Origin of the sequence: Methylobacterium sp. Leaf99, assembly GCF_001422375.1 — a bacterium.
Classification (GTDB): Bacteria; Pseudomonadota; Alphaproteobacteria; order Rhizobiales; family Beijerinckiaceae; genus Methylobacterium.
In genome coordinates, this window is sequence record NZ_LMMU01000013.1 from 1 (window position 1) to 54665 (window position 54665).

58 protein-coding genes, 4 tRNA genes, 1 other RNA gene and 1 pseudogene (1 of these 64 running past the window's edge) are annotated in these 54665 nt (G+C 69.3%); 26 read left to right on the top strand and 38 right to left on the bottom strand.

Annotated elements, in window-relative coordinates:
• Positions 1–245: 245 nt before the first annotated feature.
• Complete coding sequence (locus tag ASF28_RS20345; RefSeq protein WP_056097136.1) at positions 246–740, bottom strand: DUF3016 domain-containing protein; 495 nt, start codon at positions 738–740, stop codon at positions 246–248.
• A gap of 2 nt (positions 741–742) precedes the next feature.
• Positions 743–1264: a DUF2244 domain-containing protein gene (locus ASF28_RS20350; RefSeq protein ID WP_056097277.1), complete on the bottom strand. Its 522-nt coding sequence runs from the start codon at positions 1262–1264 to the stop codon at positions 743–745.
• A 20-nt stretch (positions 1265–1284) separates the two neighbouring features.
• Between ASF28_RS20350 and nth the strand changes: the two genes are divergently transcribed.
• Positions 1285–2001: an endonuclease III gene (gene nth / locus ASF28_RS20355; protein WP_082476704.1), complete on the top strand. Its 717-nt coding sequence runs from the start codon at positions 1285–1287 to the stop codon at positions 1999–2001.
• A gap of 278 nt (positions 2002–2279) precedes the next feature.
• Entirely contained in the window at positions 2280–3074 is a 795-nt protein-coding gene (purC, locus tag ASF28_RS20360; RefSeq protein ID WP_055955211.1) for a phosphoribosylaminoimidazolesuccinocarboxamide synthase, read from the top strand.
• A 2-nt stretch (positions 3075–3076) separates the two neighbouring features.
• On the opposite strand, the gene ASF28_RS20365 is transcribed toward purC, so the two are convergent.
• The 5 genes from ASF28_RS20365 to rpmE form a co-directional block, all read right to left on the bottom strand.
• A complete protein-coding gene (locus ASF28_RS20365) occupies positions 3077–4750 on the bottom strand; it encodes a glycosyltransferase family 2 protein (protein WP_443189758.1) in 1674 nt (557 codons plus the stop codon).
• Between the two features lie 82 nt (positions 4751–4832).
• The gene (locus ASF28_RS20370; protein ID WP_244475098.1) at positions 4833–6761 is read right to left on the bottom strand and encodes a glycosyltransferase; all 1929 of its coding nucleotides are present in this window, start codon (positions 6759–6761) and stop codon (positions 4833–4835) included.
• Positions 6762–6921: 160 nt separating this feature from the next.
• Positions 6922–7569 carry a hypothetical protein gene (locus ASF28_RS20375; protein ID WP_056097141.1) on the bottom strand — a complete coding sequence of 216 codons (648 nt, stop codon included), beginning with the start codon at positions 7567–7569 and terminating at the stop codon, positions 6922–6924.
• A gap of 67 nt (positions 7570–7636) precedes the next feature.
• On the bottom strand, positions 7637–8158 hold the full coding sequence (locus tag ASF28_RS20380) for an invasion associated locus B family protein (RefSeq protein WP_244475099.1): 522 nt from the start codon (positions 8156–8158) through the stop codon (positions 7637–7639).
• A gap of 216 nt (positions 8159–8374) precedes the next feature.
• Positions 8375–8629 (bottom strand): 50S ribosomal protein L31, encoded by a 255-nt coding sequence (gene rpmE, locus ASF28_RS20385; protein ID WP_056097143.1) that lies wholly within the window; start codon positions 8627–8629, stop codon positions 8375–8377.
• Between the two features lie 9 nt (positions 8630–8638).
• Here rpmE and ASF28_RS20390 point away from each other — a divergent pair, with 9 nt between their 5' ends.
• The 3 genes from ASF28_RS20390 to ASF28_RS20400 are packed head-to-tail and all read left to right on the top strand — an operon-like array spanning position 8639 to position 11702.
• Positions 8639–8839 (top strand): hypothetical protein, encoded by a 201-nt coding sequence (locus tag ASF28_RS20390; protein ID WP_056097144.1) that lies wholly within the window; start codon positions 8639–8641, stop codon positions 8837–8839.
• Positions 8839–10680 carry an ABC transporter transmembrane domain-containing protein gene (locus tag ASF28_RS20395; protein WP_056097146.1) on the top strand — a complete coding sequence of 614 codons (1842 nt, stop codon included), beginning with the start codon at positions 8839–8841 and terminating at the stop codon, positions 10678–10680. The genes ASF28_RS20390 and ASF28_RS20395 overlap by 1 nt, the downstream gene beginning before the upstream one ends.
• A gap of 8 nt (positions 10681–10688) precedes the next feature.
• On the top strand, positions 10689–11702 hold the full coding sequence (locus ASF28_RS20400) for a D-cysteine desulfhydrase family protein (protein WP_056097148.1): 1014 nt from the start codon (positions 10689–10691) through the stop codon (positions 11700–11702).
• Between the two features lie 10 nt (positions 11703–11712).
• Here ASF28_RS20400 and ASF28_RS20405 read toward each other — a convergent pair whose 3' ends face one another.
• The 7 genes from ASF28_RS20405 to ASF28_RS20430 all read right to left on the bottom strand — a co-directional run bounded on the left by ASF28_RS20405 (position 11713) and on the right by ASF28_RS20430 (position 16094).
• Positions 11713–12726 carry a peptidoglycan -binding protein gene (locus ASF28_RS20405; RefSeq protein ID WP_056097149.1) on the bottom strand — a complete coding sequence of 338 codons (1014 nt, stop codon included), beginning with the start codon at positions 12724–12726 and terminating at the stop codon, positions 11713–11715.
• Between the two features lies 1 nt (position 12727).
• Complete coding sequence (locus tag ASF28_RS20410) at positions 12728–13687, bottom strand: MotA/TolQ/ExbB proton channel family protein (protein ID WP_056097151.1); 960 nt, start codon at positions 13685–13687, stop codon at positions 12728–12730.
• 135 nt (positions 13688–13822) lie between these two features.
• Positions 13823–14644, bottom strand: coding sequence for a TIGR00282 family metallophosphoesterase (locus ASF28_RS20415; protein WP_056097153.1), 822 nt, complete (start codon positions 14642–14644; stop codon positions 13823–13825).
• Between the two features lie 10 nt (positions 14645–14654).
• Entirely contained in the window at positions 14655–15245 is a 591-nt protein-coding gene (locus ASF28_RS20420) for a 5-formyltetrahydrofolate cyclo-ligase (RefSeq protein WP_056097154.1), read from the bottom strand.
• Positions 15235–15391: non-coding RNA, 6S RNA (gene ssrS, locus ASF28_RS22095), on the bottom strand. Before ssrS ends, ASF28_RS20420 begins: the two co-directional genes overlap by 11 nt.
• A gap of 49 nt (positions 15392–15440) precedes the next feature.
• Positions 15441–15800 carry a cell division protein ZapA gene (locus tag ASF28_RS20425; RefSeq protein WP_056097156.1) on the bottom strand — a complete coding sequence of 120 codons (360 nt, stop codon included), beginning with the start codon at positions 15798–15800 and terminating at the stop codon, positions 15441–15443.
• A 12-nt stretch (positions 15801–15812) separates the two neighbouring features.
• Entirely contained in the window at positions 15813–16094 is a 282-nt protein-coding gene (locus ASF28_RS20430) for a DUF4164 domain-containing protein (protein ID WP_056097284.1), read from the bottom strand.
• Between the two features lie 416 nt (positions 16095–16510).
• On the opposite strand from ASF28_RS20430, the gene gap reads away from it, so the two are divergent.
• The 8 genes from gap to ASF28_RS20470 all read left to right on the top strand — a co-directional run bounded on the left by gap (position 16511) and on the right by ASF28_RS20470 (position 23798).
• Complete coding sequence (gene gap / locus ASF28_RS20435) at positions 16511–17518, top strand: type I glyceraldehyde-3-phosphate dehydrogenase (protein WP_056097158.1); 1008 nt, start codon at positions 16511–16513, stop codon at positions 17516–17518.
• Positions 17519–17571: 53 nt separating this feature from the next.
• On the top strand, positions 17572–18027 hold the full coding sequence (locus tag ASF28_RS20440; protein ID WP_056097160.1) for a hypothetical protein: 456 nt from the start codon (positions 17572–17574) through the stop codon (positions 18025–18027).
• 34 nt (positions 18028–18061) lie between these two features.
• Complete coding sequence (locus tag ASF28_RS20445; RefSeq protein ID WP_056097162.1) at positions 18062–19264, top strand: phosphoglycerate kinase; 1203 nt, start codon at positions 18062–18064, stop codon at positions 19262–19264.
• 209 nt (positions 19265–19473) lie between these two features.
• On the top strand, positions 19474–20547 hold the full coding sequence (fba, locus tag ASF28_RS20450) for a class II fructose-bisphosphate aldolase (protein ID WP_056097164.1): 1074 nt from the start codon (positions 19474–19476) through the stop codon (positions 20545–20547).
• Between the two features lie 27 nt (positions 20548–20574).
• A complete protein-coding gene (locus tag ASF28_RS20455; protein ID WP_056097165.1) occupies positions 20575–21234 on the top strand; it encodes a thiamine phosphate synthase in 660 nt (219 codons plus the stop codon).
• Complete coding sequence (locus ASF28_RS20460) at positions 21231–22298, top strand: tetratricopeptide repeat protein (protein ID WP_443189759.1); 1068 nt, start codon at positions 21231–21233, stop codon at positions 22296–22298. Before ASF28_RS20455 ends, ASF28_RS20460 begins: the two co-directional genes overlap by 4 nt.
• Positions 22299–22415: 117 nt before the next feature.
• The gene (locus ASF28_RS20465; RefSeq protein ID WP_056097167.1) at positions 22416–23210 is read left to right on the top strand and encodes an inositol monophosphatase family protein; all 795 of its coding nucleotides are present in this window, start codon (positions 22416–22418) and stop codon (positions 23208–23210) included.
• Between the two features lie 42 nt (positions 23211–23252).
• A complete protein-coding gene (locus ASF28_RS20470) occupies positions 23253–23798 on the top strand; it encodes an adenine phosphoribosyltransferase (RefSeq protein ID WP_056097169.1) in 546 nt (181 codons plus the stop codon).
• 137 nt (positions 23799–23935) lie between these two features.
• On the opposite strand, the pseudogene purQ reads toward ASF28_RS20470, so the two are convergent.
• The 5 genes and pseudogenes from purQ to ASF28_RS20495 all read right to left on the bottom strand — a co-directional run.
• Positions 23936–24598 (bottom strand): annotated as a pseudogene (gene purQ / locus ASF28_RS22100) (phosphoribosylformylglycinamidine synthase subunit PurQ); the annotation flags it as partial.
• Positions 24598–24837 (bottom strand): phosphoribosylformylglycinamidine synthase subunit PurS, encoded by a 240-nt coding sequence (purS, locus tag ASF28_RS20480; protein WP_056097174.1) that lies wholly within the window; start codon positions 24835–24837, stop codon positions 24598–24600. The pseudogene purQ and the gene purS, both read right to left, overlap by 1 nt.
• Positions 24838–24918: 81 nt before the next feature.
• A complete protein-coding gene (locus tag ASF28_RS20485; RefSeq protein WP_056097176.1) occupies positions 24919–25158 on the bottom strand; it encodes a hypothetical protein in 240 nt (79 codons plus the stop codon).
• A gap of 108 nt (positions 25159–25266) precedes the next feature.
• Positions 25267–25869: an ActR/PrrA/RegA family redox response regulator transcription factor gene (locus tag ASF28_RS20490; RefSeq protein WP_056097178.1), complete on the bottom strand. Its 603-nt coding sequence runs from the start codon at positions 25867–25869 to the stop codon at positions 25267–25269.
• Between the two features lie 49 nt (positions 25870–25918).
• On the bottom strand, positions 25919–27313 hold the full coding sequence (locus ASF28_RS20495) for an ActS/PrrB/RegB family redox-sensitive histidine kinase (protein ID WP_056097180.1): 1395 nt from the start codon (positions 27311–27313) through the stop codon (positions 25919–25921).
• 290 nt (positions 27314–27603) lie between these two features.
• On the opposite strand from ASF28_RS20495, the gene ASF28_RS20500 reads away from it, so the two are divergent.
• Positions 27604–28872 (top strand): polyhydroxyalkanoate depolymerase, encoded by a 1269-nt coding sequence (locus ASF28_RS20500; RefSeq protein ID WP_056097182.1) that lies wholly within the window; start codon positions 27604–27606, stop codon positions 28870–28872.
• A gap of 63 nt (positions 28873–28935) precedes the next feature.
• Entirely contained in the window at positions 28936–29670 is a 735-nt protein-coding gene (locus ASF28_RS20505; protein ID WP_056097183.1) for a M48 family metallopeptidase, read from the top strand.
• A gap of 9 nt (positions 29671–29679) precedes the next feature.
• On the opposite strand, the gene ASF28_RS20510 is transcribed toward ASF28_RS20505, so the two are convergent.
• On the bottom strand, positions 29680–30057 hold the full coding sequence (locus tag ASF28_RS20510) for a hypothetical protein (RefSeq protein ID WP_056097185.1): 378 nt from the start codon (positions 30055–30057) through the stop codon (positions 29680–29682).
• A gap of 245 nt (positions 30058–30302) precedes the next feature.
• On the bottom strand, positions 30303–32930 hold the full coding sequence (gene clpB, locus ASF28_RS20515) for an ATP-dependent chaperone ClpB (protein ID WP_056097186.1): 2628 nt from the start codon (positions 32928–32930) through the stop codon (positions 30303–30305).
• A 229-nt stretch (positions 32931–33159) separates the two neighbouring features.
• Here clpB and ASF28_RS20520 point away from each other — a divergent pair, with 229 nt between their 5' ends.
• Positions 33160–33942: an MOSC domain-containing protein gene (locus ASF28_RS20520; RefSeq protein WP_056097188.1), complete on the top strand. Its 783-nt coding sequence runs from the start codon at positions 33160–33162 to the stop codon at positions 33940–33942.
• 31 nt (positions 33943–33973) lie between these two features.
• Here ASF28_RS20520 and ASF28_RS20525 read toward each other — a convergent pair whose 3' ends face one another.
• Both ASF28_RS20525 and ASF28_RS20530 read right to left on the bottom strand, forming a co-directional pair.
• The gene (locus ASF28_RS20525; protein ID WP_056097287.1) at positions 33974–34249 is read right to left on the bottom strand and encodes a hypothetical protein; all 276 of its coding nucleotides are present in this window, start codon (positions 34247–34249) and stop codon (positions 33974–33976) included.
• Between the two features lie 207 nt (positions 34250–34456).
• On the bottom strand, positions 34457–34666 hold the full coding sequence (locus ASF28_RS20530; RefSeq protein WP_056097190.1) for a hypothetical protein: 210 nt from the start codon (positions 34664–34666) through the stop codon (positions 34457–34459).
• Positions 34667–34936: 270 nt separating this feature from the next.
• On the opposite strand from ASF28_RS20530, the gene ASF28_RS20535 reads away from it, so the two are divergent.
• Both ASF28_RS20535 and argB read left to right on the top strand, forming a co-directional pair.
• The gene (locus tag ASF28_RS20535; RefSeq protein ID WP_056097192.1) at positions 34937–35506 is read left to right on the top strand and encodes a hypothetical protein; all 570 of its coding nucleotides are present in this window, start codon (positions 34937–34939) and stop codon (positions 35504–35506) included.
• Positions 35507–35650: 144 nt separating this feature from the next.
• A complete protein-coding gene (gene argB / locus ASF28_RS20540) occupies positions 35651–36547 on the top strand; it encodes an acetylglutamate kinase (protein WP_056097193.1) in 897 nt (298 codons plus the stop codon).
• Positions 36548–36603: 56 nt separating this feature from the next.
• Here argB and ASF28_RS20545 read toward each other — a convergent pair whose 3' ends face one another.
• The 4 genes from ASF28_RS20545 to ASF28_RS20560 are packed head-to-tail and all read right to left on the bottom strand — an operon-like array spanning position 36604 to position 40071.
• Complete coding sequence (locus ASF28_RS20545) at positions 36604–38295, bottom strand: SpoIIE family protein phosphatase (RefSeq protein ID WP_056097195.1); 1692 nt, start codon at positions 38293–38295, stop codon at positions 36604–36606.
• Entirely contained in the window at positions 38292–39122 is an 831-nt protein-coding gene (locus ASF28_RS20550; protein WP_056097197.1) for a GGDEF domain-containing protein, read from the bottom strand. Before ASF28_RS20550 ends, ASF28_RS20545 begins: the two co-directional genes overlap by 4 nt.
• Positions 39119–39505 carry a DUF1987 domain-containing protein gene (locus ASF28_RS20555; RefSeq protein WP_056097198.1) on the bottom strand — a complete coding sequence of 129 codons (387 nt, stop codon included), beginning with the start codon at positions 39503–39505 and terminating at the stop codon, positions 39119–39121. The genes ASF28_RS20550 and ASF28_RS20555 overlap by 4 nt, the downstream gene beginning before the upstream one ends.
• A 14-nt stretch (positions 39506–39519) precedes the next feature.
• The gene (locus tag ASF28_RS20560; RefSeq protein WP_056097200.1) at positions 39520–40071 is read right to left on the bottom strand and encodes a SiaB family protein kinase; all 552 of its coding nucleotides are present in this window, start codon (positions 40069–40071) and stop codon (positions 39520–39522) included.
• Between the two features lie 412 nt (positions 40072–40483).
• On the opposite strand from ASF28_RS20560, the gene ASF28_RS20565 reads away from it, so the two are divergent.
• Both ASF28_RS20565 and ASF28_RS20570 read left to right on the top strand, forming a co-directional pair.
• A complete protein-coding gene (locus tag ASF28_RS20565) occupies positions 40484–41212 on the top strand; it encodes a pyrimidine 5'-nucleotidase (RefSeq protein ID WP_056097202.1) in 729 nt (242 codons plus the stop codon).
• A 5-nt stretch (positions 41213–41217) separates the two neighbouring features.
• A complete protein-coding gene (locus ASF28_RS20570) occupies positions 41218–41646 on the top strand; it encodes a metallopeptidase family protein (protein ID WP_056097289.1) in 429 nt (142 codons plus the stop codon).
• A gap of 16 nt (positions 41647–41662) precedes the next feature.
• On the opposite strand, the gene ASF28_RS20575 is transcribed toward ASF28_RS20570, so the two are convergent.
• Together ASF28_RS20575 and ASF28_RS20580 are read right to left on the bottom strand one after the other, a co-directional pair.
• Complete coding sequence (locus tag ASF28_RS20575; protein WP_056097204.1) at positions 41663–42892, bottom strand: hypothetical protein; 1230 nt, start codon at positions 42890–42892, stop codon at positions 41663–41665.
• Positions 42893–43017: 125 nt separating this feature from the next.
• On the bottom strand, positions 43018–43536 hold the full coding sequence (locus tag ASF28_RS20580; protein WP_056097206.1) for a DUF2937 family protein: 519 nt from the start codon (positions 43534–43536) through the stop codon (positions 43018–43020).
• Positions 43537–43740: 204 nt separating this feature from the next.
• Here ASF28_RS20580 and ASF28_RS20585 point away from each other — a divergent pair.
• The 4 genes from ASF28_RS20585 to ASF28_RS20600 all read left to right on the top strand — a co-directional run bounded on the left by ASF28_RS20585 (position 43741) and on the right by ASF28_RS20600 (position 44957).
• Positions 43741–43817, top strand: a tRNA-Asp gene (locus ASF28_RS20585).
• Between the two features lie 77 nt (positions 43818–43894).
• Positions 43895–43971 (top strand) — tRNA-Asp (locus ASF28_RS20590).
• Between the two features lie 145 nt (positions 43972–44116).
• The gene (locus ASF28_RS20595) at positions 44117–44332 is read left to right on the top strand and encodes a hypothetical protein (RefSeq protein WP_056097207.1); all 216 of its coding nucleotides are present in this window, start codon (positions 44117–44119) and stop codon (positions 44330–44332) included.
• 127 nt (positions 44333–44459) lie between these two features.
• Positions 44460–44957: a CAP domain-containing protein gene (locus ASF28_RS20600; RefSeq protein WP_056097210.1), complete on the top strand. Its 498-nt coding sequence runs from the start codon at positions 44460–44462 to the stop codon at positions 44955–44957.
• Positions 44958–44963: 6 nt separating this feature from the next.
• Here ASF28_RS20600 and ASF28_RS20605 read toward each other — a convergent pair whose 3' ends face one another.
• Positions 44964–45221, bottom strand: a complete 258-nt coding sequence (locus tag ASF28_RS20605) for a hypothetical protein (protein WP_056097212.1) — start codon at positions 45219–45221, stop codon at positions 44964–44966.
• A gap of 162 nt (positions 45222–45383) precedes the next feature.
• Positions 45384–45941, bottom strand: a complete 558-nt coding sequence (locus ASF28_RS20610; RefSeq protein WP_056097214.1) for a metallophosphoesterase — start codon at positions 45939–45941, stop codon at positions 45384–45386.
• Between the two features lie 259 nt (positions 45942–46200).
• Here ASF28_RS20610 and ASF28_RS20615 point away from each other — a divergent pair, with 259 nt between their 5' ends.
• Both ASF28_RS20615 and ASF28_RS20620 read left to right on the top strand, forming a co-directional pair.
• Positions 46201–46743: a DUF2059 domain-containing protein gene (locus ASF28_RS20615; protein ID WP_244475100.1), complete on the top strand. Its 543-nt coding sequence runs from the start codon at positions 46201–46203 to the stop codon at positions 46741–46743.
• Between the two features lie 170 nt (positions 46744–46913).
• Complete coding sequence (locus tag ASF28_RS20620; protein WP_056097216.1) at positions 46914–47174, top strand: hypothetical protein; 261 nt, start codon at positions 46914–46916, stop codon at positions 47172–47174.
• A gap of 174 nt (positions 47175–47348) precedes the next feature.
• On the opposite strand, the gene ASF28_RS22795 is transcribed toward ASF28_RS20620, so the two are convergent.
• The 7 genes from ASF28_RS22795 to ASF28_RS20650 form a co-directional block, all read right to left on the bottom strand.
• The gene (locus ASF28_RS22795; protein WP_157085677.1) at positions 47349–47486 is read right to left on the bottom strand and encodes a hypothetical protein; all 138 of its coding nucleotides are present in this window, start codon (positions 47484–47486) and stop codon (positions 47349–47351) included.
• A 369-nt stretch (positions 47487–47855) separates the two neighbouring features.
• Positions 47856–47931, bottom strand: a tRNA-Val gene (locus tag ASF28_RS20625).
• Positions 47932–48036: 105 nt separating this feature from the next.
• Positions 48037–50463 carry an endopeptidase La gene (gene lon / locus ASF28_RS20630; protein ID WP_056097218.1) on the bottom strand — a complete coding sequence of 809 codons (2427 nt, stop codon included), beginning with the start codon at positions 50461–50463 and terminating at the stop codon, positions 48037–48039.
• Positions 50464–50713: 250 nt separating this feature from the next.
• On the bottom strand, positions 50714–51985 hold the full coding sequence (gene clpX, locus ASF28_RS20635) for an ATP-dependent Clp protease ATP-binding subunit ClpX (protein ID WP_056097220.1): 1272 nt from the start codon (positions 51983–51985) through the stop codon (positions 50714–50716).
• Between the two features lie 218 nt (positions 51986–52203).
• Positions 52204–52830 carry an ATP-dependent Clp protease proteolytic subunit gene (locus ASF28_RS20640; protein WP_056097293.1) on the bottom strand — a complete coding sequence of 209 codons (627 nt, stop codon included), beginning with the start codon at positions 52828–52830 and terminating at the stop codon, positions 52204–52206.
• Between the two features lie 132 nt (positions 52831–52962).
• Complete coding sequence (tig, locus tag ASF28_RS20645) at positions 52963–54429, bottom strand: trigger factor (RefSeq protein WP_056097222.1); 1467 nt, start codon at positions 54427–54429, stop codon at positions 52963–52965.
• A 178-nt stretch (positions 54430–54607) separates the two neighbouring features.
• Positions 54608–54665 (bottom strand) — tRNA-Leu (locus ASF28_RS20650) (it continues 27 nt past the right edge of the window).

A 54665-nucleotide genomic window follows, 5' to 3' on the forward strand; every position in this document is an offset into this window, starting at 1 on the left:
CATCCAGCCAAGGCCGGATCATCCATCCGATAAATCGTCTCCGAGATGTACCGGCCGCCGCCCCGAGACCCGTAAGTCCCGCTCGCCGCCGCCGATGAACAGGCTTTTAGGGACACCCGGCCGGGCCGTCAACGGCCAAATGACGCCGGACCGTATTTTTTGCGACGCTCGGGTGACAGCGCCTCCCAAGCCCCTGAAAACACACGCAGACGGCCTTTCGCTCAGGACCCATGGTGCCCGTCGCGTCAGCCGGCGGGGGGACGCCCCTCGACGATGCGGCGCCGGAACCAATCCCGCAGCAGATCGCGCTCGTGCTCGAAGGCGCCGCTGGACAGGCGCGACGCCCGCAGCAGGAAGTTAATGTCGGTCACCACCTCCTCGGCCGCGGCGATGCGACGACGGCCCTCGGTCAGGACGTAGCGCAGGCGAAACCGCGGCGGGGTGACGTCGCTGACGACGCGCAGGCCGAAGGGAATGTTGGCGCCGGGCCGCTCGAACCCGGCGAGATAGACATCGAGTACGTCGATGGCAAGGCTCCGGCCCGGCGGCAGGTCGCGGCCGAACCCTTCGATGATCCGGCGGATCTCCCCGAGGGTGGCCCGCAGGCTCAGGCCCGATCCGAGACGATTCTCCGCATCGGTGTAGCGCTCGGGCTCGACGAAGCGGACGGTGACCTGGGCCGAAGCCGCATTGGCCCACAGGGCACAGGCGAGCGTGACGATCACCGCACCACCGCGCATGCTCAAAATCCCCTCTTCACGTGGGCGAGCGCCCGGGCGAGTTCCTGGGCGATCTCCTCGCGATCGACGGGCGAGGCGTCGCGCGCCACCACGACGTACTCGCGGCGCGACACCAGGGTCAGGGTCTGAAGGCCGTACTCCTCGTCCTCGACCTTGGTGAGCTTCGTCCACAGGGGATTGAACCGCCACTCGCGCCGCTCCCCCCGGTGCGTCACCCGGGCCAGCATCACCACGAGGGGCGTGATCATCACCTCCTCGAACGAGCGGCCCCGGCGGAAGCTCGCCTTCAGGGCGAGGTAGAGGGCGAGCATGTCGAGGCCGAAGAACCCGGCCACGGGCCAGAACCCGGCCCTGATGCAGGCGACGGAGGTGACGAGGGAGACCGCGCCGCACGCGATCATCACGGTGCGGAACCCGTGCGGGCTCAAGGACTGGTTCGGCCGGATCGTCGCCCGGAAGACCGGACGGTCGAAGCTGTCGGGATCGAGGCCGTCCGGATGCATCGGGATGTTGCCGCTCGCCATGCGGGCCATATAACGCCCGGATGCGTACCCGACAGCCGACCGCGCCGAAGAAACCGCGAATTGTCGCCCCAGCGGCCGACCCGATCGTCGCACCGGCGGTCGGGCCCGAGATCCTCGACACGATTTTTTCGCGGTTGCGCGCGGCCGATCCCGAGCCGAAGGCCGAGCTGGTCTATTGCAACGCCTACACCCTCCTCGTCGCCGTGGTCCTGTCGGCCCAGGCCACCGACAAGGGCGTCAACCTCGCGACCGCCCCGCTCTTCACCGTGGCCGACACGCCGGAAAAGATGCTGGCGCTGGGGGAAGACCGGGTCCGAAGCTTCATCCGCACCATCGGGCTGTTCAACACCAAGGCGAAGAACGTCATCGCGCTGTCGCGCATCCTGGTGGAACGGCACGGCGGGCGGGTGCCGGCTTCCCGGGGCGACCTCGAAGTCCTGCCCGGCGTCGGCACCAAGACCGCGAGCGTCGTCCTCAACGTCGCCTTCGGGGTCCCGACCATCGCCGTCGACACCCACATCTTCCGGGTCTCCAACCGGATTCCCCTCGTGGTCGCCCCGACGACGGACAAGGTCCAGGCCGGCCTGGAGGCCATCGTGCCGGAGCCCTACCGGCTCAACGCCCACCACTGGCTGATCCTGTTCGGACGCTACATCTGCAAGGCGCGCAAGCCCGACTGCCCGATCTGCCCCATCGCGGATCTGTGCCGTTATCCCGCGAAGACCGTCGCCGGTTAGCGAGACCGTCGCCTGGGGAGACCGTCGCCGCCCGACGATCATGGCGTCGCGAGGGGCGGCACGATCCGTTCACCGTGGTGCCCGAAACCCGGGTCCGGCCCTCGCGCGCGCGGATGGCACCCATCCGGCCAACGCGTTGTGCTGCCTGCGCGCTTCGGGTAGTTTGCGCCACGGTCGCGGAGGCTTTCGGCGAACGATGCGTCTTCACGGCCCGGCCGCCCCAACGGCCGCCACGCCGCGGATTCCGCATCGTCTCTCACCCGAAGGAGCCACGGCCCTTGGACTTCCTCAAACCACGGTACACGCCTATGAACCGCCGCCGTCGCATCTACGAGGGCAAGGCGAAGGTCCTCTACGAGGGTCCGGAGCCGGGAACGCTCATCCAGCATTTCAAGGATGATGCCACCGCCTTCAACGCGCAGAAGCACGACGTCATCGACGGCAAGGGCGTGCTGAACAACCGGATTTCCGAGTTCGTCTTTCAGCACCTGAACGACATCGGCGTGCCGACGCACTTCATCCGCCGCCTCAACATGCGCGAGCAGTTGATCCGCGAAGTCGAGATCATCCCCCTCGAAGTGGTGGTGCGCAACGTCGCCGCCGGGTCCCTGGCGACGCGGCTCGGCCTCGAGGAAGGCACGCAGCTGCCGCGCTCGATCATCGAGTTCTACTACAAGAACGACGCGCTCAACGATCCGATGGTGTCGGAAGAGCACATCACGGCCTTCGGCTGGGCGACGCCCCAGGAGATCGACGACATCATGGCCCTGGCCATCCGGGTCAACGACTTCCTGTCGGGCCTCTTCCTCGGCGTCGGCATCCGCCTCGTCGACTTCAAGATCGAGACCGGCCGCCTGTGGGAAGGCGACATGATGCGCATCGTCGTCGCCGACGAGATCTCCCCGGATTCGTGCCGCCTGTGGGACATCAAGTCGTCGGACAAGCTCGACAAGGACCGCTTCCGCAAGGATCTCGGCGGCCTGATTGAGGCCTACACGGAAGTCGCCAAGCGCCTCGGCATCATGTCCGAGAACGAGAAGGTGCAGACGGGCGGCCCGCGCCTCGTCCAGTAAGGTCAGCGCGGTTCGACCGGGCCGGCCTCCGGCCAGCCGGGCCGCAGGCGCGCGTAGGTCCCGAGATCGGGATCGAATCCGGGGTGATAATGGGGGTCCTGCGCCAGCAGCGGCCCCCATCGCTTTTTGAAGGCTGCGACCTCGCGGTCGTGGCGCGCCCGCGCCGCCGGTGTCCAGCGCCGGCTCGCCGCTTCGTCGTGGGTCAGGACCGCGCCGCCGACGTAGAGGGTGCGGTACCCGGCTTGGTTGAGGCGCAGGCACAGGTCGACATCGTTGAAATCGACGGCGAAGGCGGCGGCGTCGAACCCTCCGATGGCGGCGAATTTCTCCGCCTCGATCACGAGGCAGGCCGCCGTCACCGCCGAGACCGCGCGGGTGGCGCGCAGGCTCGAGAGATAGCCCGGCGCGTCCCCGGCGAAGAACCGGTGCGCGTGGGTGACGAGGCCCCCCGGACCGAGGATCACGCCGCCGTGCTGGATGCGGCCGCGCCCGTCGACGAGGCGGGCACCGACGGCGCCGATCCCAGGGCGCAGGGCTTCGCGCACCATCCGGCCGAGCCAGCCCGGATCGGTGGCGGTCACGTCGTTGTTGACGAAGGCGAGGACCCGTCCCCTCGCCTGCGCCGCGGCCCGGTTGTTCATGGCGGCGAAATCGAACGGGCCGGGACACGGCACGACCCGTGCGACGCCCCGTGCCGACAGGTCGCCGAGATAGGCCAGGGTTTCAGGGTCGCGACTGTCGTTGTCGCAGATCAGGATCTCCCGGTGCGGCCAGTCGGTGCCCCGGATCAGGCTGTCAAGGCAGGGCCGCAGGAGGTCGAGGCGGTCGCGGGTCGGGACGATGAGGCTGACGCACGGCGCCGGGTCCGGCAGTGGGCGCTCCACGGTGATGACGCCGTCGAGGCCCATGGCGATGCCGGCCGTGGATGGCCCTGCCCGTTCCATGTCCCGGCACACGATCCTCAGACGGGCGGCGCGGGACTGCCGCCCCCCCTCCCCTGCCCGGCGGGTGGCGGACCGGACCATGGCGTCGGTGCGCCGCCCGGCGGACCCGTTCCGGGGGGCGGCGGACCGGTCCGTCCGGCCCGGTGCGGAACGATCCCCGCCGTTCCGACCGATGGATAGAACGGTCGGCAGATGGCCGATGGCGGCGTTGCCGGAACGGGCCGCGAGGCGGAGCACCGCGTCGAGGGCCGGGGCTCCGGGATCGAGATCGGCGGCGCCGCCCACGGCCTCCAGGGCCGCGCGGCGCACGGCGACGACGGGCCCGATGTAGTCCACCGCCCGCAGGTAGTCGGGATCGAAGGCCGGGCGCAGGAGCGGGACGATCCCGTCTCCCGCGACGTCGAGGGCGTCGCCGTAGAGGACGAGGCGGTCCAGGTGCGCGGCGAAGGTCCGCTCGAACGTCTCCACGGCGCCGACCGTGAGGGTGTGGCCGGGGGCGGTGAGGACGATGAAATCCACACCCCCGTCGACGGGCCCGGACGCACACCGAAGGCCCGCGCCACGGTGGTCGTCGGCCGTCAGCCGCAGGGCGTGATGGTCGAGGCCGAGCAGGGCCGCCCCGGCTTGCGCGGCGCGGACGCGCTTGCCCGCGAGCCGCGCCGTCAGGATGGCGAGGGCGTCCCGGGGATACCGCGCGAGGATCGCCACGGCGGCGCGTCCGCGCGCGATCACGCCGGGGCGGCTTCGGTGCATGAACAGCAGGGCGTCTCGGCGCTCGTCGGTCAGCGAAAAATCTCCCGCGCGGGCCGCGAGGTCATTCGAGATCCTCGCCAAAGGTCGTGAGCGACAGGGCCGGGTGATAGTACGGATCGTGCCGGATGGTGTCGCGCCAGCGCGCGACGAAGCGGTCCGCCTCGGCCTCGAAGCGGGCGCGGGCGGGGCCGACGGACGGACCACGGCTCGTGGATTCGAGATGGGCGACGACGGCGTGCGGCGTCCAGACGGTCCTGTAGCCGGCGGCATCGAGGCGAAGGCACAGATCGACATCGTTGAAATCAATGGGAAACGCGTCGGCATCGAGGCCGCCGACGGCGTCGAACTTGCGCTTCTCGACGGCGAGACACGCGGCGGTGACGGCCGAGACCTCGTGGGCGACCCGCATCTGTCCGAGGTGGCCGGGACTGTCGGCGGGGCGGCGGCGCAGGATATGCCCGGCGCGCCCGCCGAGTCCCACGACGACGCCGGCGTGCTGGAGCGTCCCGTCGCCGTAGAGCAGTTTGGCGCCGACGGCGCCGACCTCCGGCCGGCAGGCCTGCCGGACCATGACGTCGAGCCAGTCCTCGCGCAGGATCGCGACATCGTTGTTGAGCAGCACCACGACGCGCCCGCGCGCCCGGGCGACGCCCGCATTGGTCATGGCGGAGAAATCGAACGGCGCCGGCCAGTCGAGAATCGTGACGCGCGGGTCGCGGCGGAGCTGCGCGTAGTGGGCATGGACGGCCGGATCGATGGAGCCGTTGTCAACGATGACGAGCTCGATGGCCGGATAGGCGGTGCCGTTGAGAACCCCGTCGGCGGCGGAGCGGATCAGGTCGAGGCGATCCCGCGACGGGATCACGACGGTGACGAGGGGGGCGGGCTCGGGCAGCGGCCAGAGCAGGTCGGTCAGCCCGGATTCGATGCGTGTGCGGGCCGGGGAGCCGAAGGCACGCAGGTGCCGCTCCAGGCGCTCGGCGTACCGCCCCGTGTGGTCGGCCTCGGGCACCCGGAGAAGAACACGCGGCAGGTGGGCGACCCGCCGGGCCTCCACGGCGGCAGCCGCGGACAGGCCGAGATCGATCCGGCAATCGACGGGGTCCACGAGGGCTTCGGAATCTCCGAGGGGCACGTCGAGCAGGCGCGCCAGGAGCGCCCCGGTATAGAGGGTGAAGCCCGGATAGCCCTGGGCCAGGGCGAGGTCGGGACTCCAGTCCGGTTTCAGGCGCGGGACCGGATGGACGCCCGCGATCTCTTCGTCGGCGTAGACCATGTGAGGCGCGCCGGGGCCGGCCAACGCGCCCGCCAGGAGCGCGAGCGCATCCGCCCGCAGACACTCGCCGGGCACGAGCACGCCCAGGATGGCCGCGTCGGGGATGAGATCGCGCAGGGTCCCCCTCCCCCGCCAATCCGTGTGGGTCACACGCGGGTCGACGCCCGGCACCGCCTCGTGGCCGTCGAGCCAGGCAACGGTCGCGGTCCATCCGGTCCCGATCTGTGCGGCGAGGCTGTGCAGGGTCTCGGCGACGCGGGCGCCATCCGCCCGTCGAGCCGGGAGGACGAGGTGGATCGGCGGACCCGTCCCCGGGCCGGACGTGGCCTCGATCCGCCGGCGCGATGACGCCCAGGCCCGGTAACGTCCCCGGGGCGTGACGGCACAGGCGCCGCGCAGGATATCCCGGAACCGGCGCTCGTCCCTCCGGGCGGCGTTGTACAGGGCCGCCACGGCCCGCAACGGCCGCTTGACGAGACATTCGGCCAGGACGCTGCCGTGCGTGCGCAGACCCACCCTTTCGAGGACGAAGCCCGACCGGGGGTCGATGGCGAGGAGGATGTCCGTGCCGTCGGGCGGCAGGTAACCGAACCACGTCGCCGCCCCCAGGGCAGCACCGGGCAGGGGGACCTCCGCATGCCGCCGGGGTCCGCGCACGAGGCGGATCAGGGGCCGGAGCGGACGGGCGACCGCGTGCTCGCGATAGGTGAGCACGATCCAGCACCCGCGCGGCCCGGCCGGCAGGCGCAGGCGCCAGGAAAACAGCGGATCGTCGTAGGGTTCGAGGGTGAAGGCCGTGGCACGCCCGTCCCACGCGCCGCGCGGCGTGACGCCGTCCCGAGCGCTCAGGGTCCGGGCCTCGGCGAAGACGTGCTCATTCGGCCGTCGCCGGAACGGAGACCGGCGCCTCGGAAGTTGTGGCCGGTGCAGGCGGCTTGCGCTTGGCCGGCGCGCGCTGGGGTGCCCCGCCGCCGAGGCGCACTTCGATGTCGTAGTCGCCCGTCATGGCGGCCGGGACCATGAGGTCGTCCTCGACGACGGAGAACAGGCCCTGCGCCTCACCCGGCGACACGGTGACGGCGACGCGGCGAACGCGCGAGGCGAGGACCTTGCCAGACGACTTGAGGGAGATCGTCAGGGGCGCCTCGAACCGGCCCGGCGCGCCGGCCGGACCGAGGAGCACATGGCCCTCGACGCCGACCTTCACGCGGATCGATCCGTCCTGGAGCCGGGTACATTCGCGGGCGAGGCGTCCGAGGGTGGTCTGACTCCGGACACCGGCGGCGGTTGCCGTCGCCCCGGGCGGATTCCGCAGGGCGGCGCCGCCCTCGGGCACCTCAACCGCGGGGCAATAGGCCTCTTCGAGGGGGGCGGCCTGGGACGGAGGCACGGTGGTGCCGCCGTACTTGAACAGGTTGGTGAAGGCGTTGCCTTCCTCCGCCCGGGCACCGCTCAGGGCGAAAGCGGCGGGGAAAGACGCGATCATCAGGCGCAAGGCGACCTGTCCGGCAAGCTTCGACATGATCCGTTCCCGATATGCGTCGGTCGATCCCGGCCCACGCGTCCTGTCCAGATCCCCAGAGGAGTTCCTACTTCAGGCTCTCGAAGCCCTGGCCGAAACCCTTCATGGAAAGGGGAATGCCGACCCCCTCCTCCGGCGTCTGGAACACGATGAAGGTCGCCTGGGCGCCGGCGTTGAACTGCTTGATCAGTCCCTCGTCCATCACCACCTCGGCGACGCAGCCCGTGGTGAGGCAGCGCACGAAACCGGCGCGGCCGACATCGGTCTTGTCGATCTTCAGGCCGAGGCCGGACGGCAGCAGCACGCCGAGGGGCGCCACCACCCGGAGCAGATAGCCGCGGTTGTCGGCGGTCTTCAGCACGATGACCACGAGGGTGAGATTGGGCCGGTCCTCGGCGGCGAGGTACTGCACCAGGGCGCATTGCTCGGCCTTGGCGCCGGCGGGCGTCTCGCAGCGCAGTTGCCAGTCGCCGAAGGTGTTGCGGACCATACCCTGTGCGGAGGCCGGCGACGCGACCAGCGCCGCGAGGAGACCGGCCGCCAAGGCCAAGCCGGACCGGCGGGCGATCCGGTCTTCGCGCCGCAGCATTGCTCGAAACCCCACGCGCGAAACCCCTTGCGGACCGCGCGAACGCGGCAGAAACCCCGAGGCTTGGGACCATGCGGGAGCCGCATCTGTCAAGCGATGCACCGCACCCGTCCCATCCGGACCTCGTCCCGAAACGCGAACGGGCGGCGCCATCGCGGCGCCGCCCGTTCGCATCGACAACGGCCCCTGCCCGAGGGGCAGGTCAGCCAACGAATGTCACTTCTTGCCGAAGGACAGGGCGCCGAAGCGCGAATTGAAGCGCGAGACGCGGCCGCCGCGATCGAGCATCTTCTGCTCGCCACCGGTCCAGGCCGGGTGGGTGTTGGGGTCGATGTCGAGGTTGAGGGTGTCGCCCTCCTTGCCGTAGGTCGACCGGGTCCTGTAGTCGGACCCATCGGTCATCACGACCTTGATGAAGTGATAGTCGGGATGCTCGGTACCCTTGGCCTTGTCGGCCGCACTCTTTGCCATGACGAATCCTTGAATAGCCACGCCGACCGGCTCGTCTGGCGGCCCGCGGCCATAGATCACGCGCAATCGGATGAAGGCGCGCCTATACCCCAGGCGTCGGCGCTGGACAAGCGCGCCGTCTCGGGCAATCGCGTGTTCGTCGAATTCCAATTCCACGCCGATGTGGAATTCCAAGTCCACGACGACGTCCCCAACACCGACGAGGCATGATGGCACGCGGCTCGAAGAAGAAGGCGCCCGCCGAGGGACGACCCAGGGCGCCGCTGGGCTCCCTACGCCCCCTGGTTCCGTTCGCAGCCGTCTATCGCGGGCGGATCCTCGCCGCGTTCCTGTCCCTGCTGATGGCCTCGCTGGCGACCCTGGTGGTCCCCCTGGCCCTGCGCCGGGTCATCGACCACGGCTTCTCGCCCGAGGGCCAGGGCGTCATCAACGCCTATTTCGGCGGCCTCATCGGCGTCGTCGCCGTCCTCGCCCTGTCGAGCGCCGCGCGGTACTACACCGTGGTGACCCTGGGCGAGCGCGTGGTCGCGGATCTGCGCACGGCCGTGTTCCGACGCCTGACGGAACTCGACCCCGCGTTCTTCGACCGGTCCCTGTCGGGCGAGATCATCTCGCGCCTCACCGCCGACGCCACCCAGGTGAAGGCCGTCTTCGGCGTCAGCATCTCGATCCTGCTGCGCAACGCGTTCCTGTTCACCGGGGCCATCGCCATGATGGTGATCACGAGCCCGAAGCTGTCGATCCTCGTACTCGTGGCGATCCCCCTCATCGTGTTCCCGCTGATCCTGTCGGGGCGCGGCGTGCGCCGGCGCTCGCGCGCGGCCCAGGACCGGCTGGCCGATGCCTCGGCCTATGCCTCGGAGGCGGTGGGCGCGATCCGCACCATGCAGGCCTTCGGCATGGGCCGCGCCGCAGCCGTCCGCTTCGCCGAGGCTTCGGAGAACGCCTACGGCGCCGCCCGCGACTCGATCCGCGCCCGGGCGCTGCTCACCGGCGTCGCCATCTTCCTCATCTCGGCGAGCGTCGTCGGGGTGATGTGGTACGGCGCGCAAGGGGTGCTCGCCGGCACCATGACGGCGGGCCAGCTCTCGCAGTTCGTGCTCTACGCCGTGTTCGGCGCCAGCGCGCTGGGCCAGCTCTCGGAGGTCTACGGCGAACTGGCGCAGGCCGCCGGCGCCGCCGAGCGCCTCGGCGAGATCCTGGCGGCCGAGCCGGCGATCCGGGCCCCCGCCGATCCCGTCGCCCTCCCGACGCCGCCGCGCGGCGCGGTGGCGTTCGAGGCCGTGCGCTTCCTCTACCCGACTCGGCCCGAGCACCCGTCCCTCGACGGGATCAGCTTCACCATCGCGCCGGGCGAGCGCGTCGCCCTGGTCGGCCCCTCCGGCGCGGGCAAGACCACGGTGCTGCAGCTGCTCCTGCGGTTCTACGATCCCCAGAGCGGCGCCATCCGCGTCGACGGCATCGACATCGCCCGCGCGGACCCGGACGCCGTGCGCACACGCCTGTCCCTGGTACCCCAGGACCCGACGGTGTTCTCCGGCTCGGTGCTCGAGAACATCCGCTACGGCCGGCCGGACGCGACGGAGGCTCAGGTCCAGTGCGCCGCCGAACTTGCGCATGCCGACGGCTTCATCCGCGCCCTGCCCCAGGGCTACGCCACCGCGGTCGGCGAGCGCGGCGTCACCCTGTCGGGCGGCCAGCGCCAGCGCGTCGCCATCGCCCGCGCCATCCTCAAGGATGCGCCGATCCTCCTCCTCGACGAGGCGACCTCGGCCCTCGACGCCGAGAGCGAGCGCGCCGTGCAGACCGCGTTGGACACCCTCATGCGCGGACGCACCACCCTCGTCATCGCCCACCGCCTCGCCACCATCCGGGCCGCCGACCGCATTCTCGTCCTCGACGGCGGGAAGATCGTCGAATCGGGGACGCACGAGACCCTCCTGGCGCGCGGCGCCCTCTACGCCCAGCTCGCCGCCCTCCAGTTCACCGACGCCTTCGAGGACACCGCGCGCAGCCGCGAGCCGCGCCGCGAAGCCCTGCCGGCCGAGTAGGACCCGCCATGGATCTGTCGCGGTTTCCCCGCCTGCCGCTCCTCGACCTGCCGAGCCCCATCGACCCCCTGGACGGCCTCGCCCGCCATCTCGGCGACGGCCTCAACGGGGTGCGGCTGCTCGTGAAGCGCGACGACCTCGCGCGGTTCGGCCTCGGCGGCAACAAGCTGCGCAAGCTCGAATACCTCCTCGGGGCGGCCCGTGCCGAGGGCGCCGATACGGTGATCACCGTGGGGGCGATCCAGTCGAACCACGCGCGCCTGACCGCGGCCGCGGCGGCGCGGTCGGGCTTTGCCTGCGAACTCTTCCTCACCCGCAGCGTGCCGCGCGACGACCCGGCCTATGCCCGCAACGGCAACCGTCTCCTCGACGACGTATTCGGCGCAACGGTGCACGAGCTTGCCGCCGGAGCCGATTCCCTCGCCCAGGCCGAGACGCGCGCCGACGAACTGCGCGCAGCGGGACGGCGCGTCTACGTCTTCCCCTCGGGCGGCTCGAGCCCCGTCGGCTGTCTCGGTTACGCGGCCTGCGCCGGCGAGATTCTCGCTCAAGCCGATTCCATGGGCCTCGATCTGGCGCGGATCGTGGTCCCCAACGGCAGCTGCGGCACCCATGCGGGCCTCGCGGCGGGCCTGCTCGCGAGCGGACGCGACCCGCGCCTCGCTAGGTCCTACGCGGTGCTGGAAACCGGAGCGCAGGCTGGGGCGATCACCCTGGACAAGGCCAACGCGACCCTGGCGCTCCTCGCCCCCGGCACATCGCTGACGGCCGACGATATCGTCATCGACGGTGCGCATCGCGGGCCCGGTTACGGCATCCCCACCGCCGGCATGCTGGAGGCCGTGCGGCTCCTGGCCCGGACGGAGGGGTTGCTCCTCGATCCGGTCTACAGCGGCAAGGCGTTCGCGGGCCTGCTCCACGACGTGCGCGCCGGGCGGTACCCGGCGGGTGCCTCGGTGCTGTTCGTCATGACCGGCGGCGTCCCCGGGCTCTTCGCCTATCCGGACGTGATGGCCGGGTGAGCCCGGAAATCTACCGTTCCGTGAGTTTCATCTCGATCCGGCGGTTGCGGCCGTAGGCCTCCTCGGTCGTTCCCGAATCGAGGGGCTGGAACTCGCCGAAGGCGCCCGCGAGAAGGTGCTGGGGCGGGACGCCCTTGGCCGCCATCGCCTGCACCACCGCGATGGCGCGGGCCGCCGAAAGGGACCAGTTCGACGGGAACTGAGCGCTGGCGATGGGCCGGGCATCCGTGTGTCCGTCGACCCGCAGCACCCACGGAATGTCGGCGGGGATCTGCCGCGACAGGTCGAGGATGGCACCGGCGATGCGGTCGAGCTCCGGCCCGGCCTCCGGTTTCAGGCTGGCGGAGCCCGCCGGGAACAGCACCTCGGATTGCAGGACAAAGCGGTCGCCGACTACGCGGATATCCGTGCGCGTGCCGAGGATCTGGCGCAGGCGGCCGAAGAAGTCCGAGCGGTAGCGGGCGAGCTCCTGTACCTTCTGGGCGAGGGCCACGTTGAGGCGGCTGCCGAGATCGGCAATGCGGGCCTGGCTCTCCTTGTCGCGATTCTCGGACGCCGCCAGGGCGTCCTCCAGGGCGGCGAGTTGGCGGCGCATGGCTGCGATTTGCTCGTTCAGGAGGTCGATCTGGGTGGCGGCGCGGGCCGAGCCCGCCCGCTCGGCGGCGAGCTGGCGGTCGATCTCGCCCTGCTTGGCGGTGGCGCCCTGACCCGATTCGGCCTGAAGTCGGAAGCGGTCGCGCTCGGCCTCGGCGCCGAGCAGGGTGTTGCGCAGGGACGAGGCGGTGGCCTCCTGCGCCTTGCGGGTCGAGCGCTCCAGGGCAAGGAGGTCCGTGAGGTCGGCGATCTGGCGGTTGAGACGGGTCAGCACCGAATCGCGGCCGGTGATCTCCTGCGACAGGAAGAACTGACCGACGACGAAGATGGTCAGCAGGAACACGACGGCCAGCAACAGGGTGGCGAGGGCGTCGACGTAGCCCGGCCAGACGTTGAGGGAGCGGTCGCGCCGGGCGCGGAGCGAGGCCATCTCAGGTGCGCTCGCGCCCGAGGCGGTCGAGCACCTGCTTCAGTTCGCCCTCGCGCTTGGCCTGGGCCTCGACCCAGTCGCGGATCATCTGCTGCTCCGCCCTCATGTGCTGGACGAGCCCCTGAATGCCCTCCGCGAGGTTGGTCATCGCCTGCGTCGCGACCCGGCCGTTGGCGCCTTCGGCCACCACGGCGGTGAGGCGGTCCACGGCCTCCTGCAAGTCGCGGGCGGAGGCCGGCTCCTGGACCCTCGCCGGGGCCGCCGCGACGGTCTCGCCGGACATGAGCCAGTCCTCGAGTTCGTTGTGGAAGCGGGCATGGGCCTGCCCGGCCTGAAGGTCGAGGAAGCCGGTGACCAGCGAACTGGCGAGGCCGAACAGGGAGGCGGAGAAAGCCAGACCGATGCCCGAAAGCGGCACGGCCAGCCCGTTCTTGAGTTCGTCGAACATCGCCGCCGCTTCGCCGCCGCCGCGCATGGTCTTGATGACCGAGCCGACGGCGCTCAGCGTATCGATGAGGCCCCAGAACGTGCCGAGGAGGCCGAGGAGGATGAGGAGGCCGGCGACGTAGCGCAGGATTTCGCGGCCCTCATCGAGGCGGGCCGCCACGGTGTCGAGGAAGGCGCGGGTGCCCGGAAGCGTGATTCCCTCCCGCCGGGCGGCGAGGGCCGGGGCCAGGGGCGCCATCAGGGACGGCGTTTTCGCGGGCGTCTCGCCGGCCGCCACGGCGTTGACGTAGCCGACTTCCCGATAGAGCCGGAACACCTGCCCGAAGGCGAGCAGGACGGCAATGAGGAGCACGCCGAGGATCAGGCCGTTCAGGCCCGGATTGGCGAGGAAGGCCGGGGTGATCTGCCGGAACAGCACGAAGGCGAGGAAGCCAACGAGGATGAGGAACACCAGCATCCGCACGAGGTAGATGCCGGGCCGGGCGAGCGTCATGGTCGCGGGAGGGATCGCCATCGGCTCGGACACTCTCGACGCAAGGGCTGAACGACCCGCTCCACCGAGCGGTCACCGGGGCGAACTTGGCCGCACATTGGCCGCAGCCTCGCCCTCGATCAAGCCGCCTCCGCGCTCATCGCCGCGGAAGCGGGGCTAATCCCACCCGCGCGGCCAGGTTTCCTCCAGCTGCGGCCCGAGGCGCACGGGCCAGACCCCGGTGGCGAGTCCGGTGCGGTCGTCGGTCTCGACGGCGATCCCGCACAGGGTCCCCTCGCCGTGGGCGGCTTCGAGGCGGGCGCCGGGCGTCTTCTGGAGGAAGCGGCGCAGGGGCTCGTCCTTCTGCATGCCGAGGATCGAATCGTAGTCGCCGCACATGCCGGCATCGGAGAGATACGCGGTGCCGCCGGGCAGGATGCGGTGATCGGCCGTCGGCGTGTGGGTGTGGGTGCCGACCACGAGGCTGGCACGGCCGTCGAGGAAGTAGCCGAAGGCCTGCTTCTCGCTCGTCGCCTCGGCATGGACGTCGACGATGACGGCATCGGCGACCTCGCCGAGGGGACACGCCGTCAATTCGCGCTCCGCCGCCGCGAACGGGTCGTCGAGGGCATCCATGTAGATGCGCCCCATGACGTTGAGGACGAGGACGCGGGCGCCCTTGGCCGTCTCGACCACGGTGGCGCCGCGTCCCGGCGTGCCGGGCGGGTAGTTCGCCGGGCGCACGAGTCGCGACTGCCGGGCGATGAAGACCAGGGCCTCGCGCTGGTCGAAGGAGTGGTTGCCGAGAGTCACGGCATCGGCGCCGGCCTGCAGGAGTTCGTCGCAGATGGCTTCCGTGATGCCGAAGCCCCCGGCGGCGTTCTCGCCGTTGATGACGACGCAATCGAGGCGCCAGCGCTCCCGGAGTTTCGGCAGACGGTCCGTGATCACGTGGCGGCCGGGCCGGCCGACCACGTCGCCGAGGAAGAGAAGACGCATCGCGGGTTCGTCAGGCTCGTGTCAGCGGGACCGGGCCCGCTTCGGTGATGAGATGGTCGAGGGGCTGGTCGTGGGCCTCGGCCGGGACCTCGGCCACGGCTTGGACCGAGAAGGCGACACCGATGGTCAGCACCGGCCTGTTCTGCGAGAGACGCGCGATGGCCTGATCGTAGTAGCCGCGTCCGTAGCCGATGCGGTGGCCGCGCGCATCGTAGGCGGCAAGCGGCACGATGAGGGCGGTGGGGTCGAGGGGCGGCAGGGTGTCGTCGGGCTCGCTCAGGCCGAAACCGCCGCGCACCAGAGCCTCGCCCGCACGCCACTCACGGAACACGAGGCCGCCCGGCGTCACCTTCGGCAGGGCCACGCGCTGGCCGCGGGCGAACAGGCCCTCGATGAGGGGCCGGGGATCGACCTCGCTGCGGATCGGCCAGAAGGCACCGACGACGGGCGCCTCGGCGAGGGCCGCGATATCCATCACCGCCTCGGCGATGGCGAGCGCACCCGCCCGTCGCGCCTCGGGATCGAGGGCATCGCGCCGCCCGAGGGCGGCTTGGCGGAGGGACGCTTTCAGGGAAGCGGTGGAGTGCGAGTGCGGAGCCACATGAGCCGTTGGAGTGTCGATCCCGGGAAACCTACAGTGTAGGTGGGCGCCGTGTTGGCCGAGTCCAGGGACAGGGCCAGGGACAGCTCCCTGGGGAGTCGATAAGGCCCCGGGGAAAGTTCTCCTGACGAACGCGGCAGCCCCGCCAGACGTATGTAGCGTCGGCTCATGGCCCGCGCCAGAGGGGCTTCGTCGCTAGCCAGAAGAAAGCGTCTTCGTCAGCCGCTCGATCCGCTCGGCGCAGCGGCCGAGGCCCGCGGCGAGACGGGATTCCTCCGCAGCGCGGGTCGCATCGGCCGCATCGACCCGTTCGCGCAGGGTTGCGGTCTCGGTCTCCAGGGCGGACAGCCGGCGCCGGGTCTCGTCGAGTTCGTCGGCCTGGAGCAGGGCGGCCATGACATGAAGGCGCATGTCGCCGATCTCGCCGAAGGACGTCCGAAGTTCCGCGATCCGTCCGGCGAGTTCCGTGGCGAGGGCGGTGAGGTGCGGCTCCTCGCCTTCCGCGCAGGCCATCCGGTAGTTCTTGCCGTCGATGGTGACGTTGATCTGGGGCATCGGGCTATGGGGCTAGCGCAACGGCGTGGAGGGGGCGAGCACGCCCTCGACGGCGGCGATGGCCCGGCCGAGGCGGCGGCCGACATCGTCGGAGGCCGCCTCCACCGCCGCGAGGCGGGCACTGGCGGCATCGAGTTCGGCGGCCAGACGCGCCCGGTCCTCGCCCATGATGGCGAGTTCCGTCTCGAGGTCGCTCGGATCGCGCTCGGCTTCGAAACGCTGCCCGACCGCTGCCTCGAGGCGCGTCAGGGCCGTGTCGAGCCGCGACAGGGCGTCGTCGATGGCCTCACTCACGAAAAGCGTCTCCCCCAATGGGTCCGTGCCGGCGCGGACCCGTCTCGATACCATGACGTGCGTTGCCGAGCCCAGGCGCCGGCCCGTTCGAAACCGGTGACAAACCGGGCGGAACGCCTGTGCGGAGACGGGATGTCCGTGCGGCGCGACCTTTGCCCGGCTCAGTCCCGCATGCTAGAGACCGGCCGCTCGCCAAACCGGATACAGCATTCCGTGACGCATTCAGGCCCCATCCAGGCCCTCGCGCGTATCGACCGGTCCCCGGACGATCCCGAATGGCCGGATGGCGACCGCAATTCATCGCGCGTTCAATCTGGATCGGGACAGAGCGGGCGATCAATCGAGGCTCACCGCTTCGATCTCCATGCTGGAGGGTGCCGCAGGGGCGGCCCCCGTTTAACGGAAGGGTTCACGCCGTGTCGGTGAAGGTAGCCATCAACGGGTTCGGACGTATCGGCCGCAACATCCTGCGCGCCATCCACGAGTCCGGCCGCAAGGACATCGAGGTGGTGGCCATCAACGATCTCGGCCCCGTCGAGACCAACGCCCACCTCCTGCGCTTCGATTCGATCCATGGCCGCTTCAACGCCAAGGTCGAGGTGGACGGCGAGTTCATCGTCGTCGACGGAAGCCGCATCCGGGTCACGGCCGTGCGCAACCCGGCCGAGCTGCCGCACCGCGAACTTGGCGTCGACATCGCCCTGGAATGCACCGGCATCTTCACCTCGAAGGACAAGGCCAAGGCCCACCTCGACGCCGGCGCCAAGCGCGTGATCGTCTCGGCACCGGCCGACGGCGCCGACCTCACCGTGGTCTACGGCATCAACCACCAGGCGCTCACCGCCGAACACCTCGTAATCTCCAACGCCTCGTGCACCACGAACTGCCTCGTGCCGGTCGCCAAGGTGCTCAACGATCTCATCGGGATCGAGCGCGGCTTCATGACCACGATCCATTCCTACACCAACGACCAGCCGTCCCTCGACCAGATGCACAAGGACCTCTACCGGGCCCGTGCCGCGGCCTTGTCGATGATCCCGACCTCCACGGGTGCGGCCAAGGCCGTGGGCCTCGTGCTGCCGGAGCTGAAGGGCAAGCTCGACGGCACCTCGATCCGCGTGCCGACCCCCAACGTCTCGGCCGTGGACCTCGTGTTCACCGCCAAGCGCGCCACCAGCGTGGACGAGATCAACGGCGCCATCCGGGCGGCTGCCGACGGGCCGCTCAAGGGCGTGCTCGCCTACACGGACCAGCCCAACGTCTCCATCGATTTCAACCACGACCCGCACTCGTCCACCTTCCACCTCGACCAGACCAAGGTGATGGACGGCACGTTCGTCCGCATCCTCGCCTGGTACGACAACGAGTGGGGCTTCTCGAACCGCATGGCTGATACCGCCGTCGCCATGGGCAAGCTGCTCTGATCCGTCCCGCCTGACGGACATCCACTCTCCACGAAGACACTGGTGTGCCTGAGATGACAGAGACCTCCCCCACCGGACGCGACTTCATTCCAGGCACGCCCGCGGCGCCGGAGCCGGCAAACCCGCCGGTTCCGGCGCAGGCGGCCGCGCCCGTGGTCGTCGGCAAGGCCGGGTCCCTGCCCGCGCAGGCCTCGGCTCCGGGCGGCGATCAGCTCGCCCGCATCGAGGACAAGTGCGCGCGCATCGAGGACAAGTACGCCCGCTCCGAGGCCCTGCTCTCCCGCGTCGAGGAGAAGATCGAGAGCGCCGCGTCCCGCATGAACGAGGCCGCGCGCCAGACCGACCTGGCGGCCCTGCGCAGCGAAGTCCGCGCCATCGCCGACCGCACCCGTGGCCTGCCTGGCTCCGGCGCCCTGGTGCTCACGGCGATCATCACCGCCGTGCTGACGGTGGCGCTCACCATCGCCGCCCAGCGCTTCCACCTCGACGCGCTGATCCCGCAGCGCTGATCCGCCAGACCTGCCCCGAGACGCCCAGGCCCCGATGACCGCTTTCCGTACCCTCGACGATGCCGGTGCCCTCAACGGCAGGCGCGTGCTCCTGCGCGTGGACGTCAACGTGCCCATGGAAGCCGGCCGCGTCACCGACGCGACCCGCATCGCGCGCATCGTCCCGACGATCCGCGAGATCGTCGGCAAGGGTGGACGCGTGGTGCTGCTGGCGCATTTCGGCCGGCCCAAGGGCAAGCCGGTGGCGAGCGAATCCCTGCAGCCCGTCGTCGCCACCATCGCCGAGCATCTCGGCCGCCCGGTGGCCTTCGCCGAGGATTGCGTCGGTCCCGCCGCCGCCGTCGCCGTGGCCGCCCTCAAGGACGGCGACGTGCTCCTCCTCGAGAACACCCGCTTCCATGTCGGCGAGGAAAAGAACGACCCGGCCTTCACCGCCGAACTCGCGGCCAACGGCGATCTCTACGTCAACGAGGCGTTCTCGGCCGCGCACCGGGCGCACGCCTCGACGGAGGGCCTCGCCCACGTGCTTCCGGCCTATGCCGGACGCCTGATGCAGGCGGAACTCGACGCCTTGACCAAGGGCCTCGAGGTGCCGACGCGCCCGGTCATCGCCCTGGTGGGTGGCGCCAAGGTCTCGTCCAAGATCGACCTGCTCCAGAATCTCGTCGCCAAAGTCGACATGCTCGTCATCGGCGGCGGCATGGCCAACACCTTCCTGCACGCGCAGGGGTTCGGCGTCGGAAAGTCCCTCTGCGAGAAGGACCTGGCCGAGACGGCCCTTCGCATCGTCGAGGCCGCGAAGGCCGCCAAGTGCCGGATCATCCTGCCGGTGGATGCCGTCGTGGCGTCCGAGTTCAAGGCCAACGCGGCCCACGAGACCGTCTCCGTCGAGTCCGTGCCCGAGACCGGCATGATCCTCGATGCCGGCCCCGCCACCGTGGCCGAGATCAACGCGGCCATCGACACGGCCGCGACCCTGGTGTGGAACGGACCGCTCGGCGCCTTCGAGCTCACGCCCTTCGATGCCGCCACCGTGGCGGCGGCGCAGCACGCGGCGGAGCGGACGACGGCCGGACAGCTGGTCTCCGTGGCCGGCGGCGGCGACACCGTCGCGGCCCTCAACCATGCGGGCGTCGGCGAGACGTTCTCGTACGTCTCCACCGCCGGCGGCGCCTTCCTCGAATGGCTCGAAGGCAAGGCACTGCCCGGCGTCGAGGCCCTGCGCGCCAAGGTCTGAGGCGGGAGGCGAGGCTCGGCTTTCGGCGATCGGACCCGGCCTGACAGCCGTTATCCCAGGGGAACGGCCGCGACGCGGACGCCCGATGCGGATCGCAGTTGCAGTCGGTTCGTTCTGGCTTGAGAAGACGGACGACTTTCGAAGGACTGCGCCAACCCGGCGCGTTTGCGTGACCTGCCCCGGCGGCGGTTGAAATCGAGGAGAAACCCATGGCCCGCATCACCCTGAGGCAGCTCCTCGATCACGCCGCAGAGCACGAGTACGGCGTCCCGGCGTTCAACCTGAACAATATGGAGCAGGGGCTCGCCATCATGGCAGCGGCCGACGCCACCGATTCGCCGGTGATCCTCCAGGCGAGCAAGGGCGCGCGCGCCTACGCCAATGACATCGTCCTCGCCAAGCTCATCGACGGCCTCGTGGAGGTCTACCCCCACATCCCCGTCTGCATGCACCTCGACCACGGCAGCGACGAGGCCACCTGCGCCACGGCGATCCAGTACGGCTTCACCTCGGTGATGATGGACGGGTCCCTCAAGGCCGACGGCAAGACCCCGGCCGACTACGCCTACAACGTCGAGATCACCCGCAACGTCACCAAGATGGCCCATTGGGCCGGCGTCTCGGTGGAGGGCGAGCTCGGCGTACTCGGCTCCCTGGAGAGCGGCGAGGGCGAGGCCGAGGACGGCCACGGCGCCGAGGGCGTGCTCTCCCACGACCAGCTCCTGACCGACCCCGACGAGGCGGTGAAGTTCGTCGAGGCCACCAAGGTCGATGCGCTGGCCGTCGCCATGGGCACGAGCCACGGCGCCTACAAGTTCACCCGGAAGCCCGATGGCGAGGTGCTCGCCATGAACGTCATCGAGGAGATCCACCGCCGCCTGCCCACGACCCACCTCGTGATGCACGGCTCCTCGTCGGTGCCGCAGGATCTCCAGGACATCATCAACCAGTATGGCGGGCAGATGAAGCCGACCTGGGGCGTGCCGGTGGAGGAGATCCAGCGCGGCATCAAGCACGGTGTGCGCAAGATCAACATCGATACCGACAACCGCATGGCGATGACCGGGCAGATCCGGAAGATCCTGGCCGAGAACAAGGCCGAGTTCGATCCGCGCAAGTACCTCAAGCCCGCCATGGAAGCGATGACCAAGCTCTGTCGCCAGCGCTTCGAGGAGTTCGGCACCGCCGGCCAGGGCTCGAAGATTCGCCCGGTCTCGGTAGCCAGCATGGCCAAGCGCTATGCCAACGGCTCCCTCGATCCGAAGATCGGCGCGGCGCGCTGAGCGCCCGGGTCTTTCGCAAGGAACCCCATGTCCAACGCGCGCACCCGACTCGCCCTGCTCACCCCGCACCGGGTCGAGGCCGGGGACGCCGACGCCTTGGCGACGGCCCTCGCCGCGGCGTGCGCGGCGGGTGACGTCGCCGCCGTGATCCTGCGCCTCGCGCCGGCCGACGAGCGCAGCCTTGTCAACCTCGTCAAGCGCCTGGCCCCGGCCGCGCAGGGCACCGGGGCCGCATTGGTGGTGGCCTGCACCGGGTTCGCGGGCGACCTCGTCAGCGTCTCGGCCCGGGGCGGAGCCGACGGCGTCCATCTCGACAAGCCCAGGGACGGGGCCCTCGCCGAGCTGCGCGGGCGCCTCGACGACGGCCGCATCCTCGGGGCCGGCGGCCATGAGCAGAAGCATGCGGCCATGGAAGCCGGCGAGGCCGGTGTCGACTACGTCATGTTCGGCGGGCTCTACGCCGACGGGATCGCGCCGGAGGCCGCCACGGTCCTCGACCGGGCGACGTGGTGGACGGAGATCTTCGAGACGCCTTGCATCGCCGTGGCCCACGACCGGAGCGAGGTCGCCGCCCTCGTGGCGACGGGCGCGGAGTTCCTGGGCCTCGAAAGCGCCCTGTGGATGGGCGACGGCGCCGACTTGGCGTCGATCCAGGCCATGATCACGGCGGCGGAGACGGCTTCGTGAGGGGTGCGCGCCGTCTGATCGCGGGACTCCTCTCCCTCGCCGGCACCTCGGTCACGGACGCTGCCCCGGTGGATCCGCCCCGGCCGGCGACGGCCATCGCCCCGGCGGCCGACGGCCAGGCGCCCCTGCCGAAGACGGCGACGAAAGAGGTGTTCACCGCGCCCCTCAAGGAGTTGCCGACCCCCTACACCCCCGGAGTGATGGGGACGAACCCTCCGACCACCAACAAGGAAACCGACGTCGCGTTCGGTGCCTATCAGCGCGGCCAGTACACCACCGCCTTTCGCGAGGCGACGAAGCGGCTTTCCGCCAACGCCAAGGACGCGGCGGCGATGACGCTCCTCGGCGAGCTCTACAACCAGGGCCTCGGCATCAGGCAGGACCCGGTGAAGGCCGCGGAGTGGTACCGTCTCGCGGCGGCGCAGGGCGATGTCCATGCGATGGCGTCCCTGGGCCTCATGTCCATTGATGGGCGCGGCGGCGCGAAGGACCTCAAAGCCGGTCGGCGCTGGCTCGAACAGGCCTCCGACAAGGGCGACGCCACCGCCTCCTACAATCTCGCGCTGATCCTGCTGGGTTCCGGGACCGAGGCCGATCAGGCCAGGGCCGCCACCCTGTTCCAGAAGGCCGCCAGCGGCGAGATCGGCGCGGCCCAGCACGACCTCGGCGTGCTCTACCTCCAGGGACGCGGCGTGGCGAAGGACCCGGCTCGGGCCGCTGAGCTGTTCCGCCGGGCGGCCGACAACGGCGACCTCGCCGGTGAAGTCGAGTTCGCCATCCTGCTGTTCAACGGGACCGGCATCGCCAAGGACGAGGGCCGCGCCGCGCGCTACTTCCTCCACGCGGCCTCGCGCGGCAACGCCATCGCGCAGAACCGCGTCGCCCGCCTCTACGCCGCCGGGCGGGGCCTGCTGAAGAACCCCGTAGAGGCGGCGGCCTGGAATCTCGCCGCCGCGGCGCAGGGACTCTCGGATGCCTGGCTCGACCAGACCCTGACGGGTCTCTCCCCCGAGGAACGCACCCGCGCCGAGCAGATGGCCTCCGAGCGGGCCAACGTGAAGTAGGCGACCGGCGAAGGTCGGACCCGTGCTCCCCCGGGGATGAGGCCGGCGCCAAACGTGCTATGGCCCCACACACTGTCGTCTCCGACGTTCTTTGAATCGACCCGGACCCTTCAAGCGATGATCAGCTCACCCCTCATGACCGTCATGGTCGATGCCGTCCGCAAGGCCGCCCGCGGCCTCAAGCGCGACTACGGCGAGATCGAGAACCTCCAGGTCTCCCGCAAAGGTCCGGGCAACTTCGTCTCGGCCGCCGACCGCAAGGCCGAAGAGGTGCTGCGCGACGCCCTGATGAAGGCGCGGCCCGGCTACGGACTGGTGCTGGAGGAGTCCGGCATCGTCGAGGGCGCCGACAAGAGCCACACTTGGCACGTCGATCCGCTGGACGGCACCACCAACTTCCTCCACGGCATCCCGCACTTCGCGATTTCCGTCGGCCTCGAGCGCGAGGGCCAGATCGTCGCCGGCGTGATCTACGATCCGGCCAAGGACGAGCTGTTCGTGGCCGAGCGCGGCAAGGGCGCCTATCTCAACAACCGCCGCCTGCGCGTGTCGGGCCGCGACGAGATGGCCGATGCCCTCGTGGCTTACGGCTCGCCCTATCTCGGGCGCGGCGACCATCCCAAGCTCCTGCGCGAGGTCGCGGCCGTGATGGCGGTGACGGGCGGCATCCGCCGCTTCGGATCGGCGGCCCTGGACCTCGCCTACGTCGCCTGCGGCCGCTCCGACCTGTACTGGGAACGCGACCTCCAGACCTGGGACATCGCGGCCGGCATCATCATGGTGCGCGAGGCCGGCGGCTTCGTCTCCAGCGCCGATGGCGGTGCCGAGCCCCTCGCCGCCCGCTCCGTGGCGGCCGGCAACGAGAACCTGCACGGCGAGCTCGTGAAGCTCCTGCGCCGCGCCAACGCCTGATCCACCCACTCCCCTCATCCGAACCCGACGAAGGCCACCGCCATGGATTCCCGTCGCCACATCGCGCTGAAGGATTCGATCCGCTCGATTCCCGACTACCCGAAGCCCGGCATCGTGTTTCGCGACATCACCACCCTGCTCAGCGACCCGCGCGCCTTCCGGCGGGCGGTGGATGCCCTGGTGCATCCGTTCGCGGGTGGACGGATCGATCAGGTCGCCGGCATCGAGGCGCGCGGCTTCATCCTCGGCGGCGCCGTGGCGCACCAGCTCTCGTCGGGCTTCGTGCCGATCCGCAAGAAGGGCAAGCTGCCCCACAAGACCGTATCGATCGCCTACGCGCTCGAATACGGAACCGACGAGATGGAAATCCACGTCGATGCCATCAAGCCGGGCGACCGGGTTCTGCTGGTCGACGACCTCATCGCCACGGGTGGCACGGCCTGCGCGGCGGTGAACCTGCTCCGCCAGATCGGCGCCGAGGTGGTGGCGGCGTGCTTCGTCATCGACCTGCCGGAGATCGGCGGCGCGCAGAAGCTGCGGGAATTGGATGTCCCGGTGCGGACCCTGATGGAATTCGACGGGCACTGAGAGGGCGACGCTTCCTTCTCCCCCCTGCGGGAGAAGGTGGCCCGCGCATGCGGGCCGGCTGAGGGGAGCTGCGTATTCGAAGAAGGCGCCGCCCCTCTCCCGGTCGCTCCGCGACCACCCCCCCCCCCCCCCCCCGCGAACAGGCCGCGCCCGTCGGTCCCGCCGACCAGATCCTCCACGAAGTTCTCCGGGTGGGGCATCAGCCCGAGCACGTTGAGCTTTTCGGAGTAGATGCCCGCGATGGAGTTGAGCGAGCCGTTGCGGTTGGCGTCGACGGTCAGTGCGCCCGACGCGTCGCAGTAGCGGAACGCCACGCGGCCATCGCCTTCGAGGCGCGCGACGGTGTCGGCGTCCGCGAAGTAGTTGCCCTCGCCGTGCGCCACGCAGACGTCGATGACCTGCTTCTCGGCGTAGGCGGTGGTGAATCGGGTGTCGGCCCGCTCGACCCGCAGGAGCTGCCGGTGGCAGATGAAGCGGCGGTCGACGTTGCGCATGAGCACGCCGGGCAACAGGCCGGATTCGCACAGGATCTGGAAGCCGTTGCAGATGCCGAGCACGAGGCCGCCGCGGGCCGCGTGTGCCCGCACCGCATCCATGGCCGCCGCGCGCCCGGCGATGGCGCCGCAGCGGAGATAGTCGCCATAGGAGAAGCCGCCCGGCAGGACGGCGAGGTCGGTGCCCGCCGGCAGCTCGGAGTCGGCGTGCCAGACCTTGACCACCTCGGCCCCGGCCTGGGTGAGCGCCCGGGCCACGTCCGCGTCGCGGTTCGAACCCGGGAAGACGACGATGGCGGCGCGCATCAGGCGATCTCGATCGCGTAGTTCTCGACGACGGTGTTGGCGAGCAGTTTTTCGCACGCGGCCTTGAGGGTCGCCTCGGCCGCCGCGCGGTCGTCGCCCGCGATCTCGACATCGAAGACCTTGCCCTGGCGCACGCCATCGACGCCGGACAGGCCGAACGACGTGAGCGCCGCCTCGATCGCCTTGCCCTGCGGATCGAGCACGCCGGTCTTCAGGGTGACGATGATGCGTGCTTTCATGGGGTCGGACTCGGCTGCGCGTGGCGGGGCGCCCCCGCGATAATCGGGAAACGTCGCCCTGGCAACGCGGACCAGCCGCCGTCAGCGGCGCGGCGTGGCCGGTGCGGCGCGCAGGGGCTCGATGCTGACGGCCCGGCGCCACAGCTGCAGCATCACCCAGGCGGCGAACAGGCTGAACACCGCCATCAGCACGTGGCCGACGGTGTCGCCGAGCTCGAAGATGCCGGCGAGGGCCCAGCCGGCCGCGATGGCCACGGCGAAGACTTCCGTGCCCACGAGCACCATCATGCTGACGATCGTGACGAGGTTGCGCGTGTTCACTGGCGTAGCGTCCCAACTTTCGTTCCGTCTCCGCGGGGCCTTGCCCGCGGGCGGTCAGGCGAAGTAGCGCGATCCGGCCGGACCGCGCAACTTCGCCTTGCCTCGGTGTCAGCGCGGGGCGCGCTTGGCCAGGATGCGCTGCAGCGTCCTGCGGTGCATGTTGAGGCGCCGTGCCGTCTCGGACACGTTGCGGCTGCACAGCTCGTAGACCCGCTGGATGTGCTCCCAGCGTACGCGGTCGGCCGACATCGGATTCTCCGGCGGATCGGCGCGCTCGCCTGGCTGGGCCATGAGGGTGCCATGGATCTCGTCGGCATCCGCGGGCTTGGCGAGGTAGTCGAACGCACCGAGCTTCACCGCCGTCACCGCCGTGGCGATGTTGCCGTAGCCCGTGAGGATGACGCCGCGCGCCTCAGGACGGCGCTCCTTCAGGCGGGCGATGACGTCGAGGCCGTTGCCATCGGCGAGACGCATGTCGATGACGGCGAAGGCGGGTGCCCGCGCATCCACCATGGAGACACCCTCGGCCACGCTCTCGGCGACGTGGACCTCGTAGCCCCGCATCTCCATGGCCCGGGCCAGACGCGTCGAGAACGGCTTGTCGTCGTCGACGATGAGAAGGCTGCGATCGGTGAAGGCGGCCAGGGGATCGTTGTCGCCAAGTGGAATGATGTCGGCGCCGGGCGCCGTCGTACCGGTCTGCGTCAACATACGACGCGTCTCCCATGGTTTCAGTGAATGTCAGGTCGTGGGCAAGTCTTCACGAACTCATATAGGTATCGGAGCGGTCTTGAGCAGGGGTGGCCAGGTCCCCATTCTGCGCATGACGGGCCACGGCGATGCCGCGCTCGAACACGTGGCGGGCCCAGGACACCCGGACCACGGCGCCCGTCGCGACGGGGTCCGGCGCGTTGGACAGGGTGAGCTGGGCACCGGAGCGCTCGATGAGCGTCTTGGCGATGAACAGGCCGAGCCCGAGGCCGGCCCCGGTGCTGTCGCCCATCCGTCCGCGGTCGGTTCCCCGGGTGGTGACGTAGGGCTCGCCCGCGCGCAGCAGAACCTCGCCGGAGAAGCCGGGGCCGTCGTCGCGCATCTCGAGCCAGACCTGCTCGTAGGTCCAGCGTGCCTCGATGATCACGCGGGTCTTCGCGAAATCGACGGCGTTGTCGACGATGTTGGCGAGCCCGAACAGGACGCCCGGGTTGCGCCGGTACGAGGGTTCCGGCCCCTCCCCCCGGCTGGTGACGTCGAGGATGATGCCCATGGCCCGCTGGGGCGCCACCAGTTCCTCGACGAGGTGGCTGAGGCTCACGGTCTGGAGGAAGCCGCCGCCGTCGCCGTCGAGGGAGGTGAGCTTCGACAGGATGCCGCGACAGCGGTCGACCTGATCGCGCAGGAGGGCCAGATCCTCGCGCACCCCGGGCGACGCCGTCGGGGCGAGCTGCCGACTGAGTTCCTTGGTCACCACCATGATGGTGCCGAGGGGCGTCCCGAGTTCGTGGGCCGCCGCCGCCGCCAGACCGTCGAGCTGGGACAGGTGCTGCTCGCGGGCGAGCACGAGTTCGGTGGCCGCCAGGGCCTGCGCGAGGAGACGGGTCTCCTCTGCGACCTTCCAGGCGTAGACCCCGGTGAAGGCCGTGCCGAGGAGGATCGCGGTCCACACCCCCGAAATGTAGAGGAACGGCAGTTCGAGGCGCCCGTCGGCGAACCACGGCAGGGGCCTGTGGATGAGGGCCAGCAGGGTCGCGAGTCCGATGGCGAGCAGGCCAAGCGCCAGGGTCCGCTCCGGCGGCAGGGCGGTGGCCGAGATCAGCACGGGGGCAAGGAACAGGAGCGAGAAGGGGTTCTGCAGGCCACCCGTGAGGAACAGCAGGGCGGCGAGCTGGACGATGTCGAAGGCGAGCAGCAGGGCCGCCGAATCGTCGCTGAGCCGGTAGCTCGCCGGGAAGCGGATGCGCAGGGCGAGGTTCAACCAGGACGATGCGGCGATGACGAGGAAGCACCAGCCGAACGGCAGGGGCAGGCCGAGGCCGAACTGCGCCCCGACCACGGCCGCGCTCTGCCCCGTGATCGCGAGCCAGCGCAGGCGGACGAAGGTGTCGAGCCGCAGGTGCCGGGCGTCGCGCGCGAAGCCGTTGGTGCTCATGTCCATCATGTCACAGCAACGATAGGGCTCGGCGACGCCACGTCCATCCCCATCGCGCGCAATAGATTTGTCCACGAAACATCGCTTCCGTACGGATTTGTCCGCGAGTGCAGGCCGGGATGGGGAAAGAACCTGTCGCGTCTCCCCCGTGAGCGCGAAAGCACCGGAAAGGGAAGTTCGAGGACTTGTCGCCGCAGGCTTCGCCCTAAGTCGATGACAGGCCCGGGCCGAACGGCCGGGCCCGATGCGCGTGCGCCCCCTGGACGTGGCCGCCGCCGTGGAACGAGGGGGAGGCAACCGTGAACCTGTCCTACTACTGGTATGAGACGGCGCGCATCATGACGACGCCGGCGCGGGTGGCCGCCGACATGGTCAAGCACAGCCTCCAGAATCCGGCCAATCCCCTGTCCTACGGACCCTACGCGCGCAGCATGGCGGCGGCCTGCGAGATGTTCGAGCGGATGACCCGGCGCTACGCCAAGCCGAGCTTCGGGTTCACTGGCACCCGGATCGACGGCCACAGCGTTCCGGTGAGCGACCGGGTCGTCTGGGAGCGCCCGTTCTGCCGGGCCGTCACCTTCGACCGGGGCTTCGTCCAGGCGCCGAGGGCGCCGCAGCCCAAGCTTCTGATCGTGGCGCCCATGTCCGGGCACTACGCCACCCTCCTGCGCGGGACCGTGGAGGCGATGCTGCCGGAGCATCAGGTCTTCATCACCGACTGGACCGATGCCCGCATGGTGCCGCTCGGGGCCGGGCGCTTCGACCTCGACACCTACATCGACTATCTCATCGACCTGTTCGCGGAGCTCGGTCCGGACCTGCACGTCATGGCCGTGTGCCAGCCGGCGGTGCCGGTTCTCGCCGCCATCGCCGTGATGGAGGCACGGGGGCATCCCACCGTCCCGGCCTCCATGACCCTCATGGGCGGCCCCATCGACACGCGGCGCTCGCCGACGGCCGTGAACTGCCTCGCCCAGGAGCGCGGCACCACGTGGTTCGAACGCAACTGCATCACCACCGTGCCCGCGGGCTATCCGGGGGCGTGGCGCAGCGTCTACCCGGGCTTCTTCCAGCTCTCGGGCTTCATGGCGATGAACCTCGACCGGCACGTCAACGCCCACGCGGAGATGTTCGACCACCTCGTCACCGGGGACGGCGACTCGGCCGAGAAGCACCGGGACTTCTACGACGAGTACCTCGCGGTGATGGACCTGACGGCGGAGTTCTACCTGCAGACGGTCAAGACGGTGTTCGTCGACCACGCCCTGCCGAAGGGCACGATGATGCATGCCGGGACGCGCGTCGATCTCGGGGCGATCCGCACCTGCGCCATCCTGGCCATCGAGGGCGAAAACGACGACATCTCCGGCGTCGGACAGACGCAGGCGGCCCTAGAGCTCACGCCGAACCTCGCCCCCGAGCGCAAGGCCTATCACCTGCAGAAGGGAGTCGGGCATTACGGGGTGTTCAACGGCTCGCGCTATCGGACGGTGATCGCGCCGCGCATCGCCGAATTCATCCGCGCCATGCAGGCCCGGCCCGCCATCGCGCACGACCCCGCGGCCTGAGCACCCCCAGCAAATCCGCTCGCGCCGATGGCGGCGCGGCGGACACGCCGCTAAGCTGTCCCCATGCGGTTAGCTTTGCTGCGCGGGCCGGACCCGGATCACCTCGATGTCGTCCACGAAGGCGAGACGTTCCGCGTCGCCCTGCGGCGGCGGCCCACGGCGCGGCGGCTGACCCTGCGGGTGTCGAGCGCCACCGGCGAGGTGGTGATGACCCTGCCGGCCCGGACCTCCCTGGCGGTGGCACGGACATTCGCCATCGGCCATGGCGGCTGGATCGCCATGCGGCTGGCGCGGCTGCCGGAGCGCGTCGCCTTCGAGGCCGGGGCGATCCTGCCCCTGCGCGGCGTACCCCACCGGATCGCCCATCGCGCCGGTACCGGTGGCCTCACGCGGGTGGAGCCGAGCCCGGACGGTCCTTCGATTTCCGTGGCATGCGAGGCGCCGCACATCGCCCGGCGGATCGGCGACTTCCTCGAACGGGAGGCGCGCCGCGACCTGACGGCGGCGGTGAAGACCTATGCGGCCGCCATCGGCCGGACCCCGACGCGGATCACCGTGCGCGACACCCGCAGCCGCTGGGGCTCCTGCACGGCGCAGGGCGCCCTGAACTTCTCGTGGCGCTTGATCCTGGCCCCGCCCGTGGTGCTCGACTACCTCGTCGCCCACGAGATGGCGCACCTCCGGGAGATGAACCACTCGCACCGATTCTGGGACCTCGTCGGCTCCATCTGCCCCAACGTCGACGAGGCGGAACGCTGGCTCAAGCGCAACGGGTCGAGCCTCCACCGCTACGGCTGAACCGGGGACTCAGCCCTTGACGCGCAGGACGCGGCGGCGCGCGCCGGGCTCCTCCGGCCAGGTCGGACGGGCATCGACTTCGCCCGGATGAAGCGTGCGCGGCGCGACGTTGTCGCAAACCTCTCGCTGACGCAGAATCACCGGCTGTCCGAACTCGTCGCGGCGGCGAATAATGCCGCCCTCGTGGCAGAACCCGGCGAGTTCGGCCGAAGAACCGCTTCGGCGTCCGCCCGGCATGCGGGCGATGGGCCGGTGCTCGACGACGAGGGGACCGTCGCGATTCAGGGACCGCTCGACATAGGTGGTCTCGTCCACGGGGAGCGATCCGGCGCCGGCGGGCGCCAACCCGGCGAGGAGCAGAACGAGGGGAAGGGCGCAGGCTCGCATGGCGTTCGTCCGTGTTGAAGCGTGACCGTCAGGATTAAGGCCTGATTGTGTCGTGCGATAGTCCTTCGGGGGGCATCCGTTCCTCAGGCAGGCTTCGGCCGCACCCGTTAAGAAATCGCTAACCCTGTTGCTCAACGCGGCGGTCCGTCGCCGGATCGAAGCGGGCCGCCACGGCGAGGCGGCGGCCCGATCACACTTTCGTCAGTTCGACAGCAGAATCCCGTCGGCTCGACAGCTCGCTCGCGTCAGTTGAGCAGCAGGCTCGCCGGACGGGACTCGTTCGAGAAGGCATCGCCCACGGCCAGCCCGAGCGGGCCGAGCCGCACCGGTACCGTCTCGCCGTCGTGGATGGTCCCCGACAGGAGCTGCTCGGCCAGACGATCCTGCACCGCCTTCTGGATCACCCGCTTCAGGGGACGCGCACCGTAGGCCGGGTCGTAGCCCTTCTCGGCGAGCCAGTCCCGAGCTTCGGGCGCGACGTCGATGGTGATCTTGCGCTCGTCCAGGAGCTTCTGGAGCCGCCCGAGCTGGATATCGACGATGGCCCCCATTTCAGACCGCTTGAGGCGGTGGAACAGGATGATCTCGTCGATCCGGTTCAGGAATTCCGGCCGGAAGTGGTGGCGCACGACGCCCATCACTTCGTCCCGGACGCCCTCCGTCTCCTCGCCCTCGGCCTGGTTGACGAGGTACTCGGAGCCGAGGTTCGAGGTCATGATGAGCAGCGTGTTGCGGAAATCGACCGTGCGCCCCTGCCCGTCCGTCAGGCGCCCGTCGTCGAGCACCTGCAGGAGGACGTTGAACACGTCCGGATGCGCCTTCTCGACCTCGTCGAACAGCACGACCTGATACGGCCGGCGCCGCACGGCCTCGGTGAGCGCGCCGCCCTCCTCGTAGCCGACATAGCCCGGAGGCGCGCCGATGAGGCGGGCCACCGCGTGCTTCTCCATGTATTCCGACATGTCGATGCGCACCAAGGCGGTGTCGTCGTCGAACAGGAAGCCGGCCAGCGCCTTGGTCAGCTCGGTCTTGCCGACGCCCGTGGGCCCGAGGAACATGAACGAGCCGATGGGCCGGTTCGGGTCCTGCAGGCCGGCGCGCGCCCTGCGCACGGCGGTGGCGACCGCCTCCACCGCCTCGCGCTGGCCGACGACGCGCTTGGCGAGCGCCAATTCCATGGCGAGCAGCTTCTCGCGCTCGCCCTCCAGCATCTTGTCGACGGGCACCCCGGTCCAGCGCGAGACCACCCCGGCGATGTGGGCCGGAGTCACCGCCTCCTCGACCATGCCGTCGCGGCTGACGGCGGATTCAGCCGCGGCCTCGATCTCGGCGAGCTGCTTCTCCAGGCCCGGGACGACGCCGTAGGCGAGTTCGCCGGCACGCTGGTACTGGCCTTGGCGCTGGGCGTTGGCGAGTTCCGTGCGGGCCTCGTCGAGCTTCTTCTTGAGGTCGGCCGCGGCGCCGAGCTTGTCCTTCTCGGCCTTCCAGCGCGAGGTGATGGCCGAGGATTGCTCCTCCAGGTCGGCCAGCTCCTTCTCCAGCCGCACGAGGCGATCGCGGGAGGCGGAATCGGTCTCCTTCTTCAGGGCCTCGCCCTCGATCTTCAGGCGCACGATCTCCCGGTCGATGTTGTCGAGTTCCTCGGGCTTCGAATCCACCTGCATGCGCAGGCGCGAGCCCGCCTCGTCCATGAGGTCGATGGCCTTGTCGGGCAGGAAGCGGTCGGTGATGTAGCGGTTCGACAGGGTGGCGGCGGCCACCAGCGCGGCGTCCTGGATGCGCACGCCGTGGTGCTGCTCGTACTTCTCCTTGATGCCGCGCAGGATCGAGACCGTGTCCTCCACCGTGGGCTCGGACACGAAGACGGGCTGGAAGCGCCGCGCCAGGGCGGCGTCCTTCTCCACGTGCTTGCGATACTCGTCGAGGGTGGTGGCACCGACGCAGTGCAGCTCGCCGCGCGCCAGCGCCGGCTTCAGGAGGTTCGAGGCGTCCATGGCCCCGTCGGCTTTTCCGGCGCCCACGAGGGTGTGCATCTCGTCGATGAACAGGATGATGCCGCCATTCGCCGCCGTCACCTCGGAGAGCACGCCCTTCAGGCGCTCCTCGAACTCGCCACGGTACTTCGCGCCGGCGATGAGCGAGCCCATGTCGAGGGCGAGCAGGCTCTTGTCCTTCAGGCTCTCGGGCACGTCGCCGTCGACGATGCGCAGGGCCAGGCCCTCGACGATGGCGGTCTTGCCGACGCCGGGCTCGCCGATGAGGACGGGGTTGTTCTTGGTGCGCCGGGACAGGACCTGGATGGTGCGGCGGATCTCCTCGTCGCGTCCGATCACCGGATCGAGCTTGCCCTCGCGGGCCGCTTCCGTGAGGTCGCGGGCGTATTTCTTCAGGGCGTCGTAGGCGTTCTCGGCCGTGGCGTTGTCGGCGGTGCGGCCCTTGCGGAGGGCATTGATGGCCCCGTTGAGGGAGGCCGGCGTCGCGCCCGCGGCGGCCAGCGCCTTGCCGGCCTCGCTGTCCTTCTCGACGGCGAGCGCCAGCAGGAGGCGCTCGACGGTGACGTAGGAATCGCCGGCTTTCTCGGCCGCCTTCTCGGCGGTGTCGAACAGGCGCACGAGTTCGCGCGTCGCCTGGGGCTGCGAGGAATTGCCGGACACCTTGGGCTGCTTGGCGAGCCAGGCCTCGACCTGCGCGAGGGCGACGCGGGACTGCCCGCCGGCGCGATCGATGAGCCCGGCGCACAGGCCTTCGGGGTCGTCGAGCAGCACCTTCAGAAGGTGCCCCGGCTGCAATTGTGGATGGCCCTCGCGCATGGCGAGGGTCTGCGCCGACTGGACGAAGCCGCGCGCGCGTTCGGTGTAGATTTCGAAATTCATGCTTGTCGACCCTTTCCGTGTCGGTTCGGTCCCGTCCGCATGATGCGGCACGGCCCTGCCGAGACGTCGTTCCCCGGCTTCTGCCGCGAGAACCTCGGCGCCACCGTGGCCGCCGGTAGCCCGGATGTGGTGTTGTAATTTCGCACCACAAGGGGTCCGACCATGGATGCAGGGGGGCACGTGAGGCGACCGCTTGCACACGCCACGATCGGGGGGCCATGCTGCGCGGATGACAACCGATCTGCGCCTCGAAGCCCTGCACCGCTATCCCGTCAAAGGACTCTCGCCCGAGAGGCTCGACAGCGCCGATCTGGACGCGGGCCGGTACTTTCCCGGCGATCGCCTGTTCGCCGTCGAGAACGGCCCGTCCGGCTTCGATCCCGCCGCCCCCGTGCACCAGCCGAAGATCAAGTTCCTCATGCTGATGCGGCACGAGGCCCTGGCCCGCCTCGACGCACGCTACGATGCCCACGAGAACAGCCTGACCCTCCGGCACGGGGGCGAGGTCGTCGCGCGGGGCGACCTCGACACGGCGGAGGGTCGTGCGAACATCGAGACGTATCTGGCCGGCTACCTGCCGGAGGCCCTGCGCGGACCGCCGAAGGTGCTCACCGCGCCCGACGGCTTCCGATTCACCGATTCGCCGCGCGGCTTCGTCTCGCTTCTGAACCTCGCCAGCGTCGCCGCCATCGAGACCATGACGGGCGCCGCCGTCGATCCCTTACGGTTCCGCGCCAATCTCCACGTCTCCGGACTGGCGCCGTGGGGCGAACTCGACCTCGTCGGGCACACCCTCGCCACACCGGGCGGCGTCACCCTGCGCATCCTGAAACGAACCGAACGGTGTGCGGCGACCAATGTCGATCCGGTCACGGGGATTCGCGACCTCGCGATCCCCCACACCCTGTCGCGCCACCTCGGCCACACGGATTGCGGCATCTATGCCGAGGTGGTGGCGGGAGGCACCCTCCACATCGGCGATCGCCTCACGGGCGCGGCGGCGACCGCGTGAGCGCGCGGTCGTCCGCCTCCGATCGGTCCTCTCAGATGGCGTCGCGCCGGACCAGAACCACGGCAGCGGCGTAGCCGGCGCGCCTGAGATGGCGCAGGTCGGCATGACGACGCTCGCAGGTGACCTTGAGGTAGCGCTCGTCCCCGCCGGGGAGGCCGGTGGAAGCCGCGACGGCCTGTCCGTGCATCATGCACTCCATCGGCGTGCGGGCTGGAGAGACGATGACGTCGAGGGCGGTGGCCCGCGAGCAATTCTGGGCCAGCATCGTCGAGGCACAGACGAGGGCGACGGACAGCAATTCGGACATGACGGACCCCTTGTTCGAGATGGCGAAGAAGGTCCGCGGGTTGGCTCTGGCGTCCGAGCGGCCGCGTGATCGTTGTCTGAAGCGTTCCTCGAGGGCGGGACTGGCGTATTCTTGATCTTTGATGGTGGTCGTCTTGTCCAAGCACGCCGTATGCCAGGACGGGATGTCAGATCTGCGCCATCCACGTGTGTGATGCGCGCACCACGCTCAGTCGCGGCTCTGCAGCCACAGCGGCTCGGGCTCGGTGCGGGGCAGGAGGGCCGCCACGGCATCGAGATCGACGATGTAATGCTCGGTGAGTCGACGCCAGATCTCGGCCGTCGAAGCCGCTTCGGTCCCGATTCGGTGCAGCGCGCTGGCGAGCAGGCTGGGGTTGGTGAGGGTCGGACGGGTGATGGCGGGATCGGTGTTCGGCATCGGCTCAGTCCCTGTGCGGCAGGACACAGGATCGCGGATCACGGTTAATCGACTCTTAAAAGCATGATGCGGCGATGCGAAAATCAGTTCCCGCAAATCATCACGTGTCGAGGTGAGCCCTTCCGCGTCGCTTTCCTTCGATCTCGGCTGTCCGGCGAGCGGGCGCTGCGCCTCCGTGGGATGCGGGTCGGAACCTCGGGGCGGCGGAACGCGTCTCACAAGCCGCATCCCGCGCCGCCGCGACGGCGACCCTGCGTTCCGAAGGACATCATGGACACGACGCCGCTTCCCGCCTCCGCCTTCAAGGCGCCCGCCATCCTGCTGTCCGGTCCGGTGGATCAGGCGATGTACAAGGATTTCCGCAACCAGTTCGACGCGGCCTCGGACCGGGAGTTCGTCGTCGTCGAACTCTCGACCCTCGGGGGCGATCCGGAGGTGGCCCGGATGATGGGCGAGGATATCCGCTTCGCCAGCGACCTCGACCCGCATCGGCGCATCGTCTTCCTCGGCAAGGCGGCGATCTACTCGGCCGGCACCACCTTCATGAGCTTCTTCGCGCGCTCGAACCGCTACCTGACGCGCGGCACGCGCCTGATGATCCACGAACGCAAGATCTCCAAGAAGCTGAACATCGAAGGTCCGCTGACCACCTGCATCGCCACGGTGAAGGCGGCCCTGCACGAACTCGAATGCTCCATCGAGATCCAGAACGAGGGCTTCGCCAACCTCGTCATCGGCTCGATGGTGACCCTCGACGAGGTTCTCGTCCGCGCGCCGTCGAACTGGTACCTCGAAGCCGAAGAGGCCCGCCGCCTGGGACTGATCGAGGCCGTGATCTGACGCCGCCGCTCCGCTCCGCATAGTCGGGCTTGAAAACGGGCGGGCGTAAAAATTGCCGCCGGATGCTTCGCAGGGTCGCATGCCTGCGGTAGAAGCCGGCGCCGCGCACGACCGCCCGGCACGCATCGAGGAACGAGCCCCACGATGAAAGATCCGTTGCCCAACGTGCACGTGCGTGCCGAAGTCCTGGTCCAGGCCCTGCCGCACATGCAGCGCTACGATCAGGAGATCGTGGTGATCAAGTATGGCGGCCACGCCATGGGCGACCGCGCCGCGGCGGAGGATTTCGCCGAGGACATCGTGCTGCTCGAACAGTCCGGTCTCAAGCCCATCGTGGTCCATGGCGGCGGCCCGCAGATCGGCCGCATGCTCGGGCGCCTCGGTATCGAATCCGAGTTCCGTGGCGGCCTGCGCGTCACCGACGAAGCCACCGTTGAGGTGGTCGAGATGGTGCTGGCCGGCTCCATCAACAAGCAGATCGTCGGCTGGATCTCGGCCGAGGGCGGGCGGGCCATCGGCCTGTGCGGCAAGGACGGCAACATGGTGCGGGCCAAGAAGGCCACGCGCACCATCATCGACCCCGAGAGCCAGACCGAGCAGAAGGTCGATCTCGGCCTCGTCGGCGAGCCCGACCATGTCGAGCGCGGCGTCCTCGACGCGGTGCTGAAGGCCGAACTCATCCCGGTGCTGGCCCCCGTGGCCTTCGGGGCCGACGGCCAGACCTACAACGTCAATGCCGACACCTTCGCGGGCGCCATCGCGGGGGCCCTGCGGGCCAAGCGCCTGCTGCTGCTGACGGACGTGCCGGGGGTCCTCGACAAGGACAAGAAGCTGATCCCCGAGCTGACCCTGGAGGATTGCCGCCGGCTCATCGCCGACGGCACCATCACGGGCGGCATGATCCCGAAGGTGGAGACCTGCATCTACGCCCTGGAGCAGGGCGTCGAGGCGGTGGTCATCCTCGACGGCAAGGTCAGCCACGCGGTGCTGCTGGAGCTGTTCACCGATTACGGTGCCGGCACCCTGATCCGCCGGACCTGACAAGCTCCGCAGGACCTAACAAGCGTAGCCCGCCCCGCCAACGACGGCGGGGCGGGCTACGGGGCCGGAGACCGCGCCGGGCGGAACGCCACCAGGGCCATGTCGTCACGGCGCCCCTCTCCGTCTCGGTAGCGGGTCAGGGCCTGCTCCAGGGCCGTCATCTGCCCGGCGAGCGGCATATCCTGGTGTGCGCCGAGGATGTCGGCGACCCCGCGATGGCCGAGAAGCTGTCGCCTCGGCCCGCCCATCTGGTCGGTGATGCCGTCGGTCATCAGGTAGAATGTCGTCCCGGGCGAGACCGACACGACGGTCTCGGTCACGGCGAATCCGTCGCCGGGCCGCAGGGGATAGCCGAGGCCGCGCTTGGCCCCCCGGATGCGGGTCGCGGTCCCGTCGGCGATGCTGGTGAGCGCCAGACCGGCGCCGGCGAAGCGCAGCTCGGCCTTCTCCCGATCCCAGATGCAGACACCACAATCGAGGCCGTCGTCGGATTCCGCCCCGCGGCCGTCCTGACGCAACTGCACCCGGACCATGTCGTCGAGGACACGCAGGATCTCGACGGGGTCGCGCAGTCGCCGCTCATGCAGGATCCGGTCGAGGGCGGTGGCGACGATGAGGGTCAGGAACGCGCCCGGCACGCCGTGTCCGGTACAGTCGGCCACGACCACGATGCCGAGGCCGTCGATCTCCTCGAGCCAGAAATAATCGCCGCCGACGACATGGAGCGGTTCCCACAGGACGCCGACCTCGAGGCCGGTTCCGGCGAGGGCCGCGCGATCCGGCAGGACCGAGCTCTGGATACGCCGGGCGTAGCCGATGCTCTCCATGACGAGGCCGTTGGCCGCGGCAAGCTTGGCGTGCGCGGTTTCGAGTTCCGTCAGGAGCTGCTTGGCCTCGTCGCCCGTGCGCAGGCCCTCGACCATGCGGTTGAACGCCTGCGAGATCACGTCGATCTCGTTGCTGGCGCGAAAGCGCGCCCCGGTCTCGACGGTGACCCAGCTCTTGTGCTCGACCTCGCGCATGGCCACCAGCAGGCGCTTCAGGGGGGCGAGCACGTGCCGGCGCACGTTGGCATGGAGGGTCACCACGAAGGCCAGCATCAGGATGATGCTGGTGACGAGGGCCAGCAGGGCCTGCTTCTGGGCGTTCCCCCGCAGGGCTTCGGCGGAAATGGCCAGGGTGAGGTGTCCGACGGGCTTGGCCTCCGGCGCGGCGACGAGGTCGGCCTGCGCGACGATGAGGTCCCAGGCCCGGCCGCGCGGCATGTCGCCGAGGGTCGTGACCACGGCGCCCGACGCGTCGCGGAGGATCACCGCCCGGAAGGCCGGATCGCGGGCAAGCGCCTGGATCTGATGGCGGTAGATCTCGGGCTGGGCGCCCCAGTCCGGCCGTGCCATCGCGCTGGCGGTGAGGGCCGCGAGGAGGTTCGCCCGCTCGGTGTAGAGCCGGATCTGATCGCTGTAGTTCAGCCAGGCGATGCCGATCTGGGTGACCAGGACCACGATGGCGATAACGGGATAAATCCGCAGGAACAGGGTGTGGGCCAGGCTGTCGAGGTCGCGTCCCCGGGCCGAGCCGCGCAGGGAGCCGGGCCGCATCGTCGCGCCGTCGGCGCGTCCGGCCTGCGGCACATCGGCGAAGCCGGCGGCGTCGAGGAAATCGCGGCTCCGGCGCGGTCCCGCCCCGCGCAGGGAACCGCCGCGCCGTACCGGAGGGCCCTCGGCCGCCGGCGCAACCTCGGGGGTCACGACGAAACCTCGCCGGGGGCGGTTCGGACACGGTCGCGCCCGTCGTCCTTGGCCGCGTAGAGCGCCGCATCCGCGCGCTGCAGGGCGCTCTCCAGGGATTCGCCCCGCCGCGCCTGCGCCACGCCGATGCTCACCGACAGGGCGACGCCCTCGCCCGGCGCCTCCACCGGTGCCGACGCCACGGCGCCCCTCAGGCGTTCAGCGGCGTCGAGGGCGTAGCCGAGGCCGGTCTCCGGCAGCAGGACGGCGAATTCCTCGCCGCCCGTGCGCCCGATGATGTCGCGCGGGCGCAGGTTCGCCCGGCAGGCGGCGACGCAGGCGACGAGGGCCGCGTCGCCGACGGCATGGCCGAAGCTGTCGTTGACGAGCTTGAACCGGTCGAGGTCGAGCATCAGAACGCAGATCGGATCGGCGCCGCCCCGGTGGCGCTCCCACTCGCGGGCGCTGATCTCCATGAACCGGCGCCGGGCCAGGGCGCCGGTCAGGCTGTCGGTGTCGGCGAGCCGACGCAGTTCGGCTTCGAGGCGCGTCCGATGCTCGATCTCCTTGGACAGGGCCTCGTTGAGGGTCTGGAGATCGCGGCGCTGCTCGGCAAGACATTGATTGGCGCGCTGCAGATCGAGCTGCATCCGGTCGCTCATGCGCACGAGGCGGCGCTGCTCGCGGTAGCCGCGCCGGTAGGCATCCGCCAGGGCATTCACGCCGGCGGCGGCATCCGAAAGCCCCGCCAGCATGGCCTCGGCCTGTCGGATCACCGCCTCTTCGGCATCGTAGAGGCTGAAGGCGTCAACGGCCGGGTCGGCGTCGGATTGGGCCACCGCTTTCATGCGGGCTCCTGCACCATCTCGAATCGGGCATGGGAGAAGTCGGCGGCGAAGTCCTCGCCGGCCTCCGCGATGGTCTCGTCGCCATCGGCGTAGAGCCAGCGGATCGTCACCGGACGGCCCTCGGCGGCGGCGTCCTCCAGGGGCATGAACAGGTTCATGAGCGCCTTGGCGCTGGAGGAATTGAAGTAGGCGAGACCGACCTCGAACACGATGGGATCGGCGGCGGCCGTGGCGAGGTGCCCCTTCAGGGCCTGCAGCAGGGGCCCGTAGAAGGCGGCGGCATCCTCGGGATAGGATTCGCCGCGCAGGGCCAGGCGTCCGCCATCGAAATCGAAATCGACGCGCGGCGACCGCTCGGTGGCGGGAAGGCTGATGGTGTCCATCGGTCCGGCGCCGCTCAAATGTAGGCTTTGAGGCAGAAGAAGTTCCGCCCGCCGCCCAGTTCCTGGAAATCGTACTCGACGGGCGCGCTCGACCGGCGGGCGATCTCGATGAGGCCGATGCTGCCGCCGAGGCTCCCCTCGTCGGGCGGCTGGCGAAGTTTCTCCCGGTAGAACGCTTTCAATTCGTCACCCGTCAGTGTCGCCAGATGGTCGAGGCGCGCGCGCAGGGTCGGGACGTCGGAATCCGGCACCTCGTTGCCGCACACGACGTAGAAGCGACCGGCCTCGACGCCCACGACGATCATGCCGGCGCTGATCATGCCGCCGGAGGCGGATCGCTCTGCAACCTTGTCGGCGGAGTAGCGGATGATGTTCTGCGCCTGCTCGACGAAGATTCCGAACACGCGCTTGGTGACGCTCGAATCCGCCGCGTCCTGACTCATGCGAAGCTTCAGGACCTCGCCCAGCGAGAACAGGACGTTCTCCGACAGGTCTCCGCCGAAGGACAGGATGACCCCCTGACGCCGGGAGGTGTCGAAGAAATTCTTGAAGTCTTGGGCGAGCAACGGATCTCTCCCGGCTTGCTGCGGTTCCCCGGTCTGGCATCCATAGCAGACCGAACGAGCTTGAATAACCCGCCGATCGTGTACGGCACGTTAAATGTTGACCGCCCTTTGTCTGGTCGCAATCCGTCGCAGGAAACTGCAACCTCAGACATCAGTGCATGAATGCTACGCAAATTCTGCCTGAAATTGACGAAAACAAAGGCAACTGATCGCAGTATAGGCCCAGCGGCCACGCGAAGGGGGGACGTGCTCGCTTCGCGCCTCTTCCGCACCCCGTTCCATACGGGCAAGCGGATTCCGCGAGGCGGCACGCGCGGTATGGTGCGGAACCGTAAAGCTTCCCTTTTCGGTTTCGCGTCCCATCTTAGGCAGCCCAGCCGGATCGTCCGGCCCGCATCGAAGTCGAACCGCCTTGTTCCTTCCCGGCGAAACCCACTTCACCTCCGTCCGGTCCCGTGGGTTCGATCAGGTCGACACCTGGGTGTTCGACCTCGACAACACGCTCTACCCGAGCGACGCGCGGGTCTGGCCCCAGGTGGACGAGCGCATCACCCTCTACGTGATGCGCCTCTACGGTCTCGACGGCCTCTCGGCCCGCGCCCTGCAGAAGTACTTCTACCACCGCTACGGCACGACCCTGAAGGCGCTGATGACCGAGGCGGCCATCGACCCGCACGACTTCCTCGATTTCGCCCACGACATCGACCATTCGACCATCAGCCTCGATCCGGCCCTCGGCACCGCCATCGAAAACCTGCCCGGCCGCAAGCTGATCCTCACCAACGGGTCGCGGCGGCACGCGGAAAATGTGGCGCGCAAGCTCGGCATCCTCGATCATTTCGAGGACGTCTTCGACATCGCCGACGCCGACTTCGTGCCCAAGCCCGAGCGCTCGACCTACGAGCGCTTCCTCCTGCGGCACGGCGTCGAGCCACGCCGGTCGGCCCTGTTCGAGGACATCGCCCGCAACCTCGTCGTGCCCCACGAGATCGGCATGGCGACTGTGCTGGTGGTCCCCCGCACCCTCGATCCGTTCCGGGAGGCATTCGAGCAGGCGGCGGTCCAGGAAGCGCATATCGACCACATCACCAGCGATCTCGCCGGCTTCCTCGCCGAGCGGGTCCTGCCGGTGGTCCGGTGAGCGTCGTGCCCGCAGGGGCCGGACCGGAGGACGACTGGGCCGGGCGCTACGCCCCCTCCCTCGGCGACATCGAGGCCCTGGCCCACGCGGCGTTCGCGGGCCTGCCGCGAGCGTTTCGCGCCCTGTGCCCGGGGGTGATCATCCACGTCGAGGATTTTCCCGACGACGACACCCTGGCGGAGATGGAGTGCGACAGCGAATTCGATTTGCTCGGCCTGTTCCGCGGGATCGGACTGGCGCAGGGCGGCGACTTCGCCACCGGCCAGATGCCGAATCAGGTCTGGCTCTACCGACGCCCCCTGCTCGATTACTGGGCCGAACACGAGGAATCCCTCGGGCACCTCGTCACCCATGTCCTCGTCCACGAGATCGGGCACCATTTCGGTCTGTCGGACAGCGACATGACCGCCATCGAGGCCCGCGCGGACGGCTGATGGTCGAGGGGCGCCGTCAGGGCGCTTCGTGACGGGCGAGCTGGCTCGCCTTGGGGCGCCGGGTGCGGAACTGCCCGTGCGCCACGGCGACGAAGGCGAGGATCGCCACCGTCAGGGTCGTCAGCCACCACATCACCGTCAGGCCGACGCCGATGCACGCGATGGTGAAGGCGGCGGCGAACGCCGCCATGGCACCGGGGACGAGGACGGGCGTGCCGCGCCCGCTGCGCCGGATCGCGGCCCGGAGGGCGAAGGCCGCCGCGAAGGCGCCGACGATCCCGAGTTCGTACCACAACTCGAACAGCAGGGTGGTGGGGGCATTGGCCGGCAGCAGGTTGACGATGCGCCCGCGCAGGGCGGTCTCGAACCCGTGTCCGGTCACGAGGCGCATGGGCTCGCCGGTGACGATCTTCTGCCACGCCTTGAGGGACAGGGTACCGGGCGCCGTCGTGCCGAACAGGGCCGAGGCCACGGGCCGCGCCAGGAACGGGAGCAGGGGTGCCGCCACGAGGAGGGTCGCCGCGCCGAGGCTCGCCACGCGCACGCCGAGGGTCGGCCGCAGGCTCGTGAGGGCAAAGCCGGCCGCCCCCACCGCCAGCGCCGCGAGGTGGAGAAGATTGGGCGAGATCACGAGGGCGACCGCCGTGAGAACCGCGAGGCCGAGGGATTCGAGGTCGCGCCCGCGGGAACGCAGCCAGGCCACCGCCGGCCAGACGATGAGCGCCAGGAGGGTCAGGCCCCGGTCGAGGGTCCCGTCGATCTCCCCCGGCGTGCCGGGGAGGTGATGCGCGAACAGGCCGAGCAGGATCGCCACGAGGGCCGCGGCGGCCGTGCCCACGGGCAGGAGATACAAGTTGGCCGAGCGCATGCGCTCCGGCAGGGCGAGGTAGCCGGCGACGGTCAGGAGAATCGTCGCGATCAGGTTGAGCAGCCGCTCGGCGGCGAGGTCCAGAAACGGTGTCCACACCAGGGACAGGGCCGCCCACAGGACGACGAGGAGGCCGGCGAGGAAGGCCGGGTTCCGCAGAAGGCGGAGGGCGGCGGGCCGCCACGGTCCGGACTTGCCGTCGATGGCGCTGGCCAGAACGAGGAGCACCACGGCGATGGGCGCCAGGATCACCGCCGCGCGCCGGCCCATCTGCGTCGTCACCGGCACGAGGACGAACAGGCCGAAGAACCCGACGCGCCGGAGGAGCGCCGCGGCATCGACGGCCGGATCGACGGAAGGATGGGACGCACGCACCATGATTGCGACTGTCAGCCGTTGACCGGCGCCGCGAGTTCGCCCGCGCGCTACGGCGCCAGTCGTAGTGCACTCATCCGGGTCGGGCTGTAGATGCCGTGCAACACCTGTGCCCCGGCGGACACGCTTCAGGCGGTCACGGCACTGGCCCGGCGGCGAAACAGGCGGCGTCCGAGGTCGCACAGGACCCGCCATCCCGCCCAGGCGGCCAGAAATCCGAGGAACCCGGCGACGAGGCCGTCGGCCGTCGTCGGGATCGCGGGGCGGTAATCTTCATACGTCGCCCGTGCGAGGCCGAGGTCGGGGTCGCGGATCAGGGCGGCGAGGCGGCCGAGGGGGCCCCCGGCCGTTTCGAGGGCCGCCTGCCGTGCCGTCAGGCCGGCGAGGCGGTCGAGATCGGCCCGCGCCGCCGCGCCGCGCCGGGCGACGAGGGCATCGGGATCGCCGCGCAGGCGGGCGATGGCGCTGTCCCGCGTGTGTCCCGTCGCCGTGGCATCGGCCTCGAACCCGGCGACCACGCGGCGAAGCTCGTCGACGGTCCCGGCGAGGCGCTGGCCGTATTGCTGGGCGAACTCCGGACCCTGCGCGCCGACGATGCCGGCGAGGACACCGAAGGCGAGGCCGAGGGTGCGCAGGACACGAAACATGGGCACCCTCCCCGGCAGGACAGACGAACGGACAAGCCGTCCCGCCGGCCGGGTGTTCCCATCGTGGCGTCGCGGGCCCGTGCGGATTTGCGGGGATGCGGCCCCGCAAAACGATCTGCGGGAATGCCGCAGCAGACTGCTTGACAGCCCCGGTGGTCGAACCTAAACCCCCGACACCGCAGCGGAGACGAGGCGGGACGCCACGCGGGCGTAGCTCAGTTGGTTAGAGTGCCGGCCTGTCACGCCGGAGGTCGCGGGTTCGAGTCCCGTCGCCCGCGCCACTTTTCACACGACATTCCGAAGGTCCGGTTCCGCCCGGCGGCAACGTCCGCTCCGAGCAGATGGTCTTCGACGCCACGCGGGCGTAGCTCAGTTGGTTAGAGTGCCGGCCTGTCACGCCGGAGGTCGCGGGTTCGAGTCCCGTCGCCCGCGCCACTTTTCTTTCCCCACTCTCGGTGCTTCGGACCAGGGTCTCGGTGACCTCGATCCGGTCCATGCGACGATCGGCGTCCCTTCGTCGGCTCGCTTTCGCTTTCGGGAATCCTAAGCTCTCTCGCACGCATCTTGCGGAGGGTGGACGATGCCGGGGTTCTTCTTCCTTTACTTCACGGCCTGCATGGCCAACGCGCCGGATACGTGCCAAGCGCGGCGCCTTGCCCTGGATGTCGTCGATGCGCGCGCCTGCCAGCACGTGGCCCAGCCGCAACTGGCGCGCTGGGTCGGGACGCACCCGGATTATCGCATCACCGGCTGGCGCTGCGGTGCTCCCCTGCGGGACCCCGGCACCCGGATCTGAAACCGGGCGTGGCCCGCGCGCCACGCGGCGGACGAACCGGACCGGCCGAACGGGCGATGCCGCGTTTTGGCCGCATCGGCCCCCGATGGGCTGAGGCGATTCCAGACCGTTCCGGACGCCCGAGCCCATGCACGCCCCCCTTCGCCACGCCGCCCGCGTTCAGGCCACCCTGCTGACCCTGATCCTCGCCGGTTGCGGAAGCCCGAGCCTCCTCGCACCCGACACACCGACCCAGGTCGTGATCCTCGACGAGCAGGCGGCGGCGGTGGCGATCTCACGCTACCGGGCGCAGCATGGCCTCGGGCCGGTGGTGATCGACACGAGCCTGATCCGCGCCGCCTCGTATCAGGCCGCCTCGAACGCCAAGGCCGGCCGCCTCAGTCACGAGATCGGCGGGACCTTCAACGCGCGCATGGCGGAGGCCGGGTTCGGCCGGGCCTACGCGGCGGAGAATCTCAGCGCGGGTTCGAACACCTTCGACGAGGTGCTGACGCGCTGGAAGGCATCGCCGGAGCACAACAGGAACATGCTGATGCCGCAGCTCAAGCGCGTCGGCATTGCCCGTGTCGATGCGCCGGGCACGCGCTACAAGCGCTTCTGGGCCCTGGTGCTCGCAGGCAGCTGACCGGCGTCAGCCCTCCGACGCCTCGGCTTCGGACAGGCCGTCCTGCAGGGTGCGGATGATGGTCCGCATCTCCGGGATCATCGCCACGGCCTTGGCGATCCGGTGCGCCTCGTCGCGGGTCATCAGGCCCCGCGCCGTGCGCGCCGCCGCGTCGTCGGAGAAATAGGTCCAGGCAACGGCGAGACCCACGGCGTCCTCGACGCAGAAACTCTCCGCCTTCTCGACGACGAGCCATGGTGTCGGAAAGCCGCGCGGTTCGGTCATGGCGGGCTATCCTCTGCGAACGTCGGTGGATGGTGGTGAGCGCGAACCGCCGCCCCTCTGCCCGTCCCCCATCCTTGGGTCAATCCAATCCTCGAAGAGCGTTGCCGCGCCGGGTCTCCGGCACTCGACCGGCAGCGGCTGGCCCACGGGCCGGCCCCGGCGTCAGCGCAGACCGCGCAGGGCCATTTCCTCCGGTGCCTGCTCGGCGGCATCCTGGCGGGCGATCAGGGTGGCAAGGTCGACGGGGCGGTAGTCCCACGCGTCCATGCCGACATCGCAGGCGCGGCTGGTATCGGGCAGGCAGGCGTGGGTGTGGCCGTAGAGATGGCGGGTTCCGCGCCAGAACCCCGGCCATGACCGGTGGGGATAGTGCGACAGGAACAGCCGCCACGCCTGCCCCTCGCCATCCTCCACCGTGATCCGGGCGTTCTCCACCGGTGGTTCCGTCCAGGGCAGCTCGAGGACCCGGTTGGTGTCGTGGTTGCCCCGGACAAGCCGCTTGGTGCCGTTGAGACGGCCGAACACGGCTGCGCAATGCGCGCGACTGGCCCCGGCCGTGAAATCGCCGAGGTGCCACACTGCGTCGTTGACGCCCACGATGGCGTTCCAGCGGGCGACGAGGGCCTCGTCATGGGCCTCGACGGAGGCGAAGGTGGTCCGGCGGCGCTGGACCAGGGGCGCATCGCCGAAATGCGTGTCGGCCGTGAAGTAGGTTGTCATGCGTCCTGTGGGGAAAGCGTCCTGTGGGGAAAGCGTCCTGTGGGGAAAGCGTCCTGTGGGGAAAGCGTCCTGTGGGGAAAGCGTCCTGCGGAGAAATCACGCCCCAGGGGAGCGGGGATCGGGCAACCGCGTTGCCGCGGGCGACATGGCGCCCGGGGCCCACTCCGCAAGCCGGCGGGATGTCGCTTCCGGGCCACGCGACGGGCCTTTCCCGGCGGCAGCCCTATCTGTCCTGTCTCGCATCACCGGAGGAACGCTTTTGCCGAATCACCTTGGTCGCATCACCCCGATCGTCGCGGGCCTGTGCCTGTGTCTACCCCTCCCCTCCGCCGCGCTCGCACAACCAGCCGCGCCCGTCGCCCAGCCGGCGTCGGACCCTGCGACCCTGAAGGTCGCCCGCGACGTCGTGGCTCAGATGCAGGGCGATCGCACGACCACCCTGAACGCGATGGCCGCGCCCATGGCCGGCATGATGCAGCAGATGGGGATCAAGGAGGCCGACCGGGCGCAGGTCATCGTCAAGGAAGCCGTGCTTCCGTTGCTGACGGCCCACTACGACGAGCTCCTCGACATCCAGGCGCGCAGCTTCGCGGGCGTCCTGACCAAGGAGGATCTTCAGGCCATCGGAACGTTCTACGGCTCGCCCGCCGGCCGACGTCTCGCGGCGGCCCAACCCCAGCTCGCACAGGCCCAGATGACCGGCACGACGCAGTGGATGCAGGGGTTGATGCCGGAGATGCAGACGAAGATCGTACAGATCATCAAGACGCGCGGCTGGGGTCCCGGCGACAAGCCGAAATGATCAGCCGGAACCCGTAAGTCGAACGATCGATGCCCGCACATCCCCGGCTGCCCGCGCAGGTTGCCCGGGGGTGTGACACAGGTCGTGGGAAACCGTTGGCATCGGTGGGACTTGCCGTATGCAACAACGTCGGCAGCCGGTTCGCTGCCGCGTCCAACGAAAGCATTCCCGTGAAAATCGTTCTCCTCATCGGCGTCGCCCTGCTCGCCGCCGCTCCGGCCTTCGCCCAATCGGGTCCTTCGGGCGAGCCCGGCCGGACCGGTACCGTCATCCAAAGCGAGCCGAACAGCACCGGCAACGACGCCAACATCGCGATCTCCCGCGGGGCCACCGGTGCCGATACGGTCACGACCAATTCGGCGGCCGGCGGCAATGCGGCACGGCCCGAGCAGGCGATCCCCAACAGCAGCGCCAACGGCGGCGGCCGATAAGCACTTCGGTCACGGCCCTGTCCCGCTCATAGCGGAGTGGAACAGAGGAAGCCCTACGCGAGGCCTCAACCCGCTTCGCTCAATATCCCCGACCCGCCCGGCACACGCCGCGGCGGGTTTTTTATGATCCGTCGCTTCTGCAAGACAGACGCCCGGAGGTATCAGGTGCGCTGCCTACTTGGTGGTTTCCCTCACCCCTGGTTCGGGCATCGGCGTGGTGTTCTTCGTCGCCCCGCTGCCGAGGAACAGGAACGCGCCGATCACCGCGAGGGTCGCGACAGCGGCAACAAAGGCGAGGAACCAGCGGGGCATGGGAGCATCCATGGAGAGAAGAAAGAAGTGGTAGGTGATCGGGCAGCAACTTCCTCACGCTCCGGCGCGCCCATGGCGGGCGCTCGTTCGTGCGGCTGCTCGGTCCGAGCGAGATTCAGAGAAGGGAAATAGGTTTCGTGCGCCGAAAGCCCAGATCAGCGCGGCTTTCGTGTTTCAGGCGCGAGCGTCACTGAGCCACGCGCCCGATCTTAGAGTCCGGCTGCTGGATCAGTCACAGTGGCTGGAACGAGACGGCATCCAAAACCCGTAGCGTCGATGACGTCAGACACCGCGACACCATCCCGACGTTTTACCGGGGGAACGGCGCCAGCGGGCCTTCGCCATGTCCGGTAAGCTTTTGGAAATCGGTGGTGGGCGGTGACGGGCTCGAACCGCCGACCCTCTCCGTGTAAAGGAGACGCTCTACCAACTGAGCTAACCGCCCGGACGCGCCGCTTCGTAACGAAGCCGCCGCTGCCATGCAAGCCGCAGGACGCGCAAGAGAAAGGCCCCGGAATCTCCCCCGGGGCCTTTCCGACGTCTCAGCGGCTCAGTGCGCGATGACCGTGGCGGTCTCGTCCTCGCCGATGACCGGGCGGACCGGCGGAGCCGGCTCTTCCCACTCGATGGGCTCGGGCACCCGCACCAGGGCGTGCTTCAGGACCTGATCCATCCGCGAGACCGGGATGATCTCCATCCCGTTCTTCACGCTGTCGGGCACCTCGGCGATGTCCTTGGCATTCTCCTCCGGAATCAGCACCGTCTTGATGCCGCCGCGGAGCGCCGCCAGCAACTTCTCCTTGAGGCCGCCGATGGGCAGTACCCGGCCGCGCAGGGTGACCTCGCCGGTCATCGCCACATCCTTCTTCACGGGGATGCCCGTGAGGGTGGAGATGATGGCGGTGGCCATGCCGATGCCTGCGGACGGACCGTCCTTCGGGGTCGCCCCCTCGGGAACGTGAACGTGGATGTCCCGGCGCTCGAACAGCGGCGGCTCGATGCCGAAATCGACGGCCCGCGAGCGGACGTAGCTCGCCGCAGCCGAGATCGACTCCTTCATCACGTCGCGCAGGTTGCCCGTGACCGTCATCTTGCCCTTGCCGGGCATCATGACGCCTTCGATGGTCAGCAGTTCGCCGCCCACCTCGGTCCAGGCCAGACCCGTGACCACGCCCACCTGATCCTCCTCGTCGATCTCGCCGTAGCGGAACTTCGGCGCGCCGAGGAACACCGGCAAGTTTTCTTCAGTGACGGCCACCGCCTTCACCTTGGTGATGAGGATCTCCTTCACCGCCTTGCGGATCAGGTTGGAGATCTCGCGCTCCAGGTTGCGCACGCCCGCTTCCCGCGTGTAGCGGCGGATGAGCATGAGCAGGGCGGCATCGTCGATCTGCCACTCCTTGACGTCGAGGCCGTGCTTCTTGACCGCACCCGGAATCAGGTGCTTGCGCGCGATCTCGAGCTTCTCCTCCTCGGTGTAGCCGGCGATGCGGATCACCTCCATGCGGTCCATCAGGGGCGCGGGGATGTTCAGCGTGTTGGCCGTGGTGACGAACATCACGTTCGACAGGTCGTAATCGACTTCGAGGTAGTGGTCGTTGAAGGTCGAGTTCTGTTCAGGGTCCAGGACCTCCAGCAGGGCCGCCGAGGGATCGCCCCGGAAATCCATGCCCATCTTGTCGATCTCGTCGAGGAGGATGAGCGGGTTGGAGGTCTTGGCCTTGCGCATGGACTGGACGATCTTGCCGGGCATCGACCCGATATAGGTCCGGCGGTGACCGCGGATCTCGGCCTCGTCGCGAACGCCGCCCAGCGACATCCGCACGAACTCGCGGCCCGTCGCCTTGGCGATGGACTTGCCGAGGGAGGTCTTGCCGACGCCGGGGGGACCGACGAGGCACAGGATCGGACCGGTGAGCTTGTTGGCCCGCTGCTGCACGGCCAGATACTCGACGATGCGTTCCTTGACCTTGTCGAGGCCGAAATGGTCCTCGTCGAGCATCACCTGGGCGCCGAGAAGATCCTTCTTCATCTTCGAGCGCTTGCCCCACGGGATGCCGAGCATCCAGTCGAGGTAGTTGCGCACGACGGTGGCTTCCGCCGACATGGGCGACATCTGGCGCAGCTTCTTCAGCTCCGCCACCGCCTTGTCGCGGGCCTCCTTGGTGAACTTGGTCTTCTCGATCTTCTCTTCGAGCTCGGCGAGCTCGTCCTTGCCGTCCTCGGAGTCGCCCAGCTCCTTCTGGATCGCCTTCATCTGTTCGTTGAGGTAGTACTCGCGCTGGGTCTTCTCCATCTGCCGCTTGACGCGGGTCCGGATGCGCTTCTCCACCTGGAGCACGGAGATCTCGCTTTCCATCAGCGACAGCACGCGCTCGAGGCGCTGGGCCACCGTGGGAATCTCGAGGATCGCCTGCTTGTCGGCGATCTTGACGGCGAGGTGCGAGCCAACGGTGTCGGCGAGCTTCGAGGGCTCGTCGATCTGGGTGACGGCGGAGACGACCTCCGGCGAGATTTTCTTGTTGAGCTTCACATAGTTCTCGAACTCGGCGATGACCGAGCGCGCGAGGGCCTCGGCCTCGACGCTGTCGCCGAGCTCGTCGGTCAGGGTCTCGGCTTCCGCCTCGTAGTAGGAGTCCGACTTGTTGAAGTGGGTGATCTTGGCGCGCCCGGCGCCCTCGACCAGCACCTTCACGGTGCCGTCGGGCAGCTTCAGGAGCTGGAGCACGCTGGCGAGGGTACCGATCTTGTAGATGGCGTCGGTGGCCGGATCGTCGTCGCTGGCGTTGATCTGGGTGGCGAGAAGGATGTGGCGGTCCGTGCGCACGGCCTCTTCGAGGGCGCGGATCGACTTCTCGCGCCCGACGAAGAGCGGGACGATCATGTGCGGGAACACGACGATGTCGCGGAGCGGCAGGACGGCGTAGGCGCCCGTCGAGCCCGGAACGACGGGCTGGCGCGATTTCGGTTGAGTCATGTCGGACTTCCTCATGATGGACGCCGGGCGGTCACTCCTCCGGGGAGCAAATGACCTGCCAGGGCCGACCGGGCCGCGAAGGGGTCGGAAGCATCGTAAAAAGGGCGGCTGGCGGCGGGACACCGCACCTCGAAAGGCGAGCGTGCGGCCATCGCGCTTGAGAATTCAGATGGAAGCGGGGGCGGATGTTTTCAAGCATCCGCCCCGGTCCGGCCCATCATGACGCGGACCGGACAAGGTCAGGCAGCGCTCAGGCGCTGACGCTGGCCGGGGCTTCCTTGTTGCGGTCCCCGTGGATGTAGAGGGGGCGCGACTTGCCGTCGACGACCTCGGGGCCGATCACCACCTGCTCGACGGATTCGAGGCCGGGCAGGTCGTACATCGTCTCCAGCAGGATGGTCTCCAGGATCGAGCGCAGGCCGCGGGCGCCGGTCTTCCGCTCGATGGCCTTGCGGGCGACCATGGACAGGGCCTCGTCCTGGAACGTCAGGTCGACGTTCTCCATCTCGAACAGGCGCTGGTACTGCTTGACGAGGGCGTTCTTCGGCTCCTGGAGAATCCGCTTGAGGGCGGTCTCGTCGAGGTCCTCCAGGGTCGCCAGCACGGGCAGGCGGCCAACGAACTCGGGGATGAGGCCGAACTTCAGCAGATCCTCGGGCTCGACGTTGCGGAAGATCTCGCCCGTGCGGCGGTCGTCGGGCGCCTGCACCGTGGCGCCGAAGCCGATGGAGGTGCCCTTGCCGCGGGCCGAGATGATGCGCTCGAGACCCGCGAAGGCGCCGCCGCAGATGAACAGGATGTTCGTGGTGTCGACCTGCAGGAACTCCTGCTGCGGATGCTTGCGGCCGCCCTGCGGAGGCACGGAGGCGACGGTGCCTTCCATGATCTTCAGGAGCGCCTGCTGCACGCCCTCGCCCGACACGTCACGGGTGATGGACGGGTTGTCCGACTTGCGGGAGATCTTGTCGATCTCGTCGATGTAGACGATGCCGCGCTGCGCCCGCTCGACGTTGTAGTCGGACGCCTGGAGCAGCTTGAGGATGATGTTCTCGACATCCTCGCCGACGTAACCGGCTTCCGTCAGGGTCGTCGCGTCCGCCATGGTGAACGGCACGTCGAGGATGCGGGCCAGCGTCTGCGCGAGCAGCGTCTTGCCCGAGCCCGTCGGCCCGATCAGCATGATGTTCGACTTCGCCAACTCGACGTCGTTGTGCTTCGAGGCATGGGCGAGGCGCTTGTAATGGTTGTGGACCGCGACGGAGAGAACCTTCTTCGCGAAGTCCTGACCGATGACATAGTCATCGAGGACGCGGCGGATCTCCTTCGGCGTGGGCACGCCATCACGGGATTTCACCAGGGAGGATTTGGATTCCTCGCGGATGATGTCCATGCACAGTTCGACACACTCGTCGCAGATGAACACCGTCGGGCCCGCGATCAGCTTGCGGACCTCGTGCTGGCTCTTGCCGCAAAACGAGCAGTACAGCGTGCTCTTCGAGTCGTTGCCGCCAGTCTTGCTCATATCGGTCTCCGTTCGCGGGCATGGCACCGGTCCGGGGCGCACACGCATCCTTCGAATTTAATGGCGTCGTCCTAAAGAAACAGTCACCTGCGCGCATCTGCCGGTTCGGATCAGACTGACGATGCAAGCACGCTGCCGCGTCCGGATCAAGGCAAGGACGCCGTCCCGCCTCGAAACGACGCGGCCGGACCCACGTGAGGGCCCGGCTCGCGCAGGGTTCAGGCGGCGGCGGGTTCCGGACGCTTCTGGATCACTTCGTCGATGAGGCCGAATTCCCTGGCGGCGTCGGCCGTCATGAAGTTGTCGCGCTCGAGGGCCTGGACGATGGTGTCGTAGTCGCGCCCCGTGTGCTTCACGTAGATCTCGTTGAGGCGCTTCTTCAGGGCCTCGATCTCGCGGGCGTGGATCAGGATGTCGGTGGCTTGGCCCTGGAAGCCGCCGGACGGCTGATGCACCATGATGCGGGCGTTGGGCAGGGCGAAGCGGTGCCCGGGCTCGCCGGCGGTGAGCAGGAGCGACCCCATGGAGGCGGCCTGGCCGACGCAGAGGGTGGTGACCGGGCAGCGGATGAACTGCATCGTGTCGTAGATCGACAGGCCCGAGGTCACCACGCCGCCGGGCGAGTTGATGTAGAAGGAAATTTCCTTCTTCGGGTTCTCAGCCTCAAGGAAGAGAAGCTGCGCCACGATGAGCGAGGCGCCGTAATCTTCCACCGGACCGGTGAGGAAGATGATGCGCTCGCGCAACAGGCGCGAATAGATGTCGAAGGCACGCTCGCCGCGGCTCGACTGCTCGACCACCATGGGCACGAGCGCGGAGTTATAATAGTCGACCGGATCTCTCATCATCACGTGCCCCAGGCTTCAAGGGGTCCGGCCGCGCCGCGAATCGGGCGCGGGCCGGACGTTTCAGCGAACTCCGGCGGCGATGAACGCCGCCTTACTTTCCGCCCGCCGCCCTCGAAAGGAGCACCGGGCTCAGTCGGCCTTGGCGACGGCAGGCAGGGCCTCGTCGCTTCCGGTCGAAACGGTCTCGTCCTTGCCGGACTCGGTCTTGTCCTTGCCGGACTCGGTCTTGGACGCACCCTCGGATGCCTCGGATTCGTCCTCGTCGGCGAACAGCGTCTCCTTCGAGACCGGCTCTTCGACGAGCTTCACCTGCCCGAGCACATGGTCGACGACCTTCTCCTCGAAGATCGGCGCACGCAGCTCGGCAAGCGCCTGGGCGTTCTTGCGGTAGAAGTCCCAGACCTGCTGCTCCTGGCCGGGGAACTGCCGGACCCGGGCGATCAGCGCCTGGTTCACCTCGTCGTCGCTCACCTTGATATCGGCGGTCTCACCGACCTGCGCAAGCACCAAGCCGAGGCGCACGCGACGCTCGGCGATTTTGCGGTACTCGGCGGTGGCCTTCTCCTCGGTGGTCCCCTCGTCCGCGAAGGTCTTTTCGCGGGTCTTGAGGTCCTGCTCGACCTGGGCCCAGACGGCGGCGAATTCCTGGTGGACGAGGCTGGGGGGCAGCTCGAACGCGTACTTGGTGTCGAGGGCGTCGAGGAGCTCCTTCTTGAGCTTGCGCCGGGACTGCGCCTCGAAATCGCCGCCGATGGCGGTGGAGACCGCCTCCTTCAGCTTGTCGAGGGATTCCATGCCGAAGCCCTTGGCGAGCTCGTCGTCGATCTTGGTCTCGCCCGGCGCCTGGATGGCGGTGACGGTGACGTCGAACTCGGCGTCCTTGCCGGCCAGCGCCTCGGCGCCGTAGGCCTCGGGGAAAGTCGACTTCACCACGCGGTTCTCGCCGACCTTGGCGCCGACGAGCTGCTCCTCGAAGCCGGGGATGAACTGGCCCGAGCCGAGTTCGAGGTCGATGCCCTCGCCCTTGCCGCCCTCGAACTCGACGCCGTCGATGCGGCCGACGAAGTCGATGGTGACCCGGTCGCCGGTCTCGGCGGCGGCACCCTCGTCGCGGGCCGAGAAGCTGCGGTTGGACGACGCCATGCGGGTGATGGCCTCGTCGACCTCCGTGTCGGAGGGCTTGGCCACCAGCTTGGTCAGGCTGACGTCGGAGAGGTCGGCGAGCTCGAACGTCGGCAGCACTTCGAGCGCGACGTTGAACGACAGGTCGGCCTTGGCGTCCAGCGCCCGCTCGACCACGGACTGCTCGCCGGGGAACTCGACCTTGGGCTCGAGGGCGAGCTTGAGGTTGTTGTCCTGGACGATCTTCTGGTTGGCTTCGTTGACGGCGTTCTGCAGCACGTCGGCCATCACCGAGCGGCCGTAGAGCTTGCGCAGGTGGGCCACCGGCACCTTGCCGGGGCGGAAGCCCTTGATCTGAGCCTTGTCCTTGAGGGTCGACAGCTCGCTGTTCAGGCGCTCCTCGAGCTCATGCGCGGCAAGGGATACCTGAAACTCGCGCTTCAGCCCCTGGGAGAGTGTCTCGGTCACCTGCATGGTCGTTCTTCCGCTGTCGTCCGTGTGATGGCGTCAAATTCGGTCGGTCCCCACCACCCGTTGACCGGGCGGGAGGAAGATCGGCGCCAGAATGTCACGCTGAACCGAAGGCCGAATCGCAACGGCGGGCCCGGCCGGCCAATCGCGGTGAGCCAATCCGTTCCCAACGGCGATGGACTGGTGCGGGCGGAGGGGCTCGAACCCCCACGTCTTGCGACACTGGTACCTAAAACCAG

Bases quoted from the DNA above. Each gene is read 5' to 3' on its own strand.
- ASF28_RS20375 (WP_056097141.1), bottom strand. From the start codon at position 7,569: ATGTCGAAGCTTGCCGGACAGGTCGCCTTGCGCCTGATGATCGCGTCT.
- ASF28_RS20470 (WP_056097169.1), top strand. From the start codon at position 23,253: ATGGATTCCCGTCGCCACATCGCGCTGAAGGATTCGATCCGCTCGATT.
- ASF28_RS20550 (WP_056097197.1), bottom strand. From the start codon at position 39,122: ATGAAAGCGGTGGCCCAATCCGACGCCGACCCGGCCGTTGACGCCTTC.
- ASF28_RS20605 (WP_056097212.1), bottom strand. From the start codon at position 45,221: ATGACCGAACCGCGCGGCTTTCCGACACCATGGCTCGTCGTCGAGAAG.
- purS (WP_056097174.1), bottom strand. From the start codon at position 24,837: ATGAAAGCACGCATCATCGTCACCCTGAAGACCGGCGTGCTCGATCCG.
- tig (WP_056097222.1), bottom strand. From the start codon at position 54,429: ATGCAGGTGACCGAGACACTCTCCCAGGGGCTGAAGCGCGAGTTTCAG.
- ASF28_RS20505 (WP_056097183.1), top strand. From the start codon at position 28,936: ATGCGGTTAGCTTTGCTGCGCGGGCCGGACCCGGATCACCTCGATGTC.
- ASF28_RS20380 (WP_244475099.1), bottom strand. From the start codon at position 8,158: ATGCTGCGGCGCGAAGACCGGATCGCCCGCCGGTCCGGCTTGGCCTTG.
- ASF28_RS20535 (WP_056097192.1), top strand. From the start codon at position 34,937: ATGGACACGACGCCGCTTCCCGCCTCCGCCTTCAAGGCGCCCGCCATC.
- clpB (WP_056097186.1), bottom strand. From the start codon at position 32,930: ATGAATTTCGAAATCTACACCGAACGCGCGCGCGGCTTCGTCCAGTCG.
- fba (WP_056097164.1), top strand. From the start codon at position 19,474: ATGGCCCGCATCACCCTGAGGCAGCTCCTCGATCACGCCGCAGAGCAC.
- ASF28_RS20350 (WP_056097277.1), bottom strand. From the start codon at position 1,264: ATGGCGAGCGGCAACATCCCGATGCATCCGGACGGCCTCGATCCCGAC.
- ASF28_RS20575 (WP_056097204.1), bottom strand. From the start codon at position 42,892: ATGGTGCGTGCGTCCCATCCTTCCGTCGATCCGGCCGTCGATGCCGCG.
- ASF28_RS20610 (WP_056097214.1), bottom strand. From the start codon at position 45,941: ATGACAACCTACTTCACGGCCGACACGCATTTCGGCGATGCGCCCCTG.
- ASF28_RS20490 (WP_056097178.1), bottom strand. From the start codon at position 25,869: ATGTTGACGCAGACCGGTACGACGGCGCCCGGCGCCGACATCATTCCA.
- ASF28_RS20455 (WP_056097165.1), top strand. From the start codon at position 20,575: ATGTCCAACGCGCGCACCCGACTCGCCCTGCTCACCCCGCACCGGGTC.
- ASF28_RS22795 (WP_157085677.1), bottom strand. From the start codon at position 47,486: ATGCCCCGCTGGTTCCTCGCCTTTGTTGCCGCTGTCGCGACCCTCGCG.
- ASF28_RS20495 (WP_056097180.1), bottom strand. From the start codon at position 27,313: ATGATGGACATGAGCACCAACGGCTTCGCGCGCGACGCCCGGCACCTG.
- ASF28_RS20555 (WP_056097198.1), bottom strand. From the start codon at position 39,505: ATGGACACCATCAGCCTTCCCGCCACCGAGCGGTCGCCGCGCGTCGAT.
- ASF28_RS20345 (WP_056097136.1), bottom strand. From the start codon at position 740: ATGCGCGGTGGTGCGGTGATCGTCACGCTCGCCTGTGCCCTGTGGGCC.
- ASF28_RS20410 (WP_056097151.1), bottom strand. From the start codon at position 13,687: ATGGCGATCCCTCCCGCGACCATGACGCTCGCCCGGCCCGGCATCTAC.
- ASF28_RS20580 (WP_056097206.1), bottom strand. From the start codon at position 43,536: ATGTTTCGTGTCCTGCGCACCCTCGGCCTCGCCTTCGGTGTCCTCGCC.
- ASF28_RS20510 (WP_056097185.1), bottom strand. From the start codon at position 30,057: ATGCGAGCCTGCGCCCTTCCCCTCGTTCTGCTCCTCGCCGGGTTGGCG.
- ASF28_RS20640 (WP_056097293.1), bottom strand. From the start codon at position 52,830: ATGAGAGATCCGGTCGACTATTATAACTCCGCGCTCGTGCCCATGGTG.
- ASF28_RS20405 (WP_056097149.1), bottom strand. From the start codon at position 12,726: ATGGCCTCGCTCCGCGCCCGGCGCGACCGCTCCCTCAACGTCTGGCCG.
- ASF28_RS20600 (WP_056097210.1), top strand. From the start codon at position 44,460: ATGCACGCCCCCCTTCGCCACGCCGCCCGCGTTCAGGCCACCCTGCTG.
- ASF28_RS20465 (WP_056097167.1), top strand. From the start codon at position 22,416: ATGATCAGCTCACCCCTCATGACCGTCATGGTCGATGCCGTCCGCAAG.
- ASF28_RS20525 (WP_056097287.1), bottom strand. From the start codon at position 34,249: ATGTCCGAATTGCTGTCCGTCGCCCTCGTCTGTGCCTCGACGATGCTG.
- ASF28_RS20445 (WP_056097162.1), top strand. From the start codon at position 18,062: ATGACCGCTTTCCGTACCCTCGACGATGCCGGTGCCCTCAACGGCAGG.
- ASF28_RS20520 (WP_056097188.1), top strand. From the start codon at position 33,160: ATGACAACCGATCTGCGCCTCGAAGCCCTGCACCGCTATCCCGTCAAA.
- ASF28_RS20530 (WP_056097190.1), bottom strand. From the start codon at position 34,666: ATGCCGAACACCGATCCCGCCATCACCCGTCCGACCCTCACCAACCCC.
- nth (WP_082476704.1), top strand. From the start codon at position 1,285: ATGCGTACCCGACAGCCGACCGCGCCGAAGAAACCGCGAATTGTCGCC.
- ASF28_RS20595 (WP_056097207.1), top strand. From the start codon at position 44,117: ATGCCGGGGTTCTTCTTCCTTTACTTCACGGCCTGCATGGCCAACGCG.
- ASF28_RS20400 (WP_056097148.1), top strand. From the start codon at position 10,689: ATGGATCTGTCGCGGTTTCCCCGCCTGCCGCTCCTCGACCTGCCGAGC.
- lon (WP_056097218.1), bottom strand. From the start codon at position 50,463: ATGACTCAACCGAAATCGCGCCAGCCCGTCGTTCCGGGCTCGACGGGC.
- rpmE (WP_056097143.1), bottom strand. From the start codon at position 8,629: ATGGCAAAGAGTGCGGCCGACAAGGCCAAGGGTACCGAGCATCCCGAC.
- clpX (WP_056097220.1), bottom strand. From the start codon at position 51,985: ATGAGCAAGACTGGCGGCAACGACTCGAAGAGCACGCTGTACTGCTCG.
- ASF28_RS20425 (WP_056097156.1), bottom strand. From the start codon at position 15,800: ATGCCCCAGATCAACGTCACCATCGACGGCAAGAACTACCGGATGGCC.
- ASF28_RS20440 (WP_056097160.1), top strand. From the start codon at position 17,572: ATGACAGAGACCTCCCCCACCGGACGCGACTTCATTCCAGGCACGCCC.
- ASF28_RS20395 (WP_056097146.1), top strand. From the start codon at position 8,839: ATGGCACGCGGCTCGAAGAAGAAGGCGCCCGCCGAGGGACGACCCAGG.
- argB (WP_056097193.1), top strand. From the start codon at position 35,651: ATGAAAGATCCGTTGCCCAACGTGCACGTGCGTGCCGAAGTCCTGGTC.
- ASF28_RS20415 (WP_056097153.1), bottom strand. From the start codon at position 14,644: ATGCGTCTTCTCTTCCTCGGCGACGTGGTCGGCCGGCCCGGCCGCCAC.